The following is a 57,671-nucleotide window of genomic DNA, read 5'->3' on the forward strand; positions in this document are numbered from 1 at the left end:
TGCTTGCTCGAACAAAACTTGACCGGACAAAACACGAACCCGTTTTAACGGGTTTGAGCATTTAGCCGGAACTTTAGTTCCCGGCTTGGTGAGATTAATCGCTTGTCATCAATGGTTCAACATTTATGGCTTTCAAATTTGGCGAAAACGCAGCATCTGCAAAAGTTCCTCAGTATCCATTTCCAACCCTTCAGCAATATACTCTAATTCAATATCCGTTGGTCTCGCCCCATCTTTGATTTCCTGGAGTCGGGCATCTGAGATAGGTGGATTCTCTTTATACTCTTCAGTCCATTCCAATCCTGCCACCAAGTCACTCAATAGTGGCTTACCCAAAGCATCAACACGGCGTTGAATTCGTTCATTTGTCGCCTTTTGCAGCGTTCGCAGTTCATCCATCCTTAAATGATCCAGGCTATCCAGGATTTTTTGCAGCGTTAGTTGTGTCTTATTAGAGTCAGTCATAAATAAAGGGTACAGGAGTGCAGGTTTATCGGCTTTACCCTTACGCCAAAATCTTACCATTTTTTAGGGGATGTGTTGACAAAAGACATAGGACAACATTAAAGCGTCTTCAAATACTCAATCAACGCCAACTTATCCTCAGCCGCCAACTCAGTGCCATAAACATGACCTTGATTACTATTTGCCGTCACCCTTGTATCATATTTAAATCCCTCTTTCTCCGCCGCTACGCCTTCAGCAACAAAGCCCACTTTTTCCGGATTATACAGATCATATCCTCTGTAAAACACCATCGTCCGCTGCTCCGGCATCTCCAATAAATCCGTTAAATAGGGGACAGAACCATTATGCAAATAGGGCGCTCTTAACCACAACCCATCCAAAGCTACCGCCACATATCCATTCGTTTTGCGAAGCTGATCAAAATCCCAATCATACCCCTCAGCAAACTCATTATACGCATCAGCCGCCTCTTGCGTCCACATATCTAAACGATAGCGGTCTGTGCCAATCTCATCAATAGGAATAACGGTTCCAGTTCGTTCGCCACCAAATGCATGACAAGAGGCGCAGTTACTCTCAAAAATTTGACTCCCTTTTGCGGCTAAACCTTGGTCAACGTTGTACGGATATTTCGGCGGCGGTAATTGACGAATATAATCTTCCACCCGCTTTAATCCCTGAATATTAATTGACTCCTTCGTCGCCCCATCACCAATCGCCCCAGTGTTCACGGTTTCTGTGAGTGATGTTTCTAACCCATCCCAATGTAAGGCAAATCCTTCATGTTGATTTTGATTCCAAATCGACATCATATCGGAATTGCCAATGGTATCATCGACAGGCAACCCCAAAACTCGAAACTTCACCGGATTAAAGGGGGCAATGCGTCCGGGTCCTTGGTCAGGTCTTGCTTCCATCCAGGCAAAGGTTTCTTTAAGTTCTAATAACTCTTTCCGGGTGCGGGGAATAATAATAAACCGATAAAGTAGCTTATCAAACAAAGACAGGTCATAATTATAGCTAATTTCATCTAAGATATAGTCGGCATTAAATCGGGTATCAGTAGCACAGTCACCGAGAAAGCGAATATACCCTTGCAGATTAAATTTATTTGAGGGTCCACCGGGAACAATCGTTGGTTTATCTTTGGGAGTTTGGCGATAGGTGGCACTATGACAAAGCGCACAGGTTATCCCTTGGCGGGGAAAGCCGATAATTTTTTTAGAAAAGCCAACGGGTAATTCTTGTCCTTCTTCCCAAGTAATGCCGAGAGAGGTATAGCCACCGGGTTTGGGGAGTTTATCGGCAAAAACTCGAGGTAATACCAGCCAAATCCAATAGGGAACACCTTCAGCATTTTCACTGCCAATTGATCCGTATTTAAAATGATCTTCGACTGATTCGTAATAGGTATCGACTTCGCGAAAAAGATTATACCACGCCAGATATCCGACACTACCAATTAGCAATATTAGAATGATTGCGATCGCGGTAATGGTTCGTCCGATTTTTGATGGTGTACTTTCCACAAAATTGTTCCTTTATTTGTTGACTTAAATTAAGCCCGATTCTGTTTAATCAAAAACCTGTATGGGGAAGCATCCCAGTTGGGCAAATTGAGAGAGTAGAAAGCGACCCTATCTATAGCAAAATGCAGCAGGCGTTAAGGCATAGAGCCGACAATTTATTATTGATGCAGGTTTGTTTCCGCCTTAAATGCCCTAACCTTTATGGCGACAGCTATAATTAAGTAAACTCCAATTATTAAGAAATACAAGCGGGTCGCCCCTAACCATTTAACTTCTGCAAAAATGTCCAATTTAGGGAAACTCCTGGGCGGTTTCTGACATCCCAGGTTGCTCAGTCTTCATCGCCAAGAATAACAGAGTTCCTTGGACAATCACGAAAAATACATCAACTAAAGCAATTGTCAGAAATCCTAACGCTTGCCCAAAGAACAAAACAGCACTCAGGAAGAAGGTAGCGCCCGCGCCGCGTGTGACCACCACTGACATCCAAGCCGTTGCTTTGTAGCGATAGGGATCAATTGCCCCCGGAATATATAAAATACTTAGTTCCAGTAGTAAGAGTCCAGCCGCCCGTACCCAGATAATTGGCACGGGTATTTGCATCTTTAATAGCGAAAGCAGAACCTCTGGAAAAAAGCAGAGGGGAATCACAAAAAACATATTCACCACAATGCCTAACCAGACCATGCGACTAAACCATTTTGCATAAGGATTCATGATGTTTACTCCTGATTCTAAAGTGTTTTCAGATACTCAACCAACGCGGCTTTATCCTCCGACGAAAGGTTAGTACCATACAGATGACCCCTGTTACTATTGCCAGGTACAGTCGTGTCAAACTTAAAATACGGCTTCCCCTTCTCCTGGGCAATGGTTGAGACAAAACCGACATGCTCTTGATCAAACACATCATACCCGCGATAGAATACTTGAGGACGGTTGTCTGGAGCCTCTAACAAGTCTCGTAGCGTCGGTACAGACCCATTGTGCAAATAAGGCGATCGCAACCAGATTCCATCTAATGGCATATTGGCATAACCATCAGTCTTACGGAAGTTCTTGAACCGTTCCGGCGTTCCCACAAACAGGGTATTTTGATTAGACAGTAACTCGTAGGTATAAGAATCTAACCGATGCGGGTCAGTCCCAATTTCCCCAATCGGCGTCACTGTACCAACCTTCGCCCCGCCAAAGGCGTGACAACTGGCACAATTATTTTGATAAATTGGCTGACCCTTAGCTGCTAATTCCCGATTAATCGCGTATGGATAAGCTGGTGATGGAAGTTCCCACAACCAATCTTCAATCCGTTTAATCCGTTCCAAATCCGCTGTAACGGGTGTCACTCCTGCACCCAACGCCGCACTTAAATTACGTTCGTGAACTGACGTATTATCCCCATCCCAATGCAGTTGCAATCCTTCACGGGGTTTTTGATTCCAGATAGAGGGTAAATCCGCCGTGCCAATTTTTTCATCTTCTTCTAACTCATCCATCGGAAAGCTAAATTGAATCGATTTATAGGGATTAAAAGTATCCACCCGTCCTGGACCCCAATCCGGTTGTTCATTTAAAAAAGCCAGTTGACTTGCTTGGGTAATCAACGCATCTCTCGTTTGGGGAATAACCAGATAACGATAAATCAGCGTCTGAATCGGGTTAAACTTTCCCCCTTGGGCATCAATTTCGGCTAAGATTCGGTTAGGAGTGAATCGTTCATCCAAAGCCGTTTTGCCCAGAAACTGAATATACCCTTGTAGATTCACTGTATTTGAGGGCATGGTGGGGATAATTTGAGGTTCACTTTCAGGGGTTTCCCGCAGCGAACCCACATGGCAAATCGCACAATTTAAGCCAACACGGTCAATCAAGACGCGACGCTGAGAAAATCCAATGGGGCGGTCTTTCCCGGGTTCGTAAAGAAAACCTAAGGACTGATACCCTTCACCGGGTAATTTGTCAGGAAATACGGCGGGTAGAACTTTCCAAATCCAGTAAGGTACTCCATTTTCCGGTTCACTACCAATTGACCCATATTTAAAGTGATTATTAATATCAGCATAATCGACAGGATTATTTAAGACTAGGGGAGAAATTAAACCAATAATTGTAGCGAGTATAATTCCCGCAATCACAATCAATAGTTTCTTAAAAGTCTTTCCCGTTGACTTTAATGGCGTTGATTCTTCCATAATTAAGAATTAGTGATTGGTGATTTAATCTATTCTGCATTTAAACCTTAATGTCAGCTAAAGAGGGCTGAAGCCCTCACTACGAAGCCAATCTCTTGCACCATTTTAGTTGGGTCACGCCAGTAGAGGCAGTTAGTTTTCCTTATTATTCTTTGTTGTCATCCTAATGTTACTAAACCCGCCCACGCCTCTCACATAGTCCCGTCACCGAAACGGTGCATGGTCAAACACAGTCATAATTTCTGCAATCATTTCATCGGAATTATTATAGCGACTTAACTCATAACAACCCAGGGGATTTTCTAAGGCATTAAGCAAACATTTGTTGCAGTAAGTACAAGGGCGTTCAGGCAAGTCTTTTCCTGCCTTAAACTGATGCACTAGGTCATTATTCGCCACCAAGGGACGGGCAATACTAACCGCATCACAGAATCCCTCCTGAATTGCCCGACGAATATAGGACGCCTGTTGAAACCCTCCCGTACAAATAACTGGAATATTCACCTGCTTTTTAATCTCAGCCGCGTGATTAAGGCTAACCCCCTGATACTTTTGTAGAAGTTCCTGCATCTGTTCAGAACTCACAAACTTCTGGAACGACTCGTTCAAAGCTTGCGCCTTTACCTCTAATCCCTGAATTGGTTGGTCTTGGGTCTGTTTCTGAACCCGATTCCATAAGAATAAGAAAATTGGATAGAACAGGGGAAACCGAAATAATAAATAGTTGCGAAAGGTATGAATCCCACTGGATAACATCAAATCATACCAGCGCATCGCCTCGATGCGGGGAAATTCACCAGGAGGGTTCAAGGGATGAGGAAATATACTCCCCGTAGAAACATGAATTGCATCAACTCCAGCCGCTTCCATCCACTGACAGACTTGAATCGAATCCTCTAGCGTATTCCCTGGCTTTTCCCACGGAATCACGGCATCATTATACTCCACCGCACTAATCTTAGCTTGGAGGTGAAAATCATCACCCACTTCCTGACGAATGGCTTTAATAATCTCCAACAAAAAGCGAGCGCGATTTTCTAATGATCCCCCATATTCATCGTTGCGGTCATTAATCCCAGAACTGAGAAATTGGGTAATTAAATAACCATTAGCACTATGCAGTTCCACGCCATCCAGTCCCGCCTCTCTCGCCCGTCTCGCCCCCGCCGCAAACGCCTGAACTGTTTCTTTAATCTCAGCCTTGGTCATGGCTTGGCATTCAAAACCATGAAACGATTCTGTGATACTGGTTGAACTGAGGGCTTTTAAATTAAGGTTTTCCACGCCACTCACATCCTGCTGACGCCCAGAATGGCTCAGTTGCATGATAAATTTACAGTCGTATTCATGCACCACCTCACCAAGTTTACGCCAGAATGGAATACGGTCATCTCGGTCAATCGTGGCGTAGTTTGGCAGGATTCGTCCGCGAATTTGTACTGGCGTAAACGATGAAATAATTGCGCCGACGCCTCCCTGGGCAAACTTCTGTTCCCAATTGATTCGGACTTGGTTTCCGGAACCGTCATAGTTATCGAATCTGCCGGAAATATTTGAGCGAAAGATGCGATTACTGACGGTGAGGTTTCGGAATGTTAGCGGTTGAAAAATGATATCGTTGTCATTTATCATGTCATTTGTCATTCGTCATTCGTCATTTGTCATTTGTCATTTGTCATTTGTCATTTGTAATAGCTTGAGGCTTGTTAACATAACTTCATAAGGTTGAGTTTATTTCCACCAACCTACTTATGTTGGCATTTCCGGACTTGATTCGTAGCTATGCCTTTTTGTCAGATGGCGACAAAAATACAGAATATTCTAATTTTTTGATTATGGCAAATCCTGAAAAGAATGGGTAGGTATTTTAAGTTTTGTTAAAATTATCCAGATTTTGTGGCGAATGGGCTGAGGTGTGTTAGCACCATAAGATAAGTCAGTATGGACAAGGAATGCTTACTTGGCAAGGTTTTCAGTTCCATTAGTTTTCCCGAATCATTAAGACTAGCAATCCATGACTGCCCCGGTTGCCCCAACGTTCTAGGATTGAACAAAAATTGGTATAAATTGGGGAGAGTTGAGATTAATTCAGGAAATTGGCTGAAAGGGCTTGTCGGAAATAAGATAGAGATTTACTATGAAGATTATTGATTTTAGTCCCGATCGCGGTTTGAAATAATTGTTAAATATTGTATCCAAATAAAAGGAATTAATACGATGGCTAAATCATCCCAATCAGGTCGAGGTCAGCAAAAACCTTGGCATCAATTCCCCGTTCCCTTGGCATTAGTCAAGTTATTCCAGTTCCGGAACCGGCTGCGGGAAGAAAATCTACATGATACCGCAAAATTACCGACCCAAGGTGAGGGGACACAACCACCACCTAGTCCAGATGGTGCCCCTGTCAAGATTCGCACAGCCGACGGGAGTTTTAATGACCTGGAACAGCCAGAAATGGGACGGGCGGGTTCTCGTTTTGGACGCAATGTTCCCCTGCAATACACTTATCCTGACCAAAAGAATTTACTCGAACCCAACCCGCGTACAATTAGCCGCAAATTACTGACGCGGGATGAATTTGTACCCGCTAGCACCTTAAATCTACACGCCGCATCTTGGATTCAATTTCAAACCCATGACTGGTTTGCCCATGGAGGTACATTCGACCAGAAATTTGAGATTCCTCTAGAAGCAGATGATCCCTGGCCCCAAGAATATCGACCGCTAGAAGTAGGCGCAACGTTACCCGACTCAACCCGCCCCGACGGAGATAGCCAAAATCCCCCCACCTTTCTGAACCGAGTCACTCATTGGTGGGATGCGTCACAAATTTATGGCAGTGATCAGGATACCATTGATAAGCTGCGGACTCATGTCGATGGCAAGCTAATTATCGGTGACGATAACTTATTACCCATTAACCCTGAAAATGGCGTCGATCTCGTTGGTTTTGATGAGAACTGGTGGGTGGGATTGAGTATGTTACATACTCTATTTGTCAAAGAACACAATACGATTTGCGATCATCTCAAAAACGAATATCCCGACTGGACAGACGATGATCTGTTCAACCACGCCCGACTGATTAACGCCGCCTTACTCGCCAAAATCCACACCGTTGAATGGACGCCTGCAATCCTAGGACATCCAGCTTTAGAAATTGCGATGAACGCTAACTGGTGGGGATTATTAGGACCACATGTCAAACGCTTATTTGGGCGCATTGGAGAGGGGGAACTCCTGAGTGGGATTGTCGGCTCAGCGATAGATCACCACACTGCCCCCTACTATCTCACCGAAGAATTTGTCTCCGTCTATCGGATGCATCCATTAATGCCAGATGAGTTTGAATTTTACTCTCTCGACAATGGGGAATTGCGATTTACAGAAAATCTATTTGAAGTATCAGGAAATCGCAGTCGTAATTTAGTTGATAAAGTAGGGATGCCCGATTTATTCTACTCCTTTGGTATTACTCATCCTGGGGCGATTACCTTACATAACTATCCGCGTTTCCTACAGCAATTAGTCCGGGATAACGGCGAAGTCTTTGATTTGGCTGCTGTCGATATATTACGCGATCGCGAACGCGGCGTTCCCCGTTATAATCAATTCCGTGAACTCATTGGTCGTGAACGGGTCAAAACCTTTGAAGACATCACCGAAAACCCGCAATGGGCAAAAGAACTCCGGGACGTTTACAACAACAACATCGACAGCGTTGATTTAATGGTGGGGATGTTTGCCGAAAACCCACCCGCCGGATTTGGCTTTAGTGACACAGCCTTCCGTATCTTTATCCTAATGGCATCCCGACGACTCAAGAGCGATCGATTTTTCACCAGAGACTACACCGCCGAAGTCTACACTCAATGGGGTTTAGATTGGATTGACAACAACAGTATGTTAAGTGTCTTGCGCCGCCATTACCCCACCGTCAGCCCCGCTTTATTTGGCGTGGAAAATGCCTTTGCCCCCTGGCGTAAAGTCGGTGTTTCCGGATATTAATTGTTGGGATTAGAGAATAGGAAACAGGGAACAGGGAATAGTAACTCACCAAGCGTTGCGACACCCCCGATCAGATCTCCCTCTTCCCTTGTTCGATCTCGCTTCCATTCCCCCTATATATCCGCCTTCCGTCCCCCAACCCCCCTCGTTTCCCCTTATAGATCCCCCTCCCGTCCCCCTTCAAAAGGGGAAGCCAAAGGAAGCCCATGAAACACCTACAAAAATTCTGGCATAATGCCCACAATCTAGAACCGCTACCTAGCGACTATGAATCCTGGACGGCTGCAAAAAAACAGGACTTTCTTTGGCAGCAGAGAATTTTAGTATCCCAATACAATAACCTACCCCCGCTCGAAAAAATTGACGTTATTGGTTTATTCTTTACCTTTTTAAGCATCAAAATGGATCGCTTATCTGATGAAGTACCCCGCAAATGGAACAAAGCCATTCACGCCCACGCCAGTGTAGCTAAGGTTAAGTTAATCCCCACCCCGGATACTCCATTTACTGGTTTATTTAAAGGTGCTGACTCCGGTCTTCTACGATTATCCCTCACCGGTGATCCCAGCGATCGCGGATTTGCCCCAGGGTTAGCCCTCAAGCTTTTAGTGGACGGCAAACCCTCGGAAAATGTCTCGGCGTTGGTTTCCCTCACGGGTCAAGGCAATAACTATAATTTCCTTGCCAATGAATTGTCTAATATCGTTCCCGCAGAAAATAATTTAGGTCCGAAATTAATCAATTTAATCTTCCGCCGCGTCAGCAAATTTCCCCGCAAACTCTATTTGCAAGGCTTTGCCAAAATCGACCAAACGGGTCATCCAGAACCTGATCCCTTTTATCCCTATCGCCTTTTTCTGGTTCCCAATCCCACTATTCAATTTCCTGAACAGCCGCCCCATGATTTCAGAGATGATCTAGCCACGATTCCCACTGGAACCCGTTTATTTTCCCTATATGCCGTTGTTCCCAAAAACGTAGGAGACGAAAACGCTGACCAGAAAGCTGACATCATAGACGAGCCAAGTTATCGCCAAAATGCCCAACTTATTGGACATCTGGAAACCACCTCGGAATTCGTGGCATCCTACTACGGTGATAGCCAGCTATTTTTTAGACATCAGCGCTTCGCTAATCAATAATCCAGTTTCAACCACCCTTGATACTCACAATCAAAACCTGACTTTTGCCAAGCGTCTAAATCAACCTCAGTCAGTGGCGTAACCTCGGAACAGTGGGGCTGAATTCCCTGACTCAATAGCGCCCAAACTAGACTGCGCGTCACATCTAGTCCCGTCTTCCACCAGGATTCCTGATTCCCCGGAATTCCCCGTTCCTGCACCGTATCCACATCCACCCAAATCCCATTTGCTCCCAACAGAATTTGTGCCATCCACCCGGCTCGTGGTAAATGGGTGGGAGAGGTAATTAACTGAACATGACGTACCCCCCACTGCCGTAAAATCGGAATCCCGAAGTAGAAATTACCAAACGTGGAATCGGCACATTTTTCTAACCAAACCTGACCCATCGGCGCGTTATACTTTTGGAATATGAGCAAAATACAGGGTTCCTTAGAGCCTTGAGAAATCAAAACGGGAGTTTGGGGATGTTGCTTCACTAACTGAGCCACATAAACCTCCCGGCGAATACTTCCCCCCAAAACAAAGAACGTATCTACAGGTGCAGAGGCTCCTGCCGACAATCTGAAGATATTGGCAAGTAACCCTATACTAAGAATAACGACTAGGCTCAATAGCCCTAAGCCTAACCAGCGTAGTCGTTGCTTAGACAGTAGCCAACGCGCAACCCGTAGCCAATGGCGTGTTATCAATCGTCTCACTGAGGCTTACCACTTGATGCACTCTTATTGTCCGAGGCGAAGAGATTGTCTTCATCAACAGGACAATAGGTAAACTGGCACAAAATTTCTGGAAATTAACCAGATAAGTTGAGTATAGTAGCAATAGACGGATTTGATGCCGCCAGAACTATGCTATCCCTACTCAGGGTGAGTAACTTGAACTAAGTCCTTGGACATCTCTACCCATTATTACCCAAAACTGGGGAGAGACTTATCTTGATCAAGGTTACCACCGGGAGTATGTATACTTTATTGGTATACCTATCTAGCCAAAAACCACAGTTAGGTAGGTCAAAGAGATAGTTCCGCCAGTTAGGTGGTGTTAGCCTGTGAACTGGTTGACCCTTCGGCTTCGCTCAGGGTCACCACCAGGATGAAACAGGAAGTAAGTTCCAAAGATGTCCGCCTGTAGATAACTTTGGGTAAGTCTTATGTAACGGAATGGTAATTATTGCAGCCAACGACTGGGTACGCTTTGACTGTCCGCTTTAAACCAACCCATAGTCTGTTCGACGTATTTCCCATGAATCAATATTCTAAAACCTTCCCTTGGCTCAAAAGCATCCTCTTAACTGGTGCGATCGCTACAACAGCCACATTATCATGGTTAGCCCCAATTGGCAGCAATCGCTCCGTCTTTGCGGCGCTTCAGGATAGTCCCAAGACGGTTGTTGATGAAGTTTGGCAACTTGTTAATCAGGAATACGTTGATCCCTCGTTCAATCAAGTGGATTGGCAAGCGACCCGCCAACAGCTACTCAACCGCAATTATACGTCTTCTGAACAAGCCTACAAAGCCATTCGCGACGCCCTAGAACCCATCGGTGATCCCTATACTCGCTTTTTAGAACCCGAACAATTCAAAGCCTTAACGGATCAAACATCGGGTGAACTGTCTGGGGTAGGGATTCGCATGGGCGTTGATGAGAAAACCCAGAAGCTGGTTATTATTGAGCCGATTGAAAATTCACCAGCATTCAAAGCCGAACTTAAATCTGGAGACAAAATTATCGCCATTGATGGCAAATCCACTCAAGGGATGAGTGCGGAAGAAGCCTCGGCGTTAATTCGCGGCGAAGTTGGCTCATCCGTCACTCTGAAAATATCTCGTCAAGGGCAAAATCACTTTGATGTTACCCTAACCCGCACTCAGATTGAGCTACCGTCTGTACACTATACCCTCAAGCAGGAAGGTCAAATGCGGGTGGGTTATATCAGCATTGATGAATTTAATTCCCACGCACCTGAACAAATGCAACGGGCAATTCGCAATCTGGATAGCCAAGATGTGAATGGTTATGTTTTAGATTTGCGTGGCAATCCTGGTGGATTATTGTACGCCAGTATTGAAATTGCCCGGATGTGGCTGGATGAGGGTGAGATTGTCCACACTATTGATCGCAAAGGTGGAGAACAAAAGTTTTCTGCCAACCAAACCGCACTAACTCAGCTTCCTTTGGTTGTTTTAGTTGATGGCAATTCAGCTAGCGCCAGTGAAATTCTAGCGGGTGCGCTGAAGGATAATAAACGGGCGAGGGTTGTCGGTTCGACGACGTTTGGTAAAGCTGTCGTGCAGTCTGTTCATTCCTTATCTGATGGTTCAGGTTTAGCGGTTACGATTTCCCGCTACTATCCTCCCAGTGGGATTGATATTAATCATAAAGGAATTAGCCCTGATGTGAAAATTGATTTAACTCGCGCCCAACAGCGGCGTTTGGTTACACAACCGATGTTACGTGCCACAATCGAAGATCCCCAATACAAGCAAGCGCTTACAGTTCTGGAAAATACGATGCTGGCAGAACGGGGTTTGAATCAACCGACTAAACCGATTAGTGTTCGGTAAACGTATATCTCTTGTTTATGACACAGGGCGGGTTTTGTTGAGAGGTTATCGGTAGATAACCAAATTAAACGGCTAAACCCGCCCCGACAATTGACAGAGGTTCCACCGGAATGTCTCTAATCATGATCAGTCAATCATAATCAAATGGGTCTAACCAAAGAGATTAGACCCAAGTGATCGTTCTATTAGGACTTTTCAAGCCGTTAATTTTTCAGGTTTTAATCTGAGCTTACTAATGTTTACAAATTCCACAGGTTCACCGCTTATTGACCCGCATAAATGAAATGTGTCTTTCTGGACTTGAGTTGGGTTTCGGTTTTCACCGAATCTAACCCCTTAAGGCTACGCTAGGTTGGTTACTTCTGTGGCAGAGCCAAAGATTGGGGATGATCGTCATCACCTCTGACTCTTCGTGGGTTTTTCTCCAGTTATTGCCTCTGGAGGACGATCTCCATATTTAAAGTAACATGGTTCTCTCTGGCTGCCAAACAGTATTTACCAAAGTTTAGGAGTTGTTACAAATAGTTGTAATCCGGGATTGATCTGAGATACCAGTCAACCAAGAACGAACTAGCGCTGCGGTTCCATATCCCCATACTTAATTAAAAGCGCGATCGCAATACTCACGGCAAAAATTAACACCATACTCAGCGCTGAACCAAATCCCCAGTTTTGGGTTGCGCCCAGAAACTGGTTGTAAATGAGACGAGATACCGTCATGCTGGAAGCCCCCCCTAACAACTCCGGATCAACGAAATCCCCCAAAGCGGTAATAAACACCAGAATCGAACCCGCCGCAATACCGGAAAAGGTTTGGGGTATAGTTACCTTCCAAAACGTTTGCACCGGATTAGCACCCAAATCCGCCGCCGCTTCCAATAAACGCCGATCTAATTTCTCTAAGGACGCATAGAGAATCAATACCATGTACGGTAAATAACTATACGCCATACCAATTAATACCGCCGAACTGGTATTTAAGAGCTCCAACGCGGGTAAACCAATCGAGGTTAAGATGCTATTGAGTACCCCGGTGGGTCGCAGAATCGTAATCCAGGCATAAGAGCGCAACAGGGAGGAGGTAAAATTGGGTAGGATAAACCCTAACAGGAGTAAATTCTGCCAGCGCTTCGGTGCCATCTGAGCAATCCAGTAGGCTACCGGAAACCCCAACACCAGACAAATCGCCATCGTACCTACTGCAAAAAACACGGATCGCCCCATCACCTGAAGATTGATTGGTTCAAAGACGCGCAGATAGTTATCCAGTCCCGACGGGTCAACAATATCCCCCGGTTTAATATCAGGAACCAAGCTCAACTCAAAGATGATCAGAGTGGGTAAAACCAACAATAAAAACAGCCACAGTCCAGCCGGTCCTAATAACGCCAATGGTTCTAACCACTGGCGTCGAGAACGGGTGGGTTCTTCAATAAATGAGGGTTCAGCCATATGATCTGTGGCTGCGGGATTGGGTAAGGAGGTGGGGGAAACTTTTTTGTCGGTAGACACGGTATAAGTATTAATTATGAATTATTCACATAGCCAGCATTTAAGAGCTGGTCAATTTCGTCCAATAGCGGTCATAGACGGCTTCAACTTCTCCTAACGGTTCCAAATTTTCGCACCGTTCCAGGGCTTCTTCTGGGGGAAATAGACTGGTATCATTTTTCAGGTCAGGCGGTAAGAGATTATAAGCAGCTTTATTGGGCGTCGCAAAACTGAGGCGTTCCACGATGCGTGCGGCGACATCTGGCTGCAACATAAAATTAATCCAAGCATAAGCGCCCTCGACATTGGGAGCGGTTTTGGGAATGGCTAGGGTATCAATCCAGAGAGAGGAACCACTTTCAGGAAGCACATAGCGTAAATCTTCATTTTCTGGCATGATTTCCGTGGCATCGGACGAATAACACATGGCAATCTTTAAATCACCACTGAGAATCTGGGGACGCCAAGCATCGGATGTAAAAGACGCGATCGCCGGTTTTAAGTCGATCAGGGCTTGATAGGCCGCTTGAATATGTTCCACGTTGGTGGAATTGTAAGAATATCCCAACTTTTTCAACGCCGCACCCATAACTTCTCGCACATCATTGACCAAAGTCATCCGTTTTGCCAACTGCTGTTGATACACCCACAGATAATCCCAATCCTCTGGCGAAGGTTGGACTTGCTGGGTATTGTAAATCAAGCCTGTAGTTCCCCAACTGACAGGAACGGAGTGGCTATTTCCCGGATCATAGTTGGCTTGCTGAAACCGGGGAAACAACCGATACATACCCTCGATGCGGGGTTGGTCGAGTTCTAGCAACATCCCCATCGTGATCATCTTTTGCACCATGTACTCCGAAGGATAAATGATGCTATAAGCGCCCCCACCACCTGCTTGTAGTCGAGCCAACATTGCTTCATTAGAATCATAGACATCCGCGATCGCTCTGATTCCGGTTTCTTCCTCAAAGCGGTCTAACAAATCTTGGTCAGTATAGCCAGCCCAAGTGTAAATGTATAACAGATTGGCATCATCTTGACTCCCCGCCGCCGGACGCACATTCGCCAGTCTCCAGCCACACCCTGACAGTGCTAGCCAGGGTAAGGTTGAAGCCGCCGCTTGTAAAAACTGACGGCGGTTTGGTCGTTTTCGGGATCTTGGCTGATTAGTCATTGGTCATTGGTCATTAGTCATTAGTCATTGGTCATTGGTCATTGGTCATTGGTCATTAGTCATTAGTCATTAGTCATTAGTCATTGGTCATTGGTCATTGGTCATTAGTCATTGGTCATTGCTTTAACGCTATTAGCAACCAGTCATTAATAGTCATTTGCCGTTTGTCCGACAATCCCCAACTTCAACGAAGTAAGTTGGGGTTATTGAATGGTCAACAACCAAGGACAACTAAGAATTCCCTGTTCCCTAACGAAGGACGAATGACGCATGACAAAGGACGAACCACAACTTTAGCAATAGCGGACAGATTGTTCTAGGGGTAAAGGTTCCCCAGTTTGGGCATCGGTGTTGTGACAGGCAAACATGACCTTGGGGGGAAGTTTCTCAAATTCCAGATCATTCCCCGTCCCTTGTAGGACATAGCCGCGTAATTCTTTGATGGGTAATTGGGTAAATTCGTCAATATCAGGCGTAAACGAACGCAGGATCAACGAACCATGAGGTTGACACCCCCCCAAAAGTTTGGCGACAAAGAATTCCTTGATATCCAAATCCGTTCCATAAGTTACCTTATGTCCCTGACGATTCAGGTCAATGGCAAACGACTCCCCATCACTATTGAGGAAAGTCGCGATCGCACTCGAGTTACAGTGCGACTCCAATTCAGCTAAAAACAACCTGACTCCTGATTGTGCCATAGTGATTACTCCTCTAACGCGATACAATCGGTCGTTGCCCAACGGGCGTACACTGAGGTCTGGGGTTCGGGTAGCTTGTTCATAGCATTATTCGGCAGCATAACCGTCAGGCGATCGCCGGTTAAGAGTTCCACGACCAAGTGAACGTGAGTTCCCAGATACATAACATGTTTGAGACGACCTTCAAAGCAATTCACGGTTGAGTTGGGTGGTGAAAGACTCAAGCGAATTTTCTCCGGACGCACGCTAACCACCATTTCCTTCGAGTTACTTATCCATTCTTTGGCGTCAGGGGATTGCACAACCATCTCCAAACCGCTGGACGTGATAATTTGTAGCGTAGAGGCATCGGCAGCGTGCAGGCGACCCTTAAACAGATTCGTATCACCGATAAAATCAGCCACAAAGGGAGTACGGGGACGTTCGTAGATTTCAGTGGGGTTGCCCACCTGTTCAATTTTCCCTGCCTCCATCACGGCAATCCGATCAGACAGGCTCAAGGCTTCTTCTTGGTCGTGGGTCACCATAATAAACGTTAACCCCAAATCCTGATGCAAGTTGGATAGTTCCACCTGCATTTCTTTGCGAAGCTTAAAATCTAACGCCCCCAAGGGTTCATCCAACAATAGAACAGTAGGACGATTCACCAAGGCTCGTGCTAATGCTACCCGTTGTTGTTGTCCTCCAGACAGTTGAGCGGGAAATCGATTGCTATAAGTTTCCATTTGCACCTGTTTGAGGGCTTGTTTGACTCGCTCCTCAACGTCTGTCCCCTTGAGCTTTTTCAGTCGCAACCCGAAGGCGACATTTTCCGCAACCGTCAGGTGATTGAATAGAGCATAACTTTGAAATACTGTATTGACAGGTCGGCGGTGAGGAGGTACGTGATTCATGGGTTGCCCTTGAATCAAAATCTCACCTGCAGACGGAGACTCAAATCCTGCCACTAAGCGCAGGGTAGTCGTTTTACCGCAACCTGAGGGACCGAGAATGCTAAAAAATTCTCCCCGTCGGATCTTCAAGTCAATTCCCCGAACCGCTGTCTCGCCATTGAAAACCTTGAAAACCTTGCGGAGTTCAACATCAAGCTCAGCCGTAGTATCCGGAGCGCGTTGGTCTTTAACGGAAGGTTGAAACATAATAATTCATTCACTAGCGCCAAGTCGCCCTGATTTAACCAATGAAACCTGATCCAAGGTGAATTCGTTAATCCTTTTTTTTATACTTGGGTCTATTTTATCTGTCTACCGAGGAAAGGATGCGCTATTATTTCACCTTGATGCGACTGGGTTAACGACCTAGTTTGGCACAGATAAGTCACTTCTGTGAAAAAAGCGTCACAATCAACAATAGACTGAGTACAAACTACTAAACAGAGTTGAGAAGCCGTTTACTATGACCGTGATTCAGCCCTATTCCGGAGGTCGCCAAACAACACCCCGTACCGTTGGACGCAATTACCAATCAGTGATTGTCATGCTGATTGTCAGTTTGCTCCTAGTCGGGGCAATGGGTTCTCGTCTGGCGTACTTACAGTTGGTTCAGGGAGAACGTAACCGACAACTGGCTGAAAATAACCGGATTCGGCTGGTGCCGAAGCAACCAGTGCGGGGCAATATTTTCGACCGTAAGGGCAAAGTGCTGGCCAGCTCTCGCTTGTCTCATTCAGTGTTCTTATGGCCCGTGGCACTGAAAAAAGCCGAATGGCCCCAAACGCGCCAACGTTTGTCCCAACTGTTAACTATTCCCGAAGATGAGATTCAAAAACGAGTCGAACGGGCTGGCTTTGATTCACCCTCGCTGATCCGGATTGAACGGGGTCTTTCACCAGCCCAAATTACTGCTCTACAGGAGTATAGCCATCAATTAGATGGCATCGAGGTGGATATCGAAGCCGTCAGAGACTATCCCAATGGGGATGTAGGTGCTCACGTTTTAGGATATACCGGGGAACTGAATGATAAAGAATTAAGACAACGTCGCGCCGAAGGTTATCGCATGGGCGATGTGGCTGGGAAGATGGGGGTTGAAGAAGCCTTTGAACCAACCCTGCGAGGAGAATGGGGCGGTCAGCAAGTGGAGGTCGATGGTGCAGGTCAAGTTCTGAGGATTCTGGGTGAGAAAGAGGCAAAATCAGGTAAAGACCTGCAAATTACCCTTGATTTAAAGACCCAGAAGGCAGCCGAAGCCGTATTGGGCAATCAAAAGGGTGCGATTGTCGCCCTTGATCCCAGAAATGGAGCGGTTTTAGCCATGGTTAGCCGCCCTACATTCGATCCCAATATTTTCTCCAGCCGGATTACCCCAGATATGTGGAAGCAATTGCAAGGGAAAGGAAATCCCTTTGTGAATCGGGCGATGCGCGGATTTCCCCCGGCGAGTACGTTTAAGATAGTGACCCAAACCGCGGGTATGGAGTCGGGGAAATTTGGACCAGGTACCGTTTTGCCCACCTTTGCCACCTTGAATGTTGGGGGTACAGCCTTTGGCGAATGGAACCGTGCCGGTTTTGGTCCGTTGGGATACCAGCAAGCTATGGCGTGGAGTAGTAATACGTTTCATGGTCAAATTGGCAAAGGGGTAGGTGGACCGACTTTAATTGAATGGGCGAGGAACTATGGATTTGGTCAACCTACGGGAATTGAGTTGTCTGAAGAAGCTGCCGGTTTGATTGCGGATGATGCCTGGAAGCGGAAGCGCTTTAACTGGGAATGGACGGTTGGGGATACCGTGAATATGTCCATTGGCCAAGGATTTACTCAGGCAACACCCCTGCAAGTGGCAGTCATGTTTGCTGCTCCGGCTAATGGTGGCTATCGAGTTAAACCGCATTTACTTAAGGACGATGAGGGGTTAAGCAATTGGCGGGTGTCAATGGAAATGAAGCCTTCAACGATAGAGACACTACGTAAGGGATTACGAGCGGTGGTTGATGGTGGTACGGGACAAGTGTTAAATGTGCCTCATCTACCGCCGATAGCTGGAAAGAGTGGCACGGCTGAAGCGCCACCTGGAAAGCCTCACGCCTGGTTTGGTGCCTTTGCGCCATTCGATAAACCCGAGATTGTCGTGGTCGCTTTTGCTGAACATTCCGGTGGTGGTGGCGGTTCCGTCGCTGCACCGATGGTTAAGCAGGTGTTGGAAGCTTACTTTGATGCCAAGTCCCCGGATGAGGCAAAGGAAAAGTAGGTAGAGCTGGGGGAGCATGTAGAGACGTAGCATGCTACGTCTGGGAAGATGAGGGATCATGTAGAGACGTAGCATGCTACGTCTGGGGAGATGAGGGAGAAAATTTCTGTTCCCTGTTGCCTGTTCCCTGTTGCCTGTTCCCTGTTCCCTGACGAATGATAAAGGTGTACTAAGACAGATAACGTATTCATCTTCAGCCAATTGGCTGATGCGAGTTCCGGAAAAGTTATTGTATGATTACGTTAGATTTCCGCTGCTCCTATATGTCAAAAACATTGAGTGTGCACCCTAAATATATCCAAGCTGTCGAACAAGCTTGGAGATATAAGAGTAACGGACAAGAGCAAGAGCTAGCTGAACAGCTAGGTCGGTCGCTGCCTATTGTAATTAATAATCTTTTTCTCAAAGGTCAACCCGTTAATCAACTAAATTTTCTGCAAATTTGTCAGCTATTAGGACTGGATTGGCGAGAAGTGGCTGGCTTGCAGGGACAAGAATCATCGCTCACCGCTGTATCTTCTGTAGCCTTTAATTCGGGTGAGAATCAAATTAACTCTTATTTTTCCGTCGAAAAAGACACGGTCGATAAAGCGTTACAGGATTTGGTACGCACTCTTTGTGAAATGTTAGGTCGTATCACTCGTAAAGCTGGAGACTTGCTGAGTGCCGATCGCGCCAGTATCTTTTTGATCGATCAGCACAAGAAGGAAGTTGGTTCTTTAATCGCTGAGGATGGAAAAGGGGGTTCCTTAATCATTGATATCCCCATGAACAAGGGAATTGTTGGTTTAGCCGCCCGCTCGTCCAACATGATCAATATTCCCTTTGATGTCTACGACGATCCCCGTTCAGAACAAGCGAAGAAAACCGATCAAAAAACAGGTTACCGCACTTATACAATCCTGGCGTGGCCCCTGTTGAATCGCCAAAAAGAGGTTGTTGCTGTTGCCCAATTTATCAACAAGCTCAAACCTCATTCAAACCCTGACGAAGACTTATCGCAGCGAATTGACAAAAAGGGGTTTACTTCAGAAGATGAATTCGTTTTTGCGAAATTTTCCCCATCAATTATGGATATTTTAGGCAAATGTCAGCTCTGCCATCAACTGGCGCACAAACTTCAAGCGAATCAACAAATTACTAGAGGTGGTGTTGTCTTGGGAGAAGATGAGTTGATTGCTGAACTCAGGCAGCGAGCGCAACAGCTACGCCAGGGCTTTGCTAAGCTAGTATAGCAGAAGCGCCCTGACCAATCAATTTAACTCGGTGGTGGTGGAAAGAAGAGAACGGGATGCCAACTACGCCGCATTAATTCCCCAGCAAAGCTACGGATAGGCAATTCAATAATACTGCCGATTGTTTCAGAGGAAACCGCGATCGCGCTGATGTCAAACACTGTCGCCGCATCTAAAACTTCCAGATAAGGATTACCGACTCGGACTTCTGTCTTAACTTGCAAACCCAGCGCTTCTAAGTCAGCTTTAATCGGCTTCAGCTTTTCCTGGGCGACTTGGACTTGGCGTTGGGCTGCTTCCGGATTCAAGCTTAGCGCTTAGGGAATGTCTATGATTAAGTTTTGCTTTTTCTCATTCTGGGCAGATATGAGTAAGTTTAGCAATATATTTTAGGATTTAGTCAAGCTCTTTTTACTGGTGTGGCGTTGTGTGTTTCAGAGAATGAGGTCTTCGAGCCAATCAATCCAACGCTTGATGACGTATTACTTACAACTTATTCCATTCCGACCGAAGCCTTACGCTTAGTTGACGCCCCAGCATCCCCAGCTCTTTTCCAGTGCAGGAACCAAGCAAGAGAAGGAGGTCGCCCACTATATAGGGACCACTGATCGTACTTTTAACTGGGTTCTAGACCCCATTCATGTTTGAGAAACTCCTTGTACATATTTTCACGCATGATCATTTGCTCGTAGAGCTTAACCAGAAAGTCTTGAGCTTGCTCACGGCTCATTTGCTGCACCTGGGTTTCAAACGAGCGGATATTAAATTGTTGTTCGAGGGAAAGTTGCATGGGTTGGGACATGGTTATCTCCTTGAATGTTAGAAAAAATGGACATTCAGATGACACAAGCCTGCATTTGGCGAGGGCTATGTTCTGTGAACGGGTCAACCGTTCCCCAGCTATATTAAAAACTGTAACAATTATTTGACAAATTGCCTATACCTCCAAATAAAGATTTCTGGTGAATCCAAAGATGGAGAATCCTTCTGAAAAGTTTCCGCTCTTGGATTGAGGCAGTTGTATCAGCTTGTTACTAAAGCAAACTGCTCAAGGTGAACAGTTGCTTGAGTATATTTACTGAACATCAGCAAACTTTGACATGATTGCCCGACTTTGGTTAAACGGCTCTAATTCCTACAGATTGGAGGATTGAGGATTTGTTATATCAGAGATAAGTATCGTTCACTAAAGTTTAACTCGCTAAAATGGGGCTATGTCTCAATCAACGCCTGTGCCTAAATCCTCTCCCTCTGCTGACCCCACAACAGCAGAAAAACCTCTATTTATCCTGGTTGACGGTCATTCTCTGGCTTTCCGTTCCTATTACGCCTTCGCTAAAGGGCGAGATGGGGGACTGCGAACCAAGACGGGGATACCCACGAGTGTGTGTTTTGGCTTTCTCAAATCCCTATTAGAGGTGATCAGTTCCCAGCAACCTCAGGCGATGGCGGTGGCGTTTGACCTAGAATTGCCCACGTTTCGCCACAAAGCTGACGATACCTATAAAGCAGATAGAGCGGAAACACCGGAAGAATTTATCCCGGATTTGCAGAATCTCAAAGAATTGCTGACGGCGTTGAATTTACCCGTATTGGCGGTTCCGGGCTATGAAGCTGATGATGTTTTAGCCACCTTGGCACATCGGGCGACAGATGAAGGGTATCAGGTGAAAATTTTAACCGGCGATCGCGACCTGTTTCAACTCATCGATCCGCAAAAGCCAACTACGGTTCTCTATCTTAGCCAGAAGGCGTTGAAAAGCGGTAGTTCCACAGGACTGGAAGAATATAGCACCCAAGAGGTAAAAAATAAACTAGGTATTACACCAGAACAGGTGGTGGATTATAAAGCCCTCTGTGGCGATAAGTCCGATAATATTCCCGGAGTGAGGGGAATTGGCGAAAAAACGGCGGTTAAGTTACTGAATGATTACGGTTCCCTGGAAGGCATTTATGCGTCCCTCGATCAGATTAAAGGCGCAGTGAAAACTAAGCTGGAAACGGGAAAACAGGACGCCGAACATTCTAAGTACTTAGCACAATTGGCATTTGATGCGCCTGTGGATGTAGAGTTAGAGGAAGGCAAGTTAGAAGGATTTGATACCTCTGTCCTCAAACCTCTCTTACAAAACTTGGAGTTCGAGTCTTTCTTAAAGAAAATAGACGACCTCCAGCAGCGTTTTGGTGGGAAAGTGGTGGAAGAGACGGAGATGGAATCAGAACCATTAGTTGCAGATAGTAGTCCTGATCTTTCTTTCTGGACAGCTGATGAAACGGAAAACTACCAGAAACAAGCTGTAGCAAATTGTCCGATTCAACCTCAGATTATCGACACAAAAGATAAGCTGGAGCAGCTTGTCCAAATCCTGAAAAACTGCACAAACTCAGCAACTCCAGTGGCTTGGGATACGGAAACCAGCGCTTTAAAGCCACAGAACGCCGAACTTGTGGGAATTGGCTGCTGTTGGGGAATCGAACCAGCAGAAGTTGCCTATATCCCTATCGCCCATGAGCAGGGTGATAATTTAGACCAACAGACGGTTCTAGAAGCACTGCGTTCTATTTTAGAGCGCGATCGCTATCCCAAAGTGCTACAAAATGTAAAGTTTGACCGTCTGGTGCTGCGAACTCAGGGGATTAAACTAGCTGGGGTAGTCATGGATACGATGTTAGCCAGTTATGTCCTCAATCCAGATAATAGCCATAACCTCAATAGTTTAACTGAGCGTTATTTAGACCAAATTCAGCTAAAAAGCTACAAAGATTTAAAAATTCCCAAAGGAAAAACCATTGCTGCATTGAGTATTCCCACCGTAGCCAACTACTGCGGGATGCAAGTTTATGCCACGTTTCAACTGATGCCAAAACTGCGAGAAAAACTGGAGGCAATTCCAGCGCTAGAAAAGTTGTTGCTGGAAGTTGAGCAACCGCTAGAACCTGTGTTAGCCCAGATGGAATATCAGGGAATTCGTATTGATACTGCTTATCTCAAAGAACTCTCGGAATCCCTAGAAAAAAAACTCGCAGATATTGAACATAATGCTGATCAAGAAGCAGGAGTTGAATTTAATTTAGGCTCTCCTAAACAGTTAAGTGAGTTACTGTTTGAAAAACTGAACCTTGACCGCCGTAAGTCGCGCAAAATGAAAACAGGGTACTCCACGGATCATGCCACCTTGGAAAAGCTGCAAGGGGATCATCCGGTTATTGATACCATTCTCGAACACCGCACCCTCTCTAAGTTAAAATCCACCTATGTTGATGCTTTGCCGAAACTGGTTCATAAGGATACCCAACGCATACATACTGATTTTAATCAAACGATAACCAGCACGGGACGTCTATCCTCATCGAATCCTAATTTACAGAATATTCCGATTCGGACGGCGTTTAGTCGCCAAATTCGCAAAGCATTTTTACCTGAATCGGGTTGGTTATTAGTATCAGCAGACTATTCCCAAATTGAGTTACGCATTTTGGCACATCTGAGTCAAGAACCTGTACTGGTGGAAACATACCGGAATAATCAGGATGTTCACGCAGTAACCGCTAAATTATTGTTTGAAAAAGAAACTGTAACACCAGACGAACGGCGATTGGGTAAAACGATTAATTTTGGCGTGATTTACGGTATGGGACCCCAGCGATTTGCCAGGGAAGCGGGGGTATCGGCGGCACAAGGAAAGGACTTTATTGACAGATTGAAGCAGCGTTATCCCAAAGTTTTTGGGTATTTGGAGCAAATGAAACGGGACGCGATCGCGAAAGGTTATGTGGAAACTATTTTAGGTCGTCGGCGTTACTTTGAGTTCAATAGCAACAGACTGCGCGATGCTAAAGGGAAAAATCCTAAAGAGATTAATCTTGATGAATTCAAGGGAATCGGTAAAGATGACGCTGGCTTACTCAGAGCCGCCGCCAATGCGCCCATACAAGGATCTAGTGCTGATATTATCAAAATTGCCATGGTCAAAATGCATGAGGTTTTACAGAATTACCAGGCGCGATTACTGTTACAAGTTCATGATGAATTAGTATTTGAAGTTCTTCCGGCTCAATGGGAGGAGTTGCAACCAAAAATCCGAGAGACGATGGAATCAGCCGTTGAGTTATCTGTACCGTTGGTAGTGGATGTGAGTGAAGGGAAAAATTGGATGGAAGCGAAGTAACACTGATTTCACGGATTTAGAGGAGAGTTTAGGGTGGGGTGGGAGAGGTTAATAGAACTGATTGCACAGAGGGTGAGTTCTCTGTGTCGATAGGTGTGCTTTAATATTCAGGGTTTTGGAAAGTTTTATCTTTTCTGTGAAATCCGTGTCAAGACATCGGGTCATACCCAATCCGAGTTAGCTACCCTCGTCATAACCTAGTCCTTACCTTGCGGACTACCCTTCGGGAAGGCTTCGCATACATTTGTGTAGCAGCGATTTCAATCGCCGTAGCCAAAGGGGGTATTACTATTGTTCTAAATCCAATTTAAATGTGTCGGTTATTCCCGCTTGCAGTTTACGGTTAATCCTGTGTTATCTAGGTAGTGAAACAGTTACGTTCTCACTTAGTTTAGTAATATGTCTGACAATTCTCAATCTTCGGCTCAACTTCCACCAACCAGCGCCATCCAGAGCCATTCTTTAACCGCCACAACTGAACACTGGTTTGAATATCCGGTGCGGGCACATCCTCACCACAGTGATTATGCAGGTGTGGTTTGGCATGGTAATTACTTAACCTGGATGGAAGAAGCACGGGTAGAATGCTTACGATCTATCGGCATCGAGTATGCTGACTTAGTGGCGATGGGATGTGAATTACCTGTAGTTGAACTCTCTGTGCGCTATCACCGTCAGCTTCGCATGGGTCAAACCGCTATTGTCAAAACCCGGATGACGGATATGGACGGAGTTCGTATCTATTGGGATTACCAGATTCAATCGCCTGATAGTAAAGAACTCTATGTAACCGGTCGGGTGACGTTAGTTGCTGTTGACCGGGAGAAAGGCAAGATTCTGCGAAAATTACCGTCAGCCGTCCAAGATGCACTCGTGAAGCTTTCCCTTTAATGGGCTTGGTTACCAAGCCCCTACTCCCCATCACTGTAATTATGGGTATTCAACCGGACATGATCTGACTGGTGCAAGATGTGAGTAAAGTAAACCAAAATGTTGTTCCCTCTCTTGGAGAACTAATAACGCCAATTTCGCCGCCGTGTGCTTTAATAATTTGCCGACACAGATACAATCCTAAGCCAATACCACTTAAACTGCGAGAAGAAGCGCCGCGATAGTAGAGATCAAAAAGGCGATCGCACTGCTGTTGTTCCATCCCTACCCCATTATCCGCGATCGCACAGCGCACCATACCCCCCTCAGCAGCATCCTCCACCACCGTCGCACTCAGGCTTAGCTGAATTCCGGGCGGGTTATGTTTCATCGCATTAGTGATTATATTCTCGAACACTCGCCACAATTGCTTGGCGTCAGCACTCACGAACGGTAAATCATCGGGAACTTGATTTGTCCACGTCACTTGATTTTTTGCCAGTAACGGTTGCAACTCCGTCAGAATCTCTTGAATCAGTTGACTCAGTTGCAGGGGTTCACATTCACAGGGAATCCCGTAAGATTTAGCTGCGTGAATTTCCAATAACGAATTAATTAAATTAAGTTGGCGATCGCTACTTTGAATCATCCGCTCTACAATAGAACGCGAGACTGGAATTGTCTGATCTCCTTGGTCATTTAGTCTAGGTGCTTTGTCCTCAGTAAACGAATAACCATTAAGTACATTCTTCAGCACCATTAACATCCCCATCACCGGTGTGCGTAAATCATGGGATACCGCATGTAAGAACACATCCTTGAGTTGATTCAGTTCTTGCAGTTCCTGCATTTTTTGCTGCAATTGTGCCGTTCTTTCTTCGACTTGATGCTCTAAGTTCGTATTCAGTTCGCTAAGCTGTTGGTATAATCGTCCCTGCTTAATCGCAATTGCTACTTGTGTCGCCAGACGGCGCAGTAAATCCACTTCCAGGGGTTGCCAATGACGCGGACTTGTGCATTGATGCGCCACTAATAAGCCATACATTTGCTCATCCACGACAATCGCCACCGCTAACGCGGCTTTCACTTGAAATTGCTCCAAATAGTCGGCGCGTTCAGGAGACGTTTCCCAAAGAGCGGTATCATCAATCACTTGCACATCAGTATGTTCAAATAAAGCAATTAACTCCTGAAGATACTCATCATTTTCTACCGCTAAATCCCAACAGGAGGGAAAATTATCCGTCACTGATTCCGCCACAACTTTGCCATGCATCGTCCCATCCATATAACTAATCAGCACCCGATCCGCTTGCAGAAACTGGCGCACTTCTGCCACAGTCGTATTCATAATTTCATTCAGATCCAAGGAGCGGCGAATTCGAGCCGCAATTTCTCCTAACAAGCGATCGCGTTCAGCCGCTTCTCGTAACCGGGCTTCGGCTTGCTTTTGCTCGGTAATATCCCGCACCACGGCTAAAAGATGGGGTTTCCCTTTATACATAAACCCGGTTCCCCGTACCTCAATGGGAAACGGCGTACCATCGGAACGCAAATCTACCGCTTCCCGTTGAAACGGAACCCCCTGTCTGACAGCAGTAAGATACTCGTAAAATATGGGATGGGAGTCCGGATGAATAAAACGTTCGGGCTCAAGATGGATAAACTCGGAATAGGAATAACCATGCATTTGACAAGCGGCTGGATTCACCTCCACCAGTTGTCCGTCTAAATCGCTAATAATTAAGCCATCCGTCGTGGCTTCAAAAATTGCCCGATATTGGATTTCACTCTCTTTGAGACGCCGTTGAGCCAATTTACGCTGAGTAATATCAAGAGTAAGTGCCAGTAAGCAAGGTTCTCCCCTTAAATTAATAATCTCGGCGGAGAGTAAACCGATGAGAATCTCACCCGATCTGGTGCGAAACTCATACTCCTGGTTGGTAATCGCTCCGTGCTGCTGTAGACTATGAACCATGCGATCGCGATCCTCAGGATTCACCCAGATATTCAATTCCGCCGCGGTGCGACCAACTGCCTCTTGGCGTTCATACCCAGAATACCGCATAAAGGTTTCGTTAACCTCGATATACCGTCCATCTGCTAAGGTGCTAATCGTGATCGAATTTGGACAACAGCGAAAGGCTTTAGCAAACTTTTCCTCGCTCAACCGCAACGCCTCTTCCGTGCGTTTGAGTTCAGTAATATCCACGCTGACACAGACAGCTGCTTGACCCTGTTGGTATTTCTGGGCAACTAATAAATAATACCGACAATTATCACCAATCAAGGTTTCAATTTCTCGCTTGGCTTCCGGGAGGGGACTAGCAAAAAACTGGGCAATAAAGTCCTTAAATCCGGGGGTGGAATTCATAAACCCCAGTTCCTTCCCCACAAATGCTGCGGCGGATAATCCGAATGTCTTAGCCAGATAACTGTTAACGCCTTGGTACTTCAAATCTGTCCCCACCCAAGACACACATCCGGGTACAGCATCTAAAATCGCTTGTAACTGGTCTTTCGCCGCTTGCAGTGAAGCGATTAACTGCTGTTCCGTTTCCTGCGCCCGTTGACGTTCAGTAATTTCCTGGCGCAATTGCTCATTGATTACGGTTAACGCCGCGGTGCGTTCAGCGACTCGCTGTTCCAATTGTTCATTCATCAAGCGCAGAGCGTTTTGAGCTAAATGACGCTCGGTGATATCGTGACCAATACAGAGAATACCCGCTACTTGTCCCGATTCATCCATCAGCGCTTTATTCGTCCACCCTACCCAAACGCGACTCCCATCCCGGCGAATATTTTCGTTTTCGTGGTAGCGGTATTGATCCGGGTGTTGGATGATGTATTGGATCAGGTTTGTCAAGTCCCGTCCCGATGTCTCGGTTTCTGGAATAATCGTCTCCGCCGCGGAACGTCCCAGGATTTCTGTTTCCGGATAACCCAAAAACTGTTGGGCAAATTCGTTTAAAAAGGTGATTGTACCTTGAGTATCGATGCGTAAAATCAGGCTATTGGCATTTTCGACAATGTTACGATAATAAGCCGCTCGCTCTTGCCATACCTGCTCAACCTGTTCTCGTTGAGCAATCTCGCGCCGCAGTTGCTGATTGATCCGTTTTAATTCCTGGATCTCGTCTGAGTGGTCGGCTTGGGATTGAGTCTCAGGGTAAAATGACAGGGGGATAGGAGTTTGCAGAGGAGAATTAGGCGATCGCGGATGGTTATCGCCTTGGTGGTTGGTAATGGCTAGCCAGAACTGTTTGAGCTTGTGATACATCGGTGGCGTTCCGAGAAGGGTTAGAAGCTGTTCCCAAAACGTAATGTTCTTCCCACTATACTCTGACAAGTCTGGCGATTTTTATATAATTGCATCCAAACCCAAAATTAACCCACCGGGAGACGGTGGGCTAATAGACCGATAAGTTTCATGAAATAGTGACCCTGATGAATTCCTGGCTCTCTCGTACCTTATGTGTATATGGAACAGAGTTGAGAGTCTGTCGATGTAGCGTTAAAGACTCCGATAGCTGGTTCAACACCCCTCCTACACGGTTTTTTTGGGAGCGCGGCTGGGAAGAATCCAGCATAATACGGGCGACAGAAAAATTGAGAAAACAGAAACAATCAAAATCATCGATAAAACTTGGCTGAGTTCAGTAGTCATGATCTTTACCTCAATAATTTTTTATTTGGTTACGCTGCTTTTCTATTTCAAGTTTAACCGCCCTGTATCTTGGCGAACAAAGTTTCCTGTAATTTTATGGTAAAGATATCCGCCATTTTTATCAGGTTATCTTGATTAATTTTCATTAAATATTATTCCTGAACAGAAAAAAATACCGAGGCGCAATGCTTCAGACCTGTCCTGGCATATCTGGAATGTGGGAAAGGTAGTGTAGGGGCGGATTTTACTATTAAGTAGGTGGGGACAATTAAAGTTAACGGTGGGGATCGTCATTCGTCATTGGTCATTCGTCATTTGTAAGGGTTTGAGGCTTGTTAACATAACTTAATATGGTTGAGTTTATTTCCACCAACCTACTTATCGTTTCCGTTTCACAACAGATGCAACTAAACCCGCCCCGACGACGTAGAGACGTAGCATGCTACGTCTCTACACTGTTAGTTCACCAGAGCGTCATGGTTTAGAAGCGGTAACCCGCACCCGCTTGGATACTAACCGCAGAAGCTGGACTATCTTCGTAGGCTTCGATACCGAGTTTTGTATCGCCATAAACCACAATATTGCGACCAAATTGAGCTTCAGCACCGACTGTTACCACAGGCGCATTTTTGTTTCCTAAAGGTGTTGGTTGTCCATCCTCTTCAATAAATGAATAGCCAGCACCTACATAAACATTAGCGTTGTTCGTGACAGGAACATCGTAGGAAACAATTGGCATAATGGCGCTGGTATCATCGCTGAATAGAACAGCACCGCGCAGAGAAACTGGCGCTTTTGAAGTCGTTACACGACCTTGAATATTCCCGCCAAATGTTGCCGCATCGTTATCTTGTCCACCGTTGGTCACGCCTGCGGCGACACCAGCACCGATATAGTTGGCATCAGTTCCCGTGGGCTTGGCAGACGCCATATCAGCCGATAATAAAACAGGCGCGATTGCGGTAGCGGCTAGGGTTGAAAAGGTAACAAAAGACTTAAGGTTGCGTTTCATAGTAACTTCCATCAATAGGTAGGGTGTAGTGTTGCGTTGTTACTATTCAAGTCGTTATTAATCAAGTCAATGTTCCAGGTTTAGCTATTTTTTGATGAATTTATTTTTGTCAAACCCTGGAATGCCTTAAGGATGAAGCATTTCAGGAAAATTAATTAATTGATTTTCAATAAATATAGAAACAAATGTAAAAATTAGTTGGAATGAATTAAAAAATTATAGTTAGGTTTTAAGAATTTGTGATCAGCTAGTAGACTATTGATTAACTGTCACATTTTTTTTTATTTTTTCCGGATGAGAGTTCCCTACCCTTGACAAGGAGAGGGTTTGTAGTAAGGGCTTTAGCCTTAAATTTTGTTAGGTAACAAGGGTCAGCCTAACCTACAGTCTAATTTTTAAATGAGGTGTGCCACACCACGACTGGTGTGACACGGCTAAAATGGTGGAAGAGATTTTACGGCTTTGAGAGGGCGCAAAGCTTTGCGCCCCTACAGTTGTTTGTCTCCACGGATCAACCCAAAAATGAAAAAACCCCCTGTTCGTGTTGATCCGGGGGATGAATTCAATCTATCGATTGTGGGGGCAATTCATGACTTGCCCCGACAGAGTTCTATTTCACGGAAACCTTAGCACCAGCTTCTTCAAGCTGCTTCTTGGCTTCTTCCGCGGCTTCTTTTGCCACCCCTTCTTTAATCGGCTTGGGTGCAGACTCGACCATATCTTTGGCTTCCTTGAGTCCCAAACCAGTCATGGTTCGCACGACTTTCAGGATAGCAATCTTCTTATCCGCGGGAACTTCTTCTAAGATGACATCAAATTCTGTCTTCTCTTCCGCCTCTTCCGCCGCAGCACCAGGCGCACCGGGAGCTGCCATTCCGGGCATCATCATCATGCCACCCGCAGGAGCAGCCGCGCTAACGCCAAAGGTGTCCTCGATTTGCTTAACTAATTCCGACGCTTCGAGTAACGTCAGGGATTTTAGCTTTTCCAAGATTTCGTCGGTTGTAGCAGACATGAATAAACTCCTTTGTTTGATTGTTTACGTGTGACCCTTCGACTACGCTCAGGGTAACGACTACGCTCAGGGTAACGACTACGCTCAGGGTAACGACTACGCTCAGGGTCAGCGTTTTGACAGTCCAGGTAGGGGTTAACCACCACTTTCTTTCTGAGCGGCGAGCGCTTGCAAAACGCGACCCAGTGATCCCGGAACTTCGTTGACACAGCGACCCAGGGATGCAGGTACTTCGTTGACACCCACAGCCAGTTTAGTGGCGATGGAATTAATCGAACCGGCAATCTGCCCGATGAGTTCTTCTTTAGACGGCAAGTTGGCAATTGCCTTAACTTGGTCTTGACTCAGGGCTTGACCTTGCATCACGCCACCCTTGAAGTCGGTTTTTTTGGTGGCTTTCTGGAAGTCCTGATATGCCCGAATTGCACTGCCTACATCGTCTTTGACTAACATGAAGGCGGAGGAACCGACCAAGAATTCGGTCATGGGTTGCCAGTTTTCATCATCCTCAACCGCCCGCCGCATCAGGGTATTTTTCGTCACCTTACAGACTGTACCTGTGGGACGCAGCCGATTCCGCAAATCGGTAATTTCTGCCACAGAAAGTCCCTGGTAGTCAATGACGATGGCGAGTTGCGAATCACTCAAGAGTTCCTTGAGATCAGCGACGACTTCCTTTTTGTTGTCTAGGGTTCTGCCCATGCTTGTTTCACCTCCTTTTTTCCTTTCAGAGTTGCCAGTGGGAAAATCCTGCCCTCAGTCATAACGAAACCCCGGACATGCCGGGGTTACGCTGAGTATCTTTTATACCTGTACTTTAATTTTGATGTACAGCAACAGGGGATACGTCGGGCGTTGACCTCGGCAGGATATTAAGTGATGAACACCTGCTGTCTTTGGTACAAGCCAATCAATTATTGGATTGTAGACTGCAAAAATAACGGTTCAGATTACGCAGCTTCAGCTGCTTTCATGTCCCGTAAGCTAGAGATATCGACTTCTATCGATGGTCCCATGGTCGCGCTAACAAATATAGTGCGCCAAAAGCGACCTTTCGCGCCTGAGGGACGATTGCGGTCAATCGTTTCCTGCAAGGACTTGAGGTTGATCAACAAGTCTTCGGCAGAAAAGGAAGCCTTACCAAACATAACATGAACGATGCCTGTGCGATCGGCACGAAATTCAAGTTTACCTGCTTTGAATTCTTCGATCGCCTGGGCTAGGTCAAAGGTAACAGTACCGCCTTTGGGGGAAGGCATCAAGCCCCTGGGTCCGAGGAGCCGTCCTAACTTCGCCACTTGGGGCATCATGTCTGGTGTGGCAATCAGGCGGTCAAAATCCATCATGCCATTTTGGATTTCGCCAATTAATTCTTCCGAACCCGCGATATCTGCCCCCGCATTAGTCGCTTCAGTGATTTTTTCGCCCTTAGCAATGACGGCGACTCGCACCACCTGACCCGTTCCTTTGGGTAGGGATACGGTTGTTCGCAGTTGCTGATCAGTGTATTTGGGATCAATTCCCAAGCGAATATGGGCTTCGGCAGATTCAGGAAATTTTGCCGTTGCGGTTTCTTTTAACAGCTTCAGGGCTTCTGTTGGTTCATAAGGTCGTTCTTCGACCTTGCTTTGTAATTCTTGTAATCGACGTGATAGTTTTTTGGGCATTTATCTCTCCTGGGGTGACTAACGAAGCGTCTCGCCTCTCCCCCAAATTAGGTTGACAACGGTCTGCAATTGCGGGTTGATAGCACTTAAACCTCAACCCAGGAACTATTCTGCGATCGCGACGCCCATATTCCGGGCAGTCCCTTCGACGATTTTCATGGCTGCTTCAATATCATTAGCATTGAGGTCAGGCATTTTCGTCTGGGCGATTTCTTGCAGTTGCGCCTTTGTAATCGTGGCGACTTTTTGCCGATTGGGTTCACTGGCGCCTTTTTCAATCCCGGCTGCTTTTTTGATCAGCACGGATGCGGGCGGGGTTTTGAGGATAAAGGTAAAACTGCGATCCTCAAACACCGAGATTTCCACGGGGATAACCATTCCCGCTTGGTCGGCGGTCTTGGCGTTGTATTCTTTACAAAACGCCATAATATTCACCCCATGTTGACCGAGTGCCGGTCCAACGGGAGGAGCAGGGTTGGCTTTCCCCGCTGGGAGCGCCAACTTAATAACTGCAACGATTTTTTTTGCCATGCTTAGCCTGTTTTTTCCACCTGATTGAATTCTAGTTCCACTGGCGTATCTCGCCCAAAAATGGAGAGCAACGCCTTGAGCTTACTGCGTTCGGGGCTAACTTCAATCACTTCGCCTTCAAAGTCTTTAAACGGACCTGATAGCACGATGATTTTGTCGCCAACAGCCATGTCCACTTTAATCACTGGCTCTTGTTCTTCGGCGTGCTTGAAGATCCGTTCGACTTCTCCTGGACTCAGGGGTACAGGTTTAACGTGACCTCGCCCTCGTCCATAGCGACGTTTCTGTTCTGCCCCTACAAAATTAATCACATTGGGTGTGTTTTTGACAACCTGCCAGCTTTCATCATCCATGACCATTTCTACCAAGACGTAGCCAGGGAAGACCTTTTCTTCAGAGTGCTGGCGAGACCCATCCTTACGGATTTTTACCGTCGGTGTTTGGGGTATCTGAACTCTCAAGATTCGGTCAGCGACATCTAGGGTTTGCACTCGCTGTTCTAGATTTGTCTTTACCCGCTTCTCACAGCCGGATGCCACCTGAACCGCATACCAACGGGCAGATGGGGCTTCTTGGAGCTGTGGATCGCGATCGTATGATTCGTTTGCTGCAAAACTCATCCAAATACCTGTTGTGATGCCCACAAGAATAAGCCATCCACTAAATAAATTAGGGTGGCTGATAGAACGACCATCAATAACACGGCAGCCGATTCGCTAATCAGTTGCTGCCGAGAGGGCCATACGACTTTACTGAGTTCCTCTTTGGTTTCTTGAAGAAACGTTACAACATTAAACCCAGAGGTTTTTTGCTGAGACTCTGTTTCCGTTTTAGTTTTCTTTGCCACAATAGTTGACTTCCCCCTTCTACTGATTATCAGAGCTGTTCAACCCAGCGTTCATAACTCATATTAACCTGCTTCACTCATCCGTGAAGTTGACAAGATCTGGGTAGAACTGCTGATGCTCCCCCAGCCTTTTAATATTTTATAGATTCAGAACGCGCCCTGGAGGACTTGAACCCCCGACATCAGGTTTTGGAGACCTGCGTTCTACCAACTGAACTAAGAGCGCTTGGGTTGGCTGGTAGAGGTGAATTTATCCCCTTTGCTTTACTTAGTGTAACGCAATCAGGGCATGAATACCAAGCCAATATCCAAAAAAATCTAAATCCCCCGGTCAAAGCGCTGCTTAACCCGAGTCGCTTTACCCACACGCTCTCGCAAATAAAAGAGCTTCGCCCGACGCACCTTACCTCGCCGCACAATTTTAATACTGGCAATTCGGGGGGAATGGAGCAGAAAAACTCGTTCTACACCAACACCTTGGAAGATACGTCGCACGGTAATCGTTTGGTTGATGCCACCGTTACGCATGGCAATCACGGTACCTTCGTAGGGCTGAACCCGTTCCTTGTTCCCTTCGCGAATACGAACCCCGACTCTAACTGTGTCACCAACATGGACTGTCGGTAAGTCTGATTTAAGCTGTTCCGCTTCTATGGAGCGAATAACCTCTTGAGCATTCATGGTTTTGTCAAAAAATCACAGCCTATAATCATAGCGCAATCTCTGACCCGACGTCTAGATTTGGCAAGTGTGTAGGGGCGGGTTTGACCGACAACACTCCGCCTCAAACCGCTAACTGAAGTAAACCCGCCCTGACTTGACCCAACCCTAGGCTCAAGGGAACCTGGTTTTGACTATAATGTAAAGAATTATAAAAAAAAGCTGGCTTTATATTGACGTAGGGGAAAACTAGCAGTATGCACAATTCATTGATGCGACTGGGAGTAGAGTTATGCGTTTCAAAAATCTTCTAGGACCCCTTTTGATCCTAGCCTTGCTGTTTATCACGTTAGGCGATCGCGTCCTACCTGCACCGCTAGATGATGCTAGCCGCAACACCCGCACCAGCATCAATCAATTCTTAGTCGGGTTATTTCCTGACTGGAATCCCACCAACCCGAATGAACGTACTGAAAAGGAAGTTGAGCAATTAGAACAAAGGTGATTAGAAGCAGAGGAGCAGGGGGAGATCAGGGAGATGGGGGAATTTTGAAATTTGTAGGGGCGGGTTTTACCATTAATGTTTAGTGTTTTATCCTAACGTGACTAAACCCGCCCCTGCGGAGTCCTATAATGTGGCGAAGAACGACAAATGACAAATGACAAATGACGAATAACTACTTCTTCAACCAGCTAAACATTGCCCGTAAATCTTTACCCACTTCCTCTACCGGATGTTCAGCTTCCTGACGGCGCATGGCGGTGAATCCAGGTTTACCTGACTGGTTTTCTAACACAAACTCACGGGCAAATTGACCCGATTGAATTTCTTGTAGAATTTTCCGCATCTCGGCGCGGGTTTCATCGTTAACAATGCGAGGTCCACGGGTATAATCGCCATATTCAGCCGTATTAGAAATACTATCGCGCATATTGGCTAGTCCGCCTTCCACAATCAAATCCACAATTAATTTAACTTCATGGAGACATTCAAAATACGCCAACTCTGGCTGATAACCCGCCCCAACTAAGGTTTCAAATCCCGCTTTAATTAAAGCACTCAAACCTCCACATAATACGGCTTGTTCACCAAATAAATCCGTTTCCGTTTCTTCCCGGAATGAGGTTTCTAAAATACCCGCACGAGTCCCACCAATTCCTTTAGCATACGCCATGGCGCGATCGCGAGCTTGACCTGTGGCATCCTGATATACGGCAAATAGGCAAGGGACACCTTCTCCCTGTTCGTAAGTCCGTCGTACTAGATGCCCCGGTCCTTTGGGTGCCACCATAATCACATCCACATCAGGTGGGGGAACGACTTGACCAAAGTGAATATTAAACCCATGGGCGAAAGCCAGGACATTCCCTTTTTTCAAATTTGGTGCAATTTCTTCGGTGTATACCGTTTTCTGCACCTCATCCGGTAGCAAAATCATAATCACATCCGCTGCTTTCGCCGCATCAGCAACCGCATGAACCGTTAATCCGGCTGACTCAGCTTTCGCCACCGACTTACTGCCCGGATACAAACCCACAATTACCTTGATGCCACTCTCTTTGAGATTCAGGGCGTGGGCGTGACCTTGAGACCCATAGCCGATAATTGCAATTGTTTTATCAGTGAGTAGGTCTAAGTTAGCATCTGCATCGTAATACATCCGGGTCATAGAAGTATCTCCCTTGCTACAAGCATTTTCGTTTGACTGCGGACTATTGATTTTACATCAAAACCCTTGCCCATTGTTATGGATTTTGTCTGGGTTAGGGCAGATCCGGTCGCACTTGCTTCCTAGAGCTACCTTTACGTTTAAATAACTCAGTTATGTTCCCGCACTAATATAATGGGCGTTGCCTGAGACTCTTGTAATAATTCATCCAAACATTTTCTGGCAATGATTCGTTTTAAAAACAATCTTACAGCCGCCATAGAAAAATCCGTTTTTAACCAAATTCTTGCCGCGCTGATAAATCTTCTTTTTTTGAGCGCCGCAAATCCCCAATGGATTTTTATCGACGACTTAATCTCTGATAGTTCTGGTAAACTATGACGATATTTGGGGCTGATACACGAATAAATATTCTCTTTAATAATTAGATTAATTTCCAGGCGTTTATCAAAAGTAAATTTGCCATTAAATGAACCTTGCCAAATAGTCCGGTAAGCCAGACATTTATTGATCAAAACAGCATCGCCAAACTGGGCAATTTTAATCCAGGAATCAATATCATCATAATTCGTATCGAATCGGGTATCCCATCCTCCTGACTTAAGGAAAGCTGAACGGGAAAAGGCTACTTGTACAGGCGTGCCAAATGGCAAGAGTTCCAACAGCATGGCGTAATGAATCTCGGTTTGGGGAATATAGACAAGTGTTCCCTTACCAACTTGCCGACTTTTGCTGATTTCCTTCTGATTCTCATTGACCTGAATCGCTCGACAGGAGCAAATCACAGCATCTGGACGCCCTGCGATCGCCTTGACCATTTCTTCAATACAATTCGGGGCAAGGTAGTCGTCATCATCCACCAATTTTACCCAGTCTCCTGTCGCTAATGCTACACCCTGATTAACCGTTCCTGAGTGACCCAAGTTCGTCGAATTGCGGTGATAAATTAAACGGGTGTCACCCATGTCCAAGAGTTCTTTCCGTCGCCCCTGGACATACATATCCGTACCATCAGACGATCCATCATCCACCACAATTACTTCGCACGGTATCGTTTGAGCTAAAGCACTGTTAATTGCCCGCCTGAGCAAGGTGAGGCGATTATAAGTCGTGATGACGATGCTAAATTTCATACCCTTCTCCACCAAAATTATTTTGCCTCGATTAGCTGTCCAGCATTTAGATCAGGATGTCTAAATTCCTCAACGGGAACAGGGAACGGGGAATAGGGAACAGAAATATCCAATTTCAATGCACATCGACTGATCTAAGAATCGGTATCGTCCAGATTTTGTTTTAACCTATTTTGGGTTTGGTTAAGATTTGGACAATAAGATTAGCTATGGATATTCATAATTTTACGCGATTGAACTCTAGTGCAGCGCGGCAAAAATACTTGAGCAGCTTCGTAGAGACGATGAAGCAGAGGAAGCGTGTGTAGGGGCGGGTTTAGGGACTAATATTGATTGTTATCCCTAGCTGGGCGGCAAAACCCGCCCCGACCATAAGACATAAGACATAAGACAGATAAATGTAGGGGCGGGTTTAGGGACTAATATTGATTGTTATCCCTAGCTGGGCGGCAAAACCCGCCCCGACCATAAGATTAATGACCAATAAATAATCTTAAAAGACTGTGGAAGTCCAGCTTCCGTGCAATCCGTAAGGAATATGGTGCTTGAGATGCAGTCGTGCGATCGCGCCTTGGCTCAAATCTCGACTGTCCAAAATCACCACATCGGATCGATGATGACTCGAATCATACACCAACGTCAACACCCAACCCTCATCTTCTCGGTTCGCTTCAGGATGGGGGACAAAAATAGGTTCACTGACAAAGCCTTGGGGGGCTGCACTCCAAACCTGTTCCTCACCTGTAGTAACATCAAACTTAGCGATCGCTTGCAGTGGAGCATTGCCTGTGGGATTATGAGCCACTCCCATATACACATAACGGTAAGGGCGTCCAACATGGTTGGGATGGACACAGGGAAACTCACAGGAACGCGCTAATAATCGCTGTCGTTGTACCGTAGAATCCGCTAAGTTAAGCGTAAACCGAAACAGTTGTCCCGGCGCGATCGCATCAAAATCCACGTTCCGATAATCTATCTCCGAGTCCACTTGAGTTAAAGACTCATAGCAAATCGAATCCACACAAATTTGCTCCCCTTGTTCAAAGGCATTGGCATGGTGAAAGATAAACCCAGCATCAGATTCCAGCACTTGCATTGGTTTATTACTATGACGCGGAATCACTAAAATCCGAGTCGGTGCGTTGGGTTTAAAGTCTACACATTGACCCGCCCCTTTTAATCCCAACAGGAATGGAACGGGATTGTAAGTGACAGGATTTTGGAAAAAGATGCAGTAATTGGGCGTAATCGCAAAGTCATGGATAAAGGCAAAACCTGGAACCGTGTGACTTTTACGCCGTTGCAATTTCCCGGCGGTATCCAGTTCATAAATGGTGATTTTGGTGGAAAAACCTGGTTTAATCGCAAAATTCACCAAACAAGGCGCACCCCCATCTTGGTTGCAGCTTGGGTCAATCCAAGGATGGGCACCAAATGCTTCGCCTTCTGCCAAAATACCATCTAGATTGTCTTTGCCAATGGTGTCTAAGGTTTTGGGGTCTAACCGATAGGGTTCCGCCGCTTCCCAAAGGGCTAATAGTTTACCCCCCCAGTAAATCACATTCGTGTTGGCAATATTTTTGATTTCAATATCAAACGCATTCGCCAGCCACCCTCCGGGCTTTTGCGTACCAAAAACACCGCGATAAAGCATTTTTCCGGCTTCTTGTTCTTTGAGAAAACCTTCAGTCCGGACAAAGCGATTGCGGAAATAAGCACGACCTTGATCAAAGGCGATCGCACAGATCATACCATCCCCATCAAAAGGATGATGCAGGGGTTGACCCTGGATATCCAGTAAACCCGGACCATTGCGAAACAACGTGCCATTTAGCGCTGACGGAATTTCCCCTTCAATATCATCAATCCAGTAATCATATTCATTGGGTTGGGATTGATACCCCTGTTTCCATCCTTCGCGGTCATAAGACAGTGAAGACTTTGATTCTAAAACTCGTTCTGCTGCAATCATTGTTTATTCCCTCTTTATTTAATCGTGTTTGTAGTAGGCGCTTTAGCGCATCTAATAAGTAAGAGGACTAAAGTCCTCACTACTGACAAATCATGACTCTTCCACAGGCTTTTGACCCATGCGAGTCCGGATCAACTCTGGCAAGACATCAGGTAGGAATGGCTGTTCGGATAGAGAACCCGACGTATGATGTTCAAATATTTCTGCTGGCGGTAGTGATTTAGACTCTGTTTCGCCTTTAATGTCAGTTTGCGGATCAGCCGCCGGTAACCAACCTAAGAAGGGCAAGGGTAATAAGCTAGAGAGGTTGGTAATCGTCAGTAATAACCATAGGCGATCAAAGTTATGTTCTGTCACCCCTAGCCAATGGGTTAATAACGCCCCCAATTCGTGAGATAGCAATCCAGATAAATTCCATATCGACATCAGCAGGGCAAATAAAGTAGCTTCCACCCCCGACGGGCAAAGTCTAGCTGAAAGTACGAGTACGGGCATAAATGTAATCTGTCCAATCACCGTCAGAATCAGACTGTCGCCTAAGCTAAACCAATGATCATCAATCCCTAATGCCCGATTTGCATGGGTAACCAGGATTAGAGTCGTCATCCCCAACACAGCCGATAGGACAGTTGTCCATCCCATAATCGTGCGGAAAGGGATACCCTTTAAAAAGCGTTGAAATACCCAAACCCCCACCAGAGACGCCAAACTGGTGACTAAACGCACTCGTCCTAAAAATTCCGGCTCAAATCCGAGTTCATTGGTGGAGAAGAAGAAAAAGGCTGAATCGGCTGTGGGTGTGGCTTGCCAGAGAAAGATAAATGCGGTGGGTAACCAAATCGCTTTTTGGGTAACCGCATGGCGCAGTTGCTTAATTTGGTTGGTGACAGTGGCGGTGTTTATCCCCGAACTAACGGGTTCTTCGGCAATTAACCACGCCACGCCGGAAACCAGTAGGGGGAAGGTGGCGGTAATGCCAAAAACAGTTTGTGTATTGAACGCCTCTAGCAGCCAACCACTCAGATATGCCGTAATTACTCCCCCGACAGCAGAGGTTCCCCAAGTCAGGGCTTGCAGGGAACCGGAGTCGCTGAGGGATTCCCGCCTTGCCCGTTCCACCACGAGTGAGTCTACAATGACATCACTAATCGCTACAGAAAGGGAACTTAGCAGAATGGCAAGGGTTGCTGCCCAAGCTGTATCAACTACCGTTGCCAAACTCAACCAGGCGGTTGTTCCCATCAATCCCGACAGAACTAGATAGGGGCGGCGGCGATAGCCAAATAAGGGGAGTCCGTCGGAAAGAAAGCCAAATAGGGGTTTAATCACCCAAGGTAACGCCGCAATCCCGATTAGGGCTGCGACTTGGGCGGGACTTAAACCCAGTTCGTCTTTGAGGAAGAAGCTAATTGCTAAACGGGCTAGCCCCAGGATACCCTGGACAAAATAGACGATGAGGATGGCAATCAACTCCGGAGTGGGTTCATTGCCAAAAAAGACTTTATCTTTAACGACTTGTTTAAAGCGATCGAAGCCAGAGGCGGACACAATCATGAACTTTTTTTAAGATTTATCTCTTTTTATATCTTACACGCCAAATTGGGTTTAGCTCCTCTGTCTATGGGCGATGAGGTTATCATGATTGACAAGACAACTGGCGATCGCACAAACGAGTTGGACGTGGGCAATGGAGCATGAATTTTACGAGCGAGGGCGACAGAAGGCGCAACAAGGTGATTTAGAGGGAGCGATTCAGGATTTTGAGCAAGCGTTGCAGATTAATCCGGAATTTGCCGATGCTTACTACAAGCGAGGATTGACTCGCTTTGATTTAGGCGATTGCCAAGGTGCGATCGCGGATTATTCCCAGGCGCTACAGGTGAATCCTGAACATCTGGATAGTTATTTGGGGCGCAGTTTGGCTCAATTGGCGCAGGGAGAGGCTCAAGCTTCCCTGGAGGATGCTCAACAGGTTCTCCAGATTGATGGGAATCACGGGGCGGCGTATAAACTGCAAGGTACAGCCTACCGTCGGTTGGGGAAAACCAAAGAGGCGATCGCATCCTTTAAACAAGCCGCCAAACTGTACCTGGAACAGAAAGATAAAGATAATTGCCAGAATTGCCTAGAGAGTATCAAGCAAATTCAGGCATCGCAAATCCAGGCGGCGAGTGCGGCTGAGACACAGAAGTATTTAACTCAAGTCATCAACAAGCTACAACAGGGAAACCATCGGGAAGCCTTAGAGGATTGTCAGTGGCTGCTGCACGTTGCACCCAATGATGCTAGAGCCTATTGTTATCGGGGAATTATTCGCAGCAAATTGGGGAATTTAAAAGGAGCGATGGAAGATTTAGGTCGAGCCATGCAGCTTGATCCCAATGATATCCAAGTGCGTCACTATCGGGGGCGGGTTCGGATTGAACTGGGGGACTATCGGGGTGCGATCGCGGATTTTACCCAGTTACTTGAGCTACAACCAGAAAATTCCCAATTTTACGTCTGTCGAGGTCAAGCTTACTCCAAACTGGGCGACTATCGCCAAGGGATTGAGGACTATTCGCGAGGATTAACTATTCAGCCGAATGATCCGCAAATCTATTATCATCGGGCGGCGGCGCGTGCTGATTTTCAAGATTATCAAGGCGCAGCGGATGATTATCAACAAGCCGCGAATCTGTATTTTGAGAAACAGGATTGGCAGAAGTATAATCAGGCATTAAATCAGCAGAAGCAGCAAATAGCGAAAGCCGAAGCTGAGATTAAAAAACGCTCGGCTAAACTGAATCGGAAAGACATTTTTATCAATCAAGAACGACAAATTCGGTCGAATGCGCGGGTGGATCGAGAGTTACAACAACGACTCCTGCGGATGGTGGGAGGATATTGGGATGTTGCTGCGCGTTTGATTGAAATAGCTAAGAAAAAACATCCGGGTATGCCGGAGAATTGGTACTTGCAAAAGGTAATCGATGATTTAGAGCGCGATCGCTAATTTAAATATCTCCACGAAATCCTTATTCATCGATAAAGGGTTCAGAGTATTTTCTCCTGTACGTTCGCGCATTTGCCGCTCAAGTTTCGTGAGCTAATCTGACGACGATGAAGTGGAAGATAGTAACTTAACCTCTGGGGAAGAACTATATTTTATTGAGTTAAAAGGCAAGGATTTGATTGGTGCATTTGTCGTAAGCGCTTGACTCGCTTGAGGCACTAAAGTGCCTACTACAAACTATGGCATAATGCGGTAAGGGCTTTGCTGCCACAGTCAGTTGGACAAATTGAAGGCATCTTCGGGTTTGAGTAATATCTCCATCGCTGTCCATCGGCTTCTGAGAAGCTTAGAGATTTAGTCCTATGATTTTTCGCATCCCTCGAACGGTTAGTACGGCGTTACCCGATTTGGCACATCTGCGAGTCGTGGGAATTTCGACCATTGCTGTGATCATTACCCTTCTGGGCGTGCGACACTTGGGTGGACTGGAACCGCTAGAACTGGCGGCGTATGACCAGTTTGTCCGCCTGCGACCTCTGGAAACGGAACCTGATCCTCGGATCTTGGTTGTCGCGATTACAGAACAAGACCTAGAAAATCAAAACCAGTGGCCCATCTCGGATCAGGTTTTAGCCCAGGTATTACAGCAATTACAAGCCGCTGAACCCGCCGTTATTGGTCTAGATTTGTATCGCAATCTTCCTGTGGAACCGGGTCATCAGCAGTTAGTGGAACAACTGCAACAACCGAATTTAATTGCGATTCAGAATATTGATATCCGCGCCGGAACCCCACCGCCACCAGATGTATCACCGGAACGCATCGGTTTTAATGATATACTCCTTGACCCAGACGATGTGGTTCGTCGAAACTACTTGTTTGCTGAAAATGAAAGTGATGTTCTTTACTCATTTTCCCTGCTTCTGGCACTTGCCTATTTAGAACCCCGTGGGATTGAACTAGAAGCCAGTCCCGATAATCCAGACATTCCCCAACTTGGTGAGGCGGTGTTGTCACCCATAACGGAAAATGCAGGGGGATATCAAAAGGCAGATGTTGGCGGGTTCCAAATCTTACTCAATTATCGTTCCCCTTATCAGGTAGCGCGACAAGTATCCTTAACTGATGTCTTAGCCGGAAAGGTTGATCCGAGTTGGGTGGAGGACAAGATTGTGATTATTGGTTCCACTGCACCCAGTCTCAAAGACTTATTTACCACACCCTTTAGTCCCGCCCTGGAAAAAAACGCGAAAATACCTGGGGTTTTAATGCAGGCTCAAATGGTCAGCCAATTCCTGGATGCGGCGACGGGTAAGCGTCCTTTATTCTGGTTTTGGTCAGAACAGGCGGAAATCCTGTGGATTATTGGTTGGATTGCGATCGGTGGGATATTGGGGCGGGTGACGTATCATCCCTTGGCGTTAATTATTGGGGTAACGGGTAGTTTAGGGGTGTTATCCAGTGTTTGTTTTTACCTATTGACCCAAGGGGGTTGGGTTCCTTTTGCAGCGCCAGCATCAGGATTTGGGTTAACGGTGGCGATTTTTGTCACCCATCGTTCCTATGAAGCCCATCAACAGCAGCAGATTGTGATGAAGCTGTTGGGACAGAATACCTCACCTGAAGTGGCTCAAGCCCTTTGGCAAGGTCGCGATCGCTTGCTAAAATCTGGCAAGTTACCGGGGATTCGCCTCACCGCCACGATGTTTTTTGCCGATATTAAAGATTTCAGCACCATATCGGAAAAGATGACCCCAGAGGCGTTGTTGGAATGGTTAAATGAAATTCTGGGAGTGGTGACTCGTGAAGTCCTCCAGCGTCAGGGGATTGTGAATAAGTTTACCGGGGATGGGGTGATGGTGGCGTTTGGTGTCCCCATGTCTCGTCTGCACAGAACTGAAGTGGCTGAAGATGCGAAAGCGGCTGTAGACTGTGCGTTAGCAATTAGCGATCGCCTGGAGTCGATGAACCGAGATTGGCGACGCCGAGGTTTACCAGTGATTCAAATGCGGATTGGTATTTTTACCGGTCCAGTTGTGGTGGGTAGTTTGGGGGGCAAAGACCGTTTAGAATATGGCGTAATTGGCGATAGTGTTAATATTGCTTCCAGGCTAGAGAGTTGTGAGAAACAGCGTCAACCGACTCCCTGTCGGATTCTCATTGGTCAACAAACGCTAGATCAACTGCAAGGGGAATTTGAGGTTGAATCTTGGGGACCTTTAGCCTTGAAAGGGAAACAGCAAACAGTGAATGTTTATCGGGTGTTAGGGAAGTCAGCACGGTTTAATTTGAACGGTTAGGAGCGTCATTTGTTTTTTGTCATTGGTAATGTACAAAATAACCAATAGGATAAAAATCAAATTTTTCATGGTTTTTAGTCTGAATTTTATTGGGATTTTTAACTAAAATTTTAATAAACTTAGTCATGAACTCAATATTCGCGAAGCTTGTCGATTTCTTTTTCAAGTGATGTAAGTCTAACCTGTATTCTTCCTAGCCTCTCTTCAATGGCTACAACTTTCTGAGTAAATTCTGGATCATCACTTCTCCAGCCTAAAACCATATATATATGCAGAAAAACTAAAATTAGAAAATTGAGCCACTCTAATTGGTCGCTCATCGATACAGAAATATAAAGAATTACTAATGTTAGCCAAATTATATTTTTCACTATTTATTTTTATCGTCTAGAAAAATATTTACTGATTTTAATTTAAAAAATTTCCCCTGTTACTCATTGCAATTATTGTCCGAATTGGATTTAACCATTTTTTCTAAAACTTCCATTTTTGTTTCTATATCTTTAATATCAGTTTCTTTTTTAACGAGACTTTTCCTGAGCGTTTTAATTTTGACACCTAAAGCAAATATCGTGAAAATATACAAACCTAATGCTATAACTAGCTTGGCTCGAGTTGGGCTTCAGCAGAACGGGCATCCTGTGGTTCTTGCTGTGCCATAGCAGGTGAACCCAATGGACGTGTCTGCAACAGATTGGTTTGAGGTAACTCTGCGCGTCTGGCTTGGATGCCGTTACCGAACCCACGGGTTTTTAACGGATTTGCAGGAGGAGTAAAAGTAGACTTCAAAGACGCTTTTTTAGAAATGTGCCGCCTGGGACTCATAACCTAACTCTGTTACTTTTTAAAGTCGGATAATGAAAATACTTTAATGTTAGATCGGAATTAGATTAAACGCAATCAATTATACACCTAGCTAATTCTAAATTCAGGTTAACTACCGCCGTTACAATTCAGTCCGCGTAGGCGGACTTTGCTTGTGTAGCAGCGATTTTAATCGCCGTGGCTGAGTCGGGGCGGGTTTAGTTACATCTAGGTAAGGTAAGAAACGATAATTGTGAAACCCGCGCCTACAAACCAGATTCTCTGAGCCAAGCAAAGGGTCAAACCTTGTCCCGAAAACCGCCTTGCCATCGCTTCATGGGAACACAATCAATATTTAGTTGGTCAAAGGTACGCGCTACAACAAAATCCACTAAATCTTCAATAGTTTGAGGATTGTGATACCAGGCGGGAATGGCTGGCACAATCTTTACTCCGGCTTCGGCTAGAGTGGTGAGGTTACGCAGGTGAATTAAGCTGAATGGTGTTTCACGGGGTACAATTATCAGTTGACGCCCTTCTTTTAACTGCACATCGGCTGACCGTTCCAATAAATCTGAACTTAAACCATTGGCAATTTTTGCCACAGTACTCATACTACAGGGAATAATCACCATTCCCAACGTCCGGAATGAACCACTGGCAATGGTTGCACCCACATCCCCCCAGCGATGACAAATCAGCTTCCCTTTTGTGGGTACACCCGCTTGCTGACGCCAGAATTGTCCCTGCTGTTCAGGTTCTGGAGGCATACGGGTGTTTTGTTCCGCTTGCCAAACCATATAAGCTGATTTTGATGCTACGAGTTCGATGGTATAGTCGGCTTCTAAGAGAAACTTCACGGCACGTACTGCATAGATTAAGCCAGAAGCGCCAGTAATACCGAGGATTAAGGGGAACGTTTGGGGATTGGTTGAAGACACGCGATTTTAACGGAAGATAGTTGTCAGTCTTTACCAGTGTAGAGGTGTGACAGGCTAAATTTCTACATAAAGTAGAATCATTTTGTCGCCAATGTTCCGATTCGGAATTTTAGTCTAAGCCCTGAACTAAAGCCCTGAACTAAAGTTCGGGCTAAAAGCTAAAACCCGTTAAAACGGGTTCAAATACTCAGTAAGCTTTAGCTTACTTTAGCTTTCAGCCGGAAATTTATTTCTAGGCGTCCAAGTCCAAGTTGGCAATATTCTGCTTAACTCAGTGACATTCCTATTATGTTTTTTCAACTGTTTGCGGTTGAAGAGAGCTTCCTAAAAAGGGTGAAATAGATTTGACCATTGAATTGGGCGCACCTCAGTGCGTCCCTACGGTTTCTGACCGTAAAGTTAATTGATAAAATTAGGTATGTCACGCCACTACAATTAGGTAAAAAATTGATTCAACAAATGACAAATGACTAATGACAATCTATTGATTTAACACCCAGCGCCGGAATAGTTCAACTATAATCTGCCAATAATCACCCTTTTGCTGAATCACATCATGGCGTTTTAATGTCTCTAATGCGTCCTCTAATTGTTTCTCCTCTAGGGTGGCAAGTCCTGATTCTCTAAATAATTCTGCTAACCTTATCCTTAATTGTTCAATCGTTAACCCATCCGGGTAAGGCGCTAACACTTTGAGGATTGCCTGTTGACCCAACACTCCTCGCGCCGCTTGACCCCAAACGCCATCAAAATAATACCGTCCCCGTTTATAAAATGCGGGGTCATTAATCACCGCTTCCACATCCTCTACCGTAAAAACCGGGTCACGCAAATGTCCCTGTTCAAACACAAAATCATTGTAACGGCGCACCAGTTGGAATCCCACCAATTGAACTAAATAGGGTTGACCTGCGGTGAGACGATAGATTAAGTCAAGGGCGTCTGGGGTGTAATCTAGGGGAAAATCAACCGCTTCATTATCCGGGACATCTGAAACAGTCGAATCGGGATTTTCTAGGCTGGGATTGGCTAAAATCTGTCGGGTTGCAGCAGGTTCTAGAAAACCAACGTGAATCGGAAGAACGCTGGCAAAAAAGGGTTGGAAATAATCGGCGGTCATTTCTTCTAAGGTGTGCAACCCGGCAAATACAAAGGCGACTTTAGCGTTCATTTGTACCAATCCCCGCAGATAGCCAATAAAATCATTAGGGATTTTTCCGGCTTCAATGAGTTCCTCGATTTTCTCGAATTCATCTAGGGCAATAATTAACCCCTGTAGAGACGCGCCATGGCGCGTCTCCATCTCTGTACCATGGCGCGTCTCCATCTCTGTCCCCTGCACCATCTTGACTACCTGTTTAAAATAGCGTTCAAACGTCCGATAAGGAAGATTTAGCAAAGCATCATCATCGGGAGGGGGACAGCCGATAGCATCAGAAATTTCATCACTGATTGCCATTAAAACTTCCCCGACACCTTGGGGACTGCCTAAACGCAGTAGGTTAATATAAACCACTTTTACCCGTGAACCGAAACAGTTTGCCACATTTAAAAGAATCGAGGTTTTCCCCATGCGGCGATGACCATAGAGAACAACGGACTGGAGTGGTTGACTCATAACCCAGAGTTCTTCTAATTGTCTGAGAATATCATCTCGCCCAACAAAGCGATTCCCTTCCACGGGGTCACCGACAACATAAGGATTGGTGACGGGTTTAGTGATGGAAATTTGCCCAATTTCAGCCGCAATTTGTAATAAGGATTCTTGCCAAGTTCGGGCAATATCTTTAATCAGTTCTCGTTCAGCTTCGGGTAGGGTTTCGATATGATTAAGGATAGTTTTGAGTTCTCCTAAGGCGCGGTTGAGGGCAAAAGAACGGGTGGAACGAGAGACGCTACGCTGAACCACTCGCACATCTTCCACGACTCGACGGAGAGCGTTTATTGTGTTCCAGGTTATCGGACGTAGTAAGGGTTCGTTGGGGAAAGTGGGTAGTTCTAATGTAGCGATTGTATCAGGTTCTTTGGCTTCGTTGAATCTGGTGAGAGTTTGGGCGAGGGTGAATAGTTCCTCACCATAAAGAAGAGAACGAACAACGGCAAATGCTTCCGTTGCTTTTGCGGGTTCTTTTTCATGAAGATACCAGAAACCAGCAGCCGCAGCGCGTGCGGGGGTGTCTAAGCTAAGATCAACAACTCTTGACTTAGTTCTTGTACTCAGTTCTTCTGAAACAAAACGCAGCAACTTCCAATCGTAAGGGACTTCTGCTAATTGAACTACCCGATACAAAACTTGATTTGAAGGTGTATCAGCTAAAACCCTATTAACCGCACAAATTACAGGTATAAACTGATAGGTATATGCCAACAACTGGTTAGTATTTTGGATGCCAATTTCCCAATCTTGTCGTAGCCAATTTGTTAGACTAATAAATAGATTAGGTTGATGGAGTGGAGTTAAATGAGGAAACATCCAGGATGAATTACAGTCTCTTATAGTAATGAAAATAAAATTTAACAGCCAATTGTCCGGACGTCTTATCGCGAAACCCCACGCAAACAAAAAAGCTGCGTATTGAGCTGGTACAACAATAATGAGTGGTGCAATCTCTATAAGGTACAGCGCTAAGGTTCCCCAGACTATGCACTGAATTAAAAACATTATATCCAATGCTGGCTTATAGGATAAATTGTCCTTTAATAAACCATCTCTTCCTTTTAAAGCCAACTTTAATTCCACGCCTGAAGCTAGACCCCACCCCACACTGCATACCAAGCCAAAAGCTAGACCCCATGCCATGCTATTTGCCGTCCCCCAAGCTAAACCCAAAGTCAAGCCTGACGCCACAGCGACAGCTAAACCTAACGTTACACCTACGACTACACCCAACCCTACACTCAAAAATATGTTCAAAAATAAACCCAAAAGCAAACCGTACAACACACAAGACCAATCAATGAAAATGCCTATTTTTAGGATTATTAAGCCTAGGATCAGTGGGGTGAAAACTGTTAATACCAACCCTTTTATAAACAACTGGCGCTGAATAGGATTCTGGCGCAATTGTTCTAAGCCCTTACGCCAATTCATTTCTTTTGGAGGAATATACCCACCACCGAAATTGTTTACATACCAGCGCAATGCTTGAGGAAAATAAAACACCCAATACAATAAGCGTAGATAATCCAAAGGATTCCATAAAGATAGAGGACGCTTAAGTTTAGGCGATAAATCTAAGCAAGGAACAGAGATTTCATCATCTTGCTCAGTCTCATCTTGCTTGATGTCATCTTGGCTAACTACATCGTAGCTCATTACCCACCCTCCAAATACCGAGAATACATTCGATAACACAACTGCATCAATTGCCGGGGATGACCGCCACTCTCCTCAACTAACTGATTAATTTCAGCTTCAGTAAACCTTATCGAAGTCATCGCCAAACGTGTATCAATAAAATCACGGGCGGTTGGTTCATCCCAGGGTTTTATGATTTCTTCTTGACAAACTCCTGCCAGAGGAGACGTTTTGCCATTATCCCAACTATCATTAAACAGTTCATCTAAAGATTCATTTGCCGCTAAAACCAGCTTGAGTGGTGCTTGACTCCCCTCAGCCAAACCCCGTAGATAATCCCGCACACCGCGATTAAAGCCATCCCAGGTCATTTTTCCCACATTATCTAAAGCCAGCAGAACTTGACGGGATTTTAAATGGCGATTCAGCCTTGTTCCCTTGCTTTCTGGTATACCAATCTCATCACATAATGCACCATAAAAATCATCTTCATCTTCAACCAGATTTAAATCGATAAAAACAGGCTGACGCGGCGAATGTAGATGACTGTCCGCGAGTCGGACAATCTGGGAAAGTAAAGAAGATTTACCGATACCCTCTGCTCCGATTAGGGCAACACTGCTCCCACTATTAATCACCTCAAATATCTGCCGGATTTCCCGTTCACGGTTAAAAAAGTCTTGCGGATTATCGATTCTGCCTTGTTGGGGAGTGAAGGGATTAATAGTTGGGTTCTCAGAATCTACAGGAATTGAAGTTTTTGGTAAGAATTCAGTAGAGACTAACTCCTCTGGTTCTAGCGGTTGAGATTGAACCTCTACACTATAAAGATATTCAATTTGCTTCTTAAAAATTCGTTTATTGATTTTAAGATCAAAATGCGATTGAAGTCTTTTGCATAAATTTGACCCTAATTCTCTAGTGTATTGATCATTAAAATAGTTTTGGGCGGCAATCTGTTTATAACCGTTACCTTGCCAAATACCAATCACAATCGCCTCTTCCGCTTCAGTCAAAACAGGCTGAGATTTCTGCCAAAGCTGCCTGTTGATGAATTTTAGCGCATCTGTCGAGTCCATTATTGAGCATTTAGGTTCATTTGCAGATTTTATCGGAAATATGCCAATTATGCCAGTTCGTAGTTGCGCTGTCTTCGCCATCATCGTTCGCATTGTTGACGACAAACCGATAATAGGGCGACCCGAGTCAATTGAATGGATTGGTGTTGTTAATTGATGCAAGCGGGTCGCCCCTACAGGTGGTTATAAGGACGAATGACAAATGACAAATGACGAATAACAAACCAACATTATCCTACATTTACCTACAAAGACTAACGTTCTAAATTCCCCTACTTCTGCCTACCTAAAACACCGATTACCCAAGCCATCATGGTTGTATCGATAACCGAGGTAAACACCATGATTAACACCAACCCCCAAACCCAATCGAATCTAGAACCCCAACCCAACGCCATGGAAACCATCACATCCACACCCCTAACCCAAATCAACCCCACAACCTTAGTCCAGTACGGCGGGATCACCACAGCCGTTATATTAGCGATCGCACTTCTGATTCTGGCTTTGGCAGAATATAATAAGGTCTTCCTGCCTGTGATGCTGCACAAGGGACAAGACAAGTCCGAATAACTGTCCCCTGACCGTTAAGGGTAAACTAAGAAAAGCCTTGGCAAGCATTGCCTCTCTCAAACCTGATCACGACTTGATTCATGACTACTTCGCTCAACGAGCTAGAGACTCAATTAGTTGACCTCAAACAAGAAGCGACTCCTGCGATCGCGAAAACTGATACGCTGGATCAATTAGAACAGTTGCGCGTAAACTACTTGGGGAAAAAAGGACAGTTATCCCAAATCTTGCGCGGGATGGGAAAGCTATCCCCCGAAGATAAACCGCGAATTGGGGCGTTAGCGAATGAAGTGAAAGAAGCCCTCCAGCAATCCCTTGACCAAAAGCGCCAAGATTTACAAGCTGCCCAAATTCAGGCACAATTAGCCACCGAAACCCTTGACGTAACCATGCCAGGGGTGTATAAACCTCAAGGTCGAATTCATCCCCTGAATAGCATTATTGACCAAGTTCTGGATATTTTTGTCGGTCTAGGGTACACCGTCGCCACCGGACCAGAGATGGAGACCGATTATTATAATTTTGAGGCATTAAATACCCCCCAAGACCATCCGGCGCGGGATATGCAGGATACCTTTTATCTCCCCGATGGGAATCTGCTGCGAACCCATACCTCTTCGGTGCAGATTCGCTACATGGAAAATAACGAACCCCCCATCCGGATTATTGCCCCAGGACGGGTTTATCGTCGGGATACGGTTGATGCGACACACTCCGCCGTTTTCCATCAAATTGAGATTTTAGCCGTTGATGAGGACATCACGTTTGGGGATCTCAAAGGGACGTTAAAAGTCTTTTTCCAAGAATTATTTGGTGAAGACGTCGATGTGCGCTTACGTGCTAGTTATTTCCCATTCACAGAACCCTCGGCGGAAGTTGATGTCAAATGGAGAGGGAAATGGTTAGAGATGGGCGGCTGTGGAATGGTTGATCCCAATGTGTTGAAAACCGTTGGTTATGACCCAGAAATTTATACAGGGTTTGCGGCGGGGTTTGGCGCGGAACGTTTTGCTTTAGTCATGCACCAAATTGATGATATCCGCCGTCTATATACCAGTGATTTGCGCTTTTTGCAACAGTTTTAGATTTGGTTATTCGTCCTTTGTCATTTGTCATACTCGCTCTTCGAGAAGCAAGCTACGTCGTTCCTCCAATAGTAGGTTTTTATGTCTAGCGGTTCAAAGAAAAAGGTTGCTATGGTTACAGGCGCTTCGTCTGGGATCGGTAAAGCGATCGTACAGCAACTTCTAAAAGATGGTTGGATTGTATATGGTGGGGCGCGGCGAGTGCAGAAAATGGCGGATATTGAGGCAATGGGAGCCAAGGTTTTGTCCCTTGATGTGACTGATGATGACAGTATGACAACGGCTGTGCAAACCCTGCTTTCTGCTGAAGGACAAATTGATGCGCTGGTGAATAATGCGGGTTATGGTTCCTACGGGGCGCTGGAAGATGTGCCACTCCAAGAAGCAAAGCGACAGTTTGATGTGAATGTGTTTGGCTTAATGCGGCTGACGCAATTGGTTCTACCTTCAATGCGGGCGGCAAAATCCGGCACAATCGTGAATATCAGTTCGATGGGAGGGCGGATTTGGATGCCCATCGGGGGTTGGTATCATGCCACGAAACACGCGGTTGAGGTATTATCCGATGCCTTACGGATGGAAACCGAACCCTTTGGCATTCGCGTGGTGGTGGTGCAACCGGGGGCGATTGAAAGTGAATGGTCGAGTATTGCGGCTCAGACGTTACGAGAGAACTCTCAGGGATCAGCTTACCAGGGAACGGTTGAACCCATGGCAAAGGTGTTAGAGGATTACCAGAATGCCTCAAGTCCTAATGTGGTGGCTAAAGCAGTGTCCAAGGCGGTTAATAGTCGCAATCCCAAGCGGCGGTATGCTACACCGATGGATGCCAAACTCTATATTTTTCTACATTGGTTGTTACCGGATTGGGCTTGGGAGCGGTTGATTGCCAGTGCGATTCAGTAGGGAGATGGGGAAGAATGGAAGTGAGTATTGAATGTGTAGGGGCGGGTTTTACTACTATCGTTTCTGAATTTACCCAGATGTGAATAAACCCGCCCTGACCGAGTGTTGACGTTTTGATTAACTTCCCTATCTAAGCTGTTATGCATTTAAATTGGGTATTAGTAGTGAGCAAGATGCTCAATGTAGTGAGCAAGATGCTCACACTACGTCAAGGATTTCACCATTATTGACATTATTAAGGTTGAAATGCCAAACAGCTTACCCTCTGCCCTTTGCCTTGTTTGTGCACTCAGAATTTTTTGACTAAAACTCCGGGTTCTTTCTGAATCGGTAAAACGTCTAAACTATCCGCTTGGGCGCAATACTTTAAATCCTCATGACCGTTTAACCGCAGTAGGCGTTGACCATGACTGGCATGGTGAAACATTTCTAACATCTTGTCTTTCCACTGAGTATAAAGGGCAAGAGCGCCAACAACTTCATCATTACCCGCAATATCGCCCAGAGAGTGATCAGTTTGAGAGATCAGGCTATCGGCGATCGCACCGGCACAAGCGGTATCTTCTAGGGAGTAGGAGCCTTCCCAGCCTGAACCCACGAGCCAAACAGTTTCCGGCTTTTGCTCAAGCAGATACTCCACCACCGTCTGACGATTCACCATGGCGGCGGCTAGCACCACAGGGGCGTTCTGCACGCGCTGTAAGGCGCGAGTCCCATTCGTAGTCGTGATAAACAAACGGCGTCCCTGGACGCGCTCTGGCGTGCAGTCAAGGGGAGAATTGCCTAAATCACAACCCGCGACTTTTGATCCGCCCCGTTCTCCGGCGCGAAGGCGTTTTTCTGGGAGCCATTTTTCGCTCACTTGCATCAACTGATCGATATCGCTGAAGGCTTGAACCGCTTCAGCACCCGCGTGCAACGCTGTGGCAATGGTAGTTGTAGCTCTTAGCACATCAACCGCGATCGCACAGTCTGGCATCGTATCGGTTGGGGTAAGTTCGGGGGTGTGGTAAATAAATAGCTTCACTGGCTCAGTGCACCTGCTTTTTCAAATGCCGACTCCATATTGTACCGACTTAAGGTCATAGGGTTTAGCTTTTTATTAGATCATCTAACCATTGCAATCATTTGGAACGATTATGGCAACGATTTACACGCTCCATCCGGAAACGCCTCAAATACGCCGAATAGAGAAAATAAGGGACAACCTGCGAGACGGTGCGGTGATGTTATATCCCACAGATACCGTTTATGCCATTGGTTGCGACCTGACTGTCAAATCGGCTGTGGAACGAGTCAGGCGTTTAAAGCAACTCTCGAATGAGAAGCCCTTAACGTTTCTGTGTTCCTCGTTATCAAACATTTCTGAATATGCTTGGGTCAGTGACCCGGCTTACCGGATTATGAAACGCCTGATTCCTGGACCCTACACCTTTTTGCTACCCGCAACTAAGTTAGTACCTCGATTAGTGATGAGTCCCAAGCGTAAAACCAGTGGTATCCGAGTTCCGGATCATCCGGTTTGTCAAGCCATACTCGAAGCGCTAGGTAATCCAGTGATTTCCACGTCGGCTCATTTACCCGATGAGATGGGAAATTTCCCCACCGTGGGACTGGAAACCGCCAGACTCTTTGATCAGTTTGAGGGTTTAGTGGACATTATTGTCGATGATGGCTCGGAACCCGGTTTCCAGGTATCCACCATTCTGGATATGACCGGGGATGAACCCACAATCCTGCGGAAAGGTTTGGGAGCACAAGCCGCCATGACGTGGGCTGTACCCGCTAACCAGAGTTGGGAATAGGGTTGACCCATCGGTGTAACCCGTTAGAGTCAAACCCAATCCAGTTCGGCTTTCGCTGATCAGCATTCGGACTACAGGAAACAGACCAGGGATTTCGGATGAACGTCCAGAAATAAACCCAGTTTGTGAATTGTCTACTCTCACTCAATATTAAAGCCGTGGAAATACTGACCCCTTGCCAATTGCCTAAATGCAGGTGTAGCAAGGGTTAGCAGCCATAAGCATAGTCCCTAAATAGGCGAGGGTGTCTGCCGTGTACTCGTGATCTCTCGTTTAGTGACACATCACTCAACCAAAGACTAGGCGTAACGTTTTACATTCAAATTGTGGACAGCAACAGAGCATTTATTCCGAATAACCACTCGTTCCTCTGCTGATGTCTTGGTAATTCGTAACTGTAGTCTTTAGGGGCAATACCATGAACGTTAAAACTGTTAAATCTATCACTCAAACTTCCCCAAACCACCTAGATAATCCGGAAGTTTTCGGCACAGACACTCAAAGTTTAATTGATTTGTTGCTGGAGGAAATGCGGTCGGCTCTCTATGGTTCCAAAGCTTTAGAAAGCAACGGTGGTTTGACTTCTGGCCCCAAACCCCTACCCAGTCGCGCTCAAATCGTGGCAAAACGCATGGTGCAGGAGGTACAACGAATTTGCCGCAAGAGCGATCGCATTCAAACATCTGGTCAAGTCCGCTCCTGGCAAATCACTTTAATTCGTCACCGCTTACACAAGTGTTTAGGCTACTATAAATTGGGGTCTAAGCAAGGGCGGGTTGAATTACACAGCACATTAAGTGCCATGGTTTATCGCCATGTTGCCCAGCCTCAATCACAGTTAAAATTCTCGGCTCGTTATAATCTGATTGAGGACTTTTTACAAGACTTTTATGCTGAGTCCTTGAAAGCATTTCGTCGGGAAAATGAGGTGGATGTAGACTACACGCCTCGCACTCAAATCGAACTGGCGGAGTATATGGCGTTTACGGAACAATATGCCAAACGGCGCATCACCTTACCGAACCGTTGTAGTCAACAGCTTATCGTCCTGAGAGCGCAAAGCTTTGCCAGACGCCAACCTAATGAAACCGCTCTGGATATTGAGCAAGCGGTGGAATTTGCCAAGGGCGAAGAAGCCCAAGAGTTAAGCCGTTCACCGGCGATGCAACAAGTACGGGCGCACCTGGTTGCTCAAACCACTGATCCCAGTGAATCGGTGCTGCGCGATCGCGTGGTGGGTGAACTGATTAATTATCTTGAGCAACAAGGTCACTCTGACTGCGCGGATTACCTGGTCTTAAAGTTACAAGACCTCGCCGCACCGGAAATCGATGAGATTTTAGGGCTAACCCCCCGCCAACGGGACTACCTGCAACAGCGCTTTAAGTACCACGTCGAAAAATTCGCCCGGTCATCCCACTGGAAACTGGTACACCAATGGCTAGGAGCCGATTTAGACCAAAAATTAGGCATGACCTCTGACCAATGGGAAACCTTTTTGGCTACACTTGATCAGCAACAACAGCAACTCCTGTCTCTCAAACAAGCCCACAAGAGCGATGCTGAGATTGCTAAAGCGCTCAAGTGTACACCCAAACAATTACAAAAGCGCTGGACAAAGTTACTAGAATGTGCATGGCAAACGCGCAATTCTGATGGAACTCTAGCCAAGTAAGGAGTGCAACAGTTGAATGTGGAGGAGGTCGAACGCAAAAACTTGATTCTCTTAGCCTGTTATTTAAACGGTTCAAGTCCAACCGGCCGTTATCCCCCTCTAACTCCTCCGGTTTAGATGGGGGATTCTCCTAGTACAGGCAGATGGCAGAAGGTTCTTAGCTGGCTAAGCTGTAATGCATTTAACTTGGGTATTAGTAGCGAGCTGGCTGGCTCGCACTACAAGCACTGTGCCATTATTGATATTAAGGTTTAAATGCCAAACAGCTTACCTCTGGCAGAAGCGGAAAGATTAGCGAATGTTATGCTAACGCGAGAAAGTACCAATGGAAAATGAGACCGCTTCAGAGGGTTTTTACAAACGATGACTACTAACTTTTGCTAAGCTAGTGTTAACAATTTGAAATGATTAGGACGTATTTCTGGGCAAGCTTACTGGCTTGAGCAGTTGAGGAGAGCCTCTCATTCATTAGACTCATCTATTAATAATATCAGCAAACATGATGGTTAAAATGGCTCCAGTTTTAGTATCATCCCCAATAGCAGAACAAGATCAACAAGCTCTCCGGCAGGTCTGGCAAACCTTGGGTCCCGATAGTTGTCCTCGTTCCTACAATTTCCATTGTCATACCCAGGCGTCTGATGGCCAGCTTCATCCAAAAACGTTAATTGAACAAGCCATTTCCATCGGTCTAAAGGGCTTTGCTATCACCGATCATCACACAATCGATGGCTATTGTATTGCTCAAACCTATCTAGATTCTCTCCAGGACTCTTTACCCACTCAGGCAATTCCTCACCTCTGGACTGGCGTAGAAATCAACGCTCGCTTATTGAATACGGATGTTCATATCTTGGGCTATGCTTTTGATCCCAATCATTCCAGGTTAAAGTCTTATCTCCAAGGCAAAGCCCCCAAACATCAGCAGGCTGAAGCCGCCACTGTAATTGATGTTTTGCATCAGGCAGGTGGATTAGTTGTACTGGCTCATCCATGCCGTTATAGACGTTCAGCTCATGAACTCATTCCCGCCGCCGCCAACTTGGGAATTGATGGCGTAGAAACCTATTACGCTTACGCTAACCCCAATCCTTGGCATCCCAGCCCTAGGCAAACTCAGCAAGTGAAACAGTTAAGTGCCACCTATAATTTGTTCAATACTTGTGGTACAGATACCCATGGTTCAAACTTGCTACGGCGTTTGTAACGGCAAATCTTAATCAACCTTTGTAGGGGCAAGACATGTCGTGTCCCTACGCTGTATAGGATTGGTACTAAATTCTCAGTTATACAT

The 57,671-nt window shown here is 45.9% G+C and carries 48 protein-coding genes, 1 tRNA gene and 1 other annotated feature; of the genes, 16 read left to right on the forward strand and 33 right to left on the reverse strand.

Going from position 1 to position 57,671, the window contains the following annotated elements; translation table 11 throughout:
- Positions 1-132: 132 nt before the first annotated feature.
- The 5 genes from ACLFWI_RS00395 to ACLFWI_RS00415 form a co-directional block, all read right to left on the reverse strand.
- The gene (locus ACLFWI_RS00395) at positions 133-465 is read right to left on the reverse strand and encodes a hypothetical protein (protein WP_446411248.1); all 333 of its coding nucleotides are present in this window, start codon (positions 463-465) and stop codon (positions 133-135) included.
- A gap of 98 nt (positions 466-563) precedes the next feature.
- The gene (locus ACLFWI_RS00400; RefSeq protein WP_446411249.1) at positions 564-1,997 is read right to left on the reverse strand and encodes a c-type cytochrome; all 1,434 of its coding nucleotides are present in this window, start codon (positions 1,995-1,997) and stop codon (positions 564-566) included.
- 291 nt (positions 1,998-2,288) lie between these two features.
- The gene (locus ACLFWI_RS00405; RefSeq protein ID WP_446410321.1) at positions 2,289-2,714 is read right to left on the reverse strand and encodes a hypothetical protein; all 426 of its coding nucleotides are present in this window, start codon (positions 2,712-2,714) and stop codon (positions 2,289-2,291) included.
- A 17-nt stretch (positions 2,715-2,731) separates the two neighbouring features.
- Positions 2,732-4,189 carry a c-type cytochrome gene (locus tag ACLFWI_RS00410; protein ID WP_446411250.1) on the reverse strand — a complete coding sequence of 486 codons (1,458 nt, stop codon included), beginning with the start codon at positions 4,187-4,189 and terminating at the stop codon, positions 2,732-2,734.
- A gap of 204 nt (positions 4,190-4,393) precedes the next feature.
- Positions 4,394-5,833 (reverse strand): NADH:flavin oxidoreductase, encoded by a 1,440-nt coding sequence (locus ACLFWI_RS00415; RefSeq protein ID WP_446411251.1) that lies wholly within the window; start codon positions 5,831-5,833, stop codon positions 4,394-4,396.
- A 573-nt stretch (positions 5,834-6,406) separates the two neighbouring features.
- On the opposite strand from ACLFWI_RS00415, the gene ACLFWI_RS00420 reads away from it, so the two are divergent.
- Positions 6,407-8,197 carry a peroxidase family protein gene (locus ACLFWI_RS00420; RefSeq protein ID WP_446409480.1) on the forward strand — a complete coding sequence of 597 codons (1,791 nt, stop codon included), beginning with the start codon at positions 6,407-6,409 and terminating at the stop codon, positions 8,195-8,197.
- 206 nt (positions 8,198-8,403) lie between these two features.
- Positions 8,404-9,339, forward strand: a complete 936-nt coding sequence (locus ACLFWI_RS00425; RefSeq protein ID WP_446411252.1) for a hypothetical protein — start codon at positions 8,404-8,406, stop codon at positions 9,337-9,339.
- Here ACLFWI_RS00425 and ACLFWI_RS00430 read toward each other — a convergent pair.
- Positions 9,333-10,040: a YdcF family protein gene (locus ACLFWI_RS00430; RefSeq protein WP_446411253.1), complete on the reverse strand. Its 708-nt coding sequence runs from the start codon at positions 10,038-10,040 to the stop codon at positions 9,333-9,335. The genes ACLFWI_RS00425 and ACLFWI_RS00430 overlap by 7 nt on opposite strands.
- Positions 10,041-10,584: 544 nt before the next feature.
- On the opposite strand from ACLFWI_RS00430, the gene ctpB reads away from it, so the two are divergent.
- Positions 10,585-11,907: a carboxyl-terminal processing protease CtpB gene (gene ctpB / locus ACLFWI_RS00435; RefSeq protein WP_446411254.1), complete on the forward strand. Its 1,323-nt coding sequence runs from the start codon at positions 10,585-10,587 to the stop codon at positions 11,905-11,907.
- Between the two features lie 570 nt (positions 11,908-12,477).
- Here ctpB and ACLFWI_RS00440 read toward each other — a convergent pair.
- The 4 genes from ACLFWI_RS00440 to ACLFWI_RS00455 form a co-directional block, all read right to left on the reverse strand.
- Positions 12,478-13,359 (reverse strand): ABC transporter permease, encoded by an 882-nt coding sequence (locus ACLFWI_RS00440; RefSeq protein ID WP_446409485.1) that lies wholly within the window; start codon positions 13,357-13,359, stop codon positions 12,478-12,480.
- A gap of 100 nt (positions 13,360-13,459) precedes the next feature.
- Positions 13,460-14,575 (reverse strand): ABC transporter substrate-binding protein, encoded by a 1,116-nt coding sequence (locus ACLFWI_RS00445; protein ID WP_446409484.1) that lies wholly within the window; start codon positions 14,573-14,575, stop codon positions 13,460-13,462.
- A 293-nt stretch (positions 14,576-14,868) separates the two neighbouring features.
- Positions 14,869-15,276, reverse strand: a complete 408-nt coding sequence (locus tag ACLFWI_RS00450; RefSeq protein WP_446409088.1) for a hypothetical protein — start codon at positions 15,274-15,276, stop codon at positions 14,869-14,871.
- A gap of 5 nt (positions 15,277-15,281) precedes the next feature.
- Positions 15,282-16,415, reverse strand: a complete 1,134-nt coding sequence (locus ACLFWI_RS00455; RefSeq protein ID WP_446411255.1) for an ABC transporter ATP-binding protein — start codon at positions 16,413-16,415, stop codon at positions 15,282-15,284.
- 256 nt (positions 16,416-16,671) lie between these two features.
- On the opposite strand from ACLFWI_RS00455, the gene mrdA reads away from it, so the two are divergent.
- Positions 16,672-18,465, forward strand: a complete 1,794-nt coding sequence (mrdA, locus tag ACLFWI_RS00460; RefSeq protein WP_446411256.1) for a penicillin-binding protein 2 — start codon at positions 16,672-16,674, stop codon at positions 18,463-18,465.
- Positions 18,466-18,746: 281 nt separating this feature from the next.
- On the forward strand, positions 18,747-19,700 hold the full coding sequence (locus tag ACLFWI_RS00465; RefSeq protein WP_446411290.1) for a GAF domain-containing protein: 954 nt from the start codon (positions 18,747-18,749) through the stop codon (positions 19,698-19,700).
- 23 nt (positions 19,701-19,723) lie between these two features.
- Here the strand turns inward: ACLFWI_RS00465 and ACLFWI_RS00470 are convergent, their stop codons facing one another.
- Positions 19,724-20,008: a universal stress protein gene (locus tag ACLFWI_RS00470; RefSeq protein ID WP_446411257.1), complete on the reverse strand. Its 285-nt coding sequence runs from the start codon at positions 20,006-20,008 to the stop codon at positions 19,724-19,726.
- A 308-nt stretch (positions 20,009-20,316) separates the two neighbouring features.
- On the reverse strand, positions 20,317-20,502 hold the full coding sequence (locus ACLFWI_RS00475) for an NblA/ycf18 family protein (RefSeq protein ID WP_446411258.1): 186 nt from the start codon (positions 20,500-20,502) through the stop codon (positions 20,317-20,319).
- Between the two features lie 412 nt (positions 20,503-20,914).
- Between ACLFWI_RS00475 and polA the strand changes: the two genes are divergently transcribed.
- Together polA and ACLFWI_RS00485 are read left to right on the forward strand one after the other, a co-directional pair.
- Positions 20,915-23,869 carry a DNA polymerase I gene (gene polA / locus ACLFWI_RS00480; protein ID WP_446411259.1) on the forward strand — a complete coding sequence of 985 codons (2,955 nt, stop codon included), beginning with the start codon at positions 20,915-20,917 and terminating at the stop codon, positions 23,867-23,869.
- Positions 23,870-24,268: 399 nt separating this feature from the next.
- Positions 24,269-24,760, forward strand: coding sequence for an acyl-CoA thioesterase (locus ACLFWI_RS00485; protein ID WP_446411260.1), 492 nt, complete (start codon positions 24,269-24,271; stop codon positions 24,758-24,760).
- A gap of 49 nt (positions 24,761-24,809) precedes the next feature.
- Here ACLFWI_RS00485 and ACLFWI_RS00490 read toward each other — a convergent pair whose 3' ends face one another.
- The 11 genes from ACLFWI_RS00490 to rplS form a co-directional block, all read right to left on the reverse strand.
- A complete protein-coding gene (locus tag ACLFWI_RS00490; protein ID WP_446411261.1) occupies positions 24,810-28,019 on the reverse strand; it encodes a sensor histidine kinase in 3,210 nt (1,069 codons plus the stop codon).
- 522 nt (positions 28,020-28,541) lie between these two features.
- A complete protein-coding gene (locus ACLFWI_RS00495) occupies positions 28,542-28,700 on the reverse strand; it encodes a hypothetical protein (protein ID WP_446411262.1) in 159 nt (52 codons plus the stop codon).
- Positions 28,701-28,887: 187 nt separating this feature from the next.
- Positions 28,888-29,418 carry an outer membrane beta-barrel protein gene (locus ACLFWI_RS00500; protein ID WP_446411263.1) on the reverse strand — a complete coding sequence of 177 codons (531 nt, stop codon included), beginning with the start codon at positions 29,416-29,418 and terminating at the stop codon, positions 28,888-28,890.
- A 610-nt stretch (positions 29,419-30,028) separates the two neighbouring features.
- The gene (gene rplL, locus ACLFWI_RS00505; RefSeq protein ID WP_446411264.1) at positions 30,029-30,433 is read right to left on the reverse strand and encodes a 50S ribosomal protein L7/L12; all 405 of its coding nucleotides are present in this window, start codon (positions 30,431-30,433) and stop codon (positions 30,029-30,031) included.
- A gap of 135 nt (positions 30,434-30,568) precedes the next feature.
- Positions 30,569-31,135 carry a 50S ribosomal protein L10 gene (rplJ, locus tag ACLFWI_RS00510; RefSeq protein ID WP_446411265.1) on the reverse strand — a complete coding sequence of 189 codons (567 nt, stop codon included), beginning with the start codon at positions 31,133-31,135 and terminating at the stop codon, positions 30,569-30,571.
- A 54-nt stretch (positions 31,136-31,189) separates the two neighbouring features.
- Positions 31,190-31,351 (reverse strand) — a sequence feature (ribosomal protein L10 leader region).
- A gap of 32 nt (positions 31,352-31,383) precedes the next feature.
- Complete coding sequence (gene rplA, locus ACLFWI_RS00515; protein WP_446411266.1) at positions 31,384-32,100, reverse strand: 50S ribosomal protein L1; 717 nt, start codon at positions 32,098-32,100, stop codon at positions 31,384-31,386.
- A gap of 105 nt (positions 32,101-32,205) precedes the next feature.
- A complete protein-coding gene (gene rplK, locus ACLFWI_RS00520; RefSeq protein WP_044207237.1) occupies positions 32,206-32,631 on the reverse strand; it encodes a 50S ribosomal protein L11 in 426 nt (141 codons plus the stop codon).
- Between the two features lie 2 nt (positions 32,632-32,633).
- On the reverse strand, positions 32,634-33,251 hold the full coding sequence (nusG, locus tag ACLFWI_RS00525) for a transcription termination/antitermination protein NusG (RefSeq protein WP_446392639.1): 618 nt from the start codon (positions 33,249-33,251) through the stop codon (positions 32,634-32,636).
- A complete protein-coding gene (secE, locus tag ACLFWI_RS00530) occupies positions 33,248-33,478 on the reverse strand; it encodes a preprotein translocase subunit SecE (RefSeq protein WP_006101045.1) in 231 nt (76 codons plus the stop codon). The genes nusG and secE overlap by 4 nt, the downstream gene beginning before the upstream one ends.
- Positions 33,479-33,631: 153 nt before the next feature.
- A tRNA-Trp gene (locus tag ACLFWI_RS00535) sits at positions 33,632-33,704 on the reverse strand.
- Between the two features lie 92 nt (positions 33,705-33,796).
- Positions 33,797-34,159, reverse strand: coding sequence for a 50S ribosomal protein L19 (rplS, locus tag ACLFWI_RS00540; RefSeq protein WP_446349423.1), 363 nt, complete (start codon positions 34,157-34,159; stop codon positions 33,797-33,799).
- Positions 34,160-34,430: 271 nt separating this feature from the next.
- Here rplS and ACLFWI_RS00545 point away from each other — a divergent pair, with 271 nt between their 5' ends.
- Positions 34,431-34,643 (forward strand): hypothetical protein, encoded by a 213-nt coding sequence (locus tag ACLFWI_RS00545; protein WP_446369261.1) that lies wholly within the window; start codon positions 34,431-34,433, stop codon positions 34,641-34,643.
- Between the two features lie 172 nt (positions 34,644-34,815).
- Here ACLFWI_RS00545 and ilvC read toward each other — a convergent pair whose 3' ends face one another.
- The 4 genes from ilvC to ACLFWI_RS00565 form a co-directional block, all read right to left on the reverse strand.
- Entirely contained in the window at positions 34,816-35,808 is a 993-nt protein-coding gene (gene ilvC, locus ACLFWI_RS00550; RefSeq protein WP_446411267.1) for a ketol-acid reductoisomerase, read from the reverse strand.
- 149 nt (positions 35,809-35,957) lie between these two features.
- Complete coding sequence (locus ACLFWI_RS00555) at positions 35,958-36,941, reverse strand: glycosyltransferase family 2 protein (protein ID WP_446411268.1); 984 nt, start codon at positions 36,939-36,941, stop codon at positions 35,958-35,960.
- Between the two features lie 493 nt (positions 36,942-37,434).
- A complete protein-coding gene (locus ACLFWI_RS00560) occupies positions 37,435-38,916 on the reverse strand; it encodes a carotenoid oxygenase family protein (RefSeq protein ID WP_446411269.1) in 1,482 nt (493 codons plus the stop codon).
- Between the two features lie 90 nt (positions 38,917-39,006).
- Positions 39,007-40,470, reverse strand: a complete 1,464-nt coding sequence (locus ACLFWI_RS00565; RefSeq protein WP_446411270.1) for a folate/biopterin family MFS transporter — start codon at positions 40,468-40,470, stop codon at positions 39,007-39,009.
- A gap of 88 nt (positions 40,471-40,558) precedes the next feature.
- Here ACLFWI_RS00565 and ACLFWI_RS00570 point away from each other — a divergent pair, with 88 nt between their 5' ends.
- Both ACLFWI_RS00570 and ACLFWI_RS00575 read left to right on the forward strand, forming a co-directional pair.
- On the forward strand, positions 40,559-41,911 hold the full coding sequence (locus ACLFWI_RS00570; RefSeq protein ID WP_446411271.1) for a tetratricopeptide repeat protein: 1,353 nt from the start codon (positions 40,559-40,561) through the stop codon (positions 41,909-41,911).
- Positions 41,912-42,273: 362 nt separating this feature from the next.
- A complete protein-coding gene (locus ACLFWI_RS00575) occupies positions 42,274-44,211 on the forward strand; it encodes a CHASE2 domain-containing protein (protein WP_446411272.1) in 1,938 nt (645 codons plus the stop codon).
- A gap of 131 nt (positions 44,212-44,342) precedes the next feature.
- On the opposite strand, the gene ACLFWI_RS00580 is transcribed toward ACLFWI_RS00575, so the two are convergent.
- The 5 genes from ACLFWI_RS00580 to ACLFWI_RS00600 form a co-directional block, all read right to left on the reverse strand.
- A complete protein-coding gene (locus tag ACLFWI_RS00580; RefSeq protein ID WP_446411273.1) occupies positions 44,343-44,582 on the reverse strand; it encodes a hypothetical protein in 240 nt (79 codons plus the stop codon).
- A gap of 229 nt (positions 44,583-44,811) precedes the next feature.
- The gene (locus ACLFWI_RS00585; protein WP_446411274.1) at positions 44,812-45,000 is read right to left on the reverse strand and encodes a hypothetical protein; all 189 of its coding nucleotides are present in this window, start codon (positions 44,998-45,000) and stop codon (positions 44,812-44,814) included.
- Between the two features lie 314 nt (positions 45,001-45,314).
- Entirely contained in the window at positions 45,315-45,956 is a 642-nt protein-coding gene (locus ACLFWI_RS00590) for a flavin prenyltransferase UbiX (RefSeq protein ID WP_446411275.1), read from the reverse strand.
- 481 nt (positions 45,957-46,437) lie between these two features.
- Entirely contained in the window at positions 46,438-49,272 is a 2,835-nt protein-coding gene (locus tag ACLFWI_RS00595) for an ATP-binding protein (protein ID WP_446411276.1), read from the reverse strand.
- The gene (locus ACLFWI_RS00600) at positions 49,272-50,333 is read right to left on the reverse strand and encodes an AAA family ATPase (protein ID WP_446411277.1); all 1,062 of its coding nucleotides are present in this window, start codon (positions 50,331-50,333) and stop codon (positions 49,272-49,274) included. The genes ACLFWI_RS00595 and ACLFWI_RS00600 overlap by 1 nt, the downstream gene beginning before the upstream one ends.
- A gap of 342 nt (positions 50,334-50,675) precedes the next feature.
- Here ACLFWI_RS00600 and ACLFWI_RS00605 point away from each other — a divergent pair, with 342 nt between their 5' ends.
- From ACLFWI_RS00605 to ACLFWI_RS00615, 3 genes are all read left to right on the forward strand, one after another.
- Entirely contained in the window at positions 50,676-50,906 is a 231-nt protein-coding gene (locus ACLFWI_RS00605; protein ID WP_446411278.1) for a hypothetical protein, read from the forward strand.
- An 80-nt stretch (positions 50,907-50,986) separates the two neighbouring features.
- Positions 50,987-51,991 carry a phenylalanine--tRNA ligase subunit alpha gene (gene pheS / locus ACLFWI_RS00610; RefSeq protein ID WP_446411279.1) on the forward strand — a complete coding sequence of 335 codons (1,005 nt, stop codon included), beginning with the start codon at positions 50,987-50,989 and terminating at the stop codon, positions 51,989-51,991.
- An 81-nt stretch (positions 51,992-52,072) separates the two neighbouring features.
- A complete protein-coding gene (locus ACLFWI_RS00615) occupies positions 52,073-52,897 on the forward strand; it encodes an oxidoreductase (RefSeq protein ID WP_446411280.1) in 825 nt (274 codons plus the stop codon).
- Positions 52,898-53,186: 289 nt separating this feature from the next.
- On the opposite strand, the gene ACLFWI_RS00620 is transcribed toward ACLFWI_RS00615, so the two are convergent.
- Entirely contained in the window at positions 53,187-53,924 is a 738-nt protein-coding gene (locus ACLFWI_RS00620) for a 2-phosphosulfolactate phosphatase family protein (RefSeq protein WP_446411281.1), read from the reverse strand.
- Between the two features lie 112 nt (positions 53,925-54,036).
- On the opposite strand from ACLFWI_RS00620, the gene ACLFWI_RS00625 reads away from it, so the two are divergent.
- The 3 genes from ACLFWI_RS00625 to ACLFWI_RS00635 all read left to right on the forward strand — a co-directional run bounded on the left by ACLFWI_RS00625 (position 54,037) and on the right by ACLFWI_RS00635 (position 57,584).
- Complete coding sequence (locus tag ACLFWI_RS00625) at positions 54,037-54,702, forward strand: L-threonylcarbamoyladenylate synthase (RefSeq protein WP_446411282.1); 666 nt, start codon at positions 54,037-54,039, stop codon at positions 54,700-54,702.
- 418 nt (positions 54,703-55,120) lie between these two features.
- Positions 55,121-56,377 carry a HetZ-related protein gene (locus ACLFWI_RS00630; RefSeq protein ID WP_446411283.1) on the forward strand — a complete coding sequence of 419 codons (1,257 nt, stop codon included), beginning with the start codon at positions 55,121-55,123 and terminating at the stop codon, positions 56,375-56,377.
- Between the two features lie 499 nt (positions 56,378-56,876).
- Entirely contained in the window at positions 56,877-57,584 is a 708-nt protein-coding gene (locus tag ACLFWI_RS00635; protein ID WP_446411284.1) for a PHP domain-containing protein, read from the forward strand.
- The last annotated feature ends 87 nt before the right edge of the window (positions 57,585-57,671 follow it).

Source organism: Coleofasciculus sp., from assembly GCF_046539235.1.
Lineage (GTDB): Bacteria > Cyanobacteriota > Cyanobacteriia > Cyanobacteriales > Coleofasciculaceae > Coleofasciculus.

Excerpts from the sequence above, each read along its gene's own strand:
- ACLFWI_RS00395 (WP_446411248.1), bottom strand. The coding sequence starts at position 465 with ATGACTGACTCTAATAAGACACAACTAACGCTGCAAAAAATCCTGGAT.
- ACLFWI_RS00405 (WP_446410321.1), bottom strand. The coding sequence starts at position 2,714 with ATGAATCCTTATGCAAAATGGTTTAGTCGCATGGTCTGGTTAGGCATT.
- ACLFWI_RS00410 (WP_446411250.1), bottom strand. The coding sequence starts at position 4,189 with ATGGAAGAATCAACGCCATTAAAGTCAACGGGAAAGACTTTTAAGAAA.
- ACLFWI_RS00415 (WP_446411251.1), bottom strand. The coding sequence starts at position 5,833 with ATGACAAATGACATGATAAATGACAACGATATCATTTTTCAACCGCTA.
- ACLFWI_RS00420 (WP_446409480.1), top strand. The coding sequence starts at position 6,407 with ATGGCTAAATCATCCCAATCAGGTCGAGGTCAGCAAAAACCTTGGCAT.
- ACLFWI_RS00425 (WP_446411252.1), top strand. The coding sequence starts at position 8,404 with ATGAAACACCTACAAAAATTCTGGCATAATGCCCACAATCTAGAACCG.
- ctpB (WP_446411254.1), top strand. The coding sequence starts at position 10,585 with ATGAATCAATATTCTAAAACCTTCCCTTGGCTCAAAAGCATCCTCTTA.
- ACLFWI_RS00440 (WP_446409485.1), bottom strand. The coding sequence starts at position 13,359 with ATGGCTGAACCCTCATTTATTGAAGAACCCACCCGTTCTCGACGCCAG.
- ACLFWI_RS00445 (WP_446409484.1), bottom strand. The coding sequence starts at position 14,575 with ATGACTAATCAGCCAAGATCCCGAAAACGACCAAACCGCCGTCAGTTT.
- ACLFWI_RS00450 (WP_446409088.1), bottom strand. The coding sequence starts at position 15,276 with ATGGCACAATCAGGAGTCAGGTTGTTTTTAGCTGAATTGGAGTCGCAC.
- ACLFWI_RS00455 (WP_446411255.1), bottom strand. The coding sequence starts at position 16,415 with ATGTTTCAACCTTCCGTTAAAGACCAACGCGCTCCGGATACTACGGCT.
- mrdA (WP_446411256.1), top strand. The coding sequence starts at position 16,672 with ATGACCGTGATTCAGCCCTATTCCGGAGGTCGCCAAACAACACCCCGT.
- ACLFWI_RS00475 (WP_446411258.1), bottom strand. The coding sequence starts at position 20,502 with ATGTCCCAACCCATGCAACTTTCCCTCGAACAACAATTTAATATCCGC.
- polA (WP_446411259.1), top strand. The coding sequence starts at position 20,915 with ATGTCTCAATCAACGCCTGTGCCTAAATCCTCTCCCTCTGCTGACCCC.
- ACLFWI_RS00485 (WP_446411260.1), top strand. The coding sequence starts at position 24,269 with ATGTCTGACAATTCTCAATCTTCGGCTCAACTTCCACCAACCAGCGCC.
- ACLFWI_RS00490 (WP_446411261.1), bottom strand. The coding sequence starts at position 28,019 with ATGTATCACAAGCTCAAACAGTTCTGGCTAGCCATTACCAACCACCAA.
- ACLFWI_RS00495 (WP_446411262.1), bottom strand. The coding sequence starts at position 28,700 with ATGACGATCCCCACCGTTAACTTTAATTGTCCCCACCTACTTAATAGT.
- ACLFWI_RS00500 (WP_446411263.1), bottom strand. The coding sequence starts at position 29,418 with ATGAAACGCAACCTTAAGTCTTTTGTTACCTTTTCAACCCTAGCCGCT.
- rplL (WP_446411264.1), bottom strand. The coding sequence starts at position 30,433 with ATGTCTGCTACAACCGACGAAATCTTGGAAAAGCTAAAATCCCTGACG.
- rplJ (WP_446411265.1), bottom strand. The coding sequence starts at position 31,135 with ATGGGCAGAACCCTAGACAACAAAAAGGAAGTCGTCGCTGATCTCAAG.
- rplA (WP_446411266.1), bottom strand. The coding sequence starts at position 32,100 with ATGCCCAAAAAACTATCACGTCGATTACAAGAATTACAAAGCAAGGTC.
- rplK (WP_044207237.1), bottom strand. The coding sequence starts at position 32,631 with ATGGCAAAAAAAATCGTTGCAGTTATTAAGTTGGCGCTCCCAGCGGGG.
- nusG (WP_446392639.1), bottom strand. The coding sequence starts at position 33,251 with ATGAGTTTTGCAGCAAACGAATCATACGATCGCGATCCACAGCTCCAA.
- rplS (WP_446349423.1), bottom strand. The coding sequence starts at position 34,159 with ATGAATGCTCAAGAGGTTATTCGCTCCATAGAAGCGGAACAGCTTAAA.
- ACLFWI_RS00545 (WP_446369261.1), top strand. The coding sequence starts at position 34,431 with ATGCGTTTCAAAAATCTTCTAGGACCCCTTTTGATCCTAGCCTTGCTG.
- ilvC (WP_446411267.1), bottom strand. The coding sequence starts at position 35,808 with ATGACCCGGATGTATTACGATGCAGATGCTAACTTAGACCTACTCACT.
- ACLFWI_RS00555 (WP_446411268.1), bottom strand. The coding sequence starts at position 36,941 with ATGAAATTTAGCATCGTCATCACGACTTATAATCGCCTCACCTTGCTC.
- ACLFWI_RS00560 (WP_446411269.1), bottom strand. The coding sequence starts at position 38,916 with ATGATTGCAGCAGAACGAGTTTTAGAATCAAAGTCTTCACTGTCTTAT.
- ACLFWI_RS00565 (WP_446411270.1), bottom strand. The coding sequence starts at position 40,470 with ATGATTGTGTCCGCCTCTGGCTTCGATCGCTTTAAACAAGTCGTTAAA.
- ACLFWI_RS00575 (WP_446411272.1), top strand. The coding sequence starts at position 42,274 with ATGATTTTTCGCATCCCTCGAACGGTTAGTACGGCGTTACCCGATTTG.
- ACLFWI_RS00595 (WP_446411276.1), bottom strand. The coding sequence starts at position 49,272 with ATGAGCTACGATGTAGTTAGCCAAGATGACATCAAGCAAGATGAGACT.
- ACLFWI_RS00600 (WP_446411277.1), bottom strand. The coding sequence starts at position 50,333 with ATGGACTCGACAGATGCGCTAAAATTCATCAACAGGCAGCTTTGGCAG.
- ACLFWI_RS00605 (WP_446411278.1), top strand. The coding sequence starts at position 50,676 with ATGATTAACACCAACCCCCAAACCCAATCGAATCTAGAACCCCAACCC.
- pheS (WP_446411279.1), top strand. The coding sequence starts at position 50,987 with ATGACTACTTCGCTCAACGAGCTAGAGACTCAATTAGTTGACCTCAAA.
- ACLFWI_RS00615 (WP_446411280.1), top strand. The coding sequence starts at position 52,073 with ATGTCTAGCGGTTCAAAGAAAAAGGTTGCTATGGTTACAGGCGCTTCG.
- ACLFWI_RS00625 (WP_446411282.1), top strand. The coding sequence starts at position 54,037 with ATGGCAACGATTTACACGCTCCATCCGGAAACGCCTCAAATACGCCGA.
- ACLFWI_RS00630 (WP_446411283.1), top strand. The coding sequence starts at position 55,121 with ATGAACGTTAAAACTGTTAAATCTATCACTCAAACTTCCCCAAACCAC.
- ACLFWI_RS00635 (WP_446411284.1), top strand. The coding sequence starts at position 56,877 with ATGATGGTTAAAATGGCTCCAGTTTTAGTATCATCCCCAATAGCAGAA.